This is a genomic window from Acidocella aminolytica 101 = DSM 11237 (genome assembly GCF_900129125.1).
Taxonomy (GTDB): Bacteria; Pseudomonadota; Alphaproteobacteria; order Acetobacterales; family Acetobacteraceae; genus Acidocella; species Acidocella aminolytica.
In genome coordinates this window covers 1-44,209 of the sequence record NZ_FQVJ01000031.1, presented here as the reverse complement: position 1 = coordinate 44,209, position 44,209 = coordinate 1, and the positions used below count along the sequence as shown (strand labels likewise).

Below are 44,209 nucleotides of genomic sequence, written 5' to 3'. Positions count from 1 at the left end.
GGCTGTCCCTCCATCACCCGGCATGTCATCCCCTCCGGCCATTTCTGGCGTGCTGTAGGGGGTTCCCACAATATCCAGCAACTCGCCAACGGGGACTTCTTCAACCCTGCCAGGAAGGCGGATGCGCTGCCCGAGCAGCCGGTTAAGGCATTGCCTCCATTCCGGCTCGCTCTCGATGCGTTCCACCGCTGCCCGTACCCATGGAGTGCCCGCAACAAATGCGTCCGCTTCCTCCCTGGTGGCAGTCCGCCGGGAACGGAGAGACCATGCACCGGCGAGAGGTACACCAACTGTGTCGCCTGTGCGGCGTGACCCCCCTGCCCTCGCAATCGCGGACGCGAAAACCTCCGCGTTTGCGCGAATAGTCGGCAACAGCGAGAGCGTGCGGGCGCGAAGCCGAGCGGCAAAACCAGGGGTAACGATTTCGGCCTGCAAGCTTTTCAGCTTCTCGAAATGCGCGGCCCGCGCGTCTTTATCCCGTGCCGGGCGCAGCGAAAGAACAATGGTCCGGCTTTCATCAGCCGCTTGCGAGAGCGCCACGTTGACGCTTGCAAAGGCAAACATAGACCTGATTCTGAATCGGCGTGCCTGTCCGGTCTGTGTTGATTTCACAATATCCGCGCCATCCTCGCTTGATGCCTGCCGGGCAAGGTCAAGAACCTGCTGCATGCGGTCGGCATCGCGCTGGTTCTGCGTTTCTGCTTCATCAAACACCACCGGGCGCGCGTCCCGGCCAAGGGCGGCACGTAACCCGGCTTCTGTCGTCTTGGATTGCACCCGCAACTCAGCCCCGCCAAGCATGGGCTTCAGGATATTATCAAGCAGCCAGCTTTTACCCTGGCCAGCCTCCGAAGTAATCCAGACGTGTGGCCGCCACGGCATCGCCCCACAGAACGCTGAAACGGTTATCCACCCGGCCAGCATGCGGCCCATGCTGCTAGTGTCCACGCCATCGTCGTTTGCATCCTCCCAAGGGAGGGCGGCGCATAGGTCAAGGAAGCGTTTTGCTTCCTCGGTTTCTGCCGGTTCTGCGCTGAAGGAAACGCCAAGCTTAGGCGCGCGCTCATAGATGCCCTGCCCTTCCCATTCAGTAGGCGAGATGATTTGACCATCAACGGCCAAATGATCGCCAGCATGCACAACGGGGCGCCCGTCATCTTCCAGCCAAACGCCACGGCCTCGCACGCGGCCCGCATCAAACGGCCCCGCCGCGTAAGACATGCGCAAAACCATATCATTCGCTTGCTTTGTATCCATGCCGGTTTTGCCGGAGCATTCGGATTCCCACCAGAAAAGCGGGGCAAGCTGAAGCAACGCCCCGGCTGAACCAAGCTCGCGGCCCGAAAACTCCAACACCTGCCCCCCTCTGTTTGGCAGAAAAAAGAACGTGCTGCGGTCATAACCGAGAGCCTGAAAGGGCAGGTTAGGGCGTGGTGCGCTATATCCGCCTTCCATATCTCCGGCTGTGTCAATATCGCCGCCATAATCAGGCATGATTGCGCTCTTTCAATTCATCCGCGCATAGGCAAGGCCATTGCGGGCAAGTTTCATCAATCGTGAGGCCGTCAAAGTCCGGGCAATAGTGAGATGCCCAACCCGTCAGGACGCGGCCCCGGTCTGCAAAGCAGTTTTCCGCCCAAACGCGGTCAAGCCTGCCATCTTCAATGTTCATTCGTTTCCTGTTGTCGTTACTGGATTACGAACGCCCGACGCCATCCCGCTGCGGATAGTGTCGCGCGCCTCTTTATCTGCTAACCCTGATTTACGCGCAATCGTGTATAGCACGGAAATAACATAATTCTGATCTAGCAGCCCCGCGCCCACATAGCGGCCCACCGCATAGGATTGCCGGTTTAGCTCCGCATTGCGCGTGCCGGGCTTTGCATATTGCACATTATCAACCGCGCGCTCTAAGCGCCGCCGGGCGCGCGGTTCTGTTGCCGGGCGCTGCTGCATGCGCTTGGGTATAGGCGGTTCAGGCGGAGGGGCTAAGGCTTTAAGCAACCACGCGGGCGCCTCGGGTAAGGGGCACTCCCAAGGCGCCAACCCCGGCGCCCACCTGTAGGCGTTGCGCGTTCTTAGATGCGTGGAGGGAGGCACAGTTACCGTAAGCGGCCCGGCGCGGGGATCTAACCCAGCCACCGGCCAGCCGCTCCGGCGGCAGATCGGCGCGCCGTTATCGCGGAAAAACAGCGCAAACCCACCGCTGCCACTTCGCGTGGTTGGGCGAGGGGGGAGGGGGGTGTTTTTGGCCACAAGATCGCGCAACGCGGTTATGCCATCGCCGTTATGGTCATCTCCCGGCGCGTCCACGTCTAGCCCGATAATGCCGGAGCCTTCCATGACAACACGCCAGTTACACCCCGGAAATCGGCGCGCCCACGTTTCAAGCTGGTCTAGGTCATGCGTAGCTAATTCGTGGGGCTTTGCTCCATCCTTAAACTGGCTGACAAGGGCTGCACGGCTCCGCGTGCTGGCCGGATAGAGCCGCCAGCCCAACAACGCCAGGGCTTCGATTTCTTGGGGCAGGGCGGTCATTTTAGCAGCCTGTCATGGCTTAAAGGCTTTCCGGCGAAATCCGCGCCCTTCCGAGGATTTCCTTTAAACGCCCGGAGGCGCGTCCGTTTTCCATCCTCCCAAAACCCCGGCTCAGCATGAGGGCGATTGCCTCCCGCGCCACCGAAGGTGATTGCGCCCCGCTTTTTGCGATGTGCGACAATTCTTCTGCCGCGCACCAAGCCGCGTGTTCCGCCAATATGGCGCGGTGCATTAGGTCATCCCTCTCCCGGCGCAAGATGTTTATTTGCGCGTGCGCTTCATCAAGGTGACTCATGCCGAAAACTCCACCACATAATCCGGCGAAGTTGATAAATCAGCGCCCACCATCACGGCGCCCCCGCTATTCGCATCAGCCTTCCGCCAGCCCCGGCGGATTAGGAATTGCGCCAATTCCTCCACATCCGCGATCAAGACGCTGTGGCGACAGGTAACGAATGACCAAGTTGCAATGTCGCGCCTCATCTCTTTTTCGCTAACGTCCATTAAATCAGCGCCCCTTCCACAGTCTCGATTGCGCCCGCTGGGGTGCGCCAAATTGCCGCCAAACCACCGGCGGCATCCACAATGCGCGCCCAATTCTTTTGGGCCTCCGCCGCTTTGCCGCGCAGGGCCTTCACCTCGCCTGATATAAAAACCGCGATCTTGCGGCCCACATGCTCCGGCTTGATGGTTATGGAGCGCCAGCCGATGAGGTCGGCAGACCCCGGCGCAAGGCCGAAAGTTGCCGGGCGCGCGTTCTTGAGTAATACGCGGTCCCCTTCCTGCTTGAGCAACTGGCCGCTCCACCCGAAGCCCACATGATTGCGGAAAATCCGCACGTCAGGACGGCCCCCTATCGCCAGCATGATCTTGGCTTGAATGTCTGATTCACTGGCCATTTTTATTCCTTTTTTCGTGTTCCGCCAGCGCCGCAGCCCGGCGCGGCGCATTGTGCTGGTTTTCAGTTGCGCGAAGCGTGTTCACGATTTCTTTGAAATCATCCGCACGCACGCTTAGCTCGATTGGCGAAACGCCACGGCCAAGCATGGTTGAGATATTCGCCAGAACTCGCTTGCGGTCTGCATCAGCCTCGATTGCCTCCACGCTCAGCGCGTGGCCTTCATCCGAGACTGTGACGCGCAACTTCTGCACGCCATCCCATAGCCGGGCATTGACTTCATAAGTTTGGCTCATGCTGCTTTTTTCGCCTCCCTGCGGCGCTTAGCTTCCTGAAACTGCATCCAGGGCCATTGCGGGCTGTATCCGCGCGCCTTCCCGATTTCCCGCAACTCCGCCAGCGTTTCGCTGCCCGTGAGAATATCTGTAAGCTTCCCTTTCCGAAGCTGCGCAATGCGCGCCGCCATGGCTTCATCAACTTCCTTCAACTCGCCTGGGGCAGACACAAGCGGCAACTCCGATAGTGTGGCCTTCCCTGCGTTATAGTCGTGGCCACAATGCGGGCACACAGGCGCCGGTTGGTGGATGGCAAAACAGCCAGGGCATTGCTTCAATGTTGGTGCCGTGCGTTCCTTTTTGCATTTCCCGTCAAGGCTCCAATCGCGCTCAGTATCCGGCAACCCGTGGCGCAGCGTGTTGCCGCTATGGTCAAGTAGAATTAGGTGCGGTTTGTTACTGGCTGCTATGGCCAGCAACCGCCCGGCACGGTCATTTAGATCAAACCCCGGCGCGTAAACGGTTCGCAACCCCCGCCCTACCTGCTGCATCCACAATCCCAAACTTGTGGTTTTGCGCACTGAGATGACGCAAGAAACCGTGGGAATGTCCACGCCTTCGCTCACAAGGTCCGCCACGCAAAGCACCTGAACCGCGCCAGTTTCCAGGCCGCCAAGGGCTGCGTCGCGGTCTTTGCCTTTCATGGTGCCGTCAGCAAACGCGGCGCGCCATCCCGCAGCACTGAAAGCTTGCGCGACATGCTCCCCATGCTTTCGATTGGCACAGAAAACGATGGTCGGCAGGCCCGGCGCGTAGCGCGCATAATGCGCCACCACGTCGCCCGTGATCGCGGGCGTGTCCATCACCTCCGCCAGCGCGTCCGGTACATAATCGCCGCCCCGGATTGGCACGTTTGACACGTCAGCCTCTACGGACGGCGCATAAGTCTTAGTGCGGACCAAATAGCCATCTGCTATCAGGTCGCCAATTTTCGGGCCGTCAACCAGCACGTCAAAGCAACCGCCAGCCGCCACCCCGAGACCGCGCCCGTCCTGGCGCTCTGGCGTAGCCGTAACCCCAAGCAGACGCGCCTTAGGGTTGGCGGTAATAATCTGGTCCCATTGCCCGGCAACCGCGTGGTGCGCCTCGTCAATGACAATAAGCTTGAAGCCCTGCGCCTCCGGCCTATCAAGGCGCCGCGCAACGGTCTGCACGCTTCCCACCCGCACAAGGTCGCGGGTAGGGGTGAAGCCGGGGGCAATAATGCCGTGCGGCACATTGGAAAGAGTCAGCTTTTTTGACGCTTGCCGGATAAGCTCGCGGCGGTGCGCTAAGATTAGGGTGGGCATATTTTTTTCAGCGGCGCGTAGCGCAACGTCCGAAAACATGATGGTCTTTCCGGCCCCGGTGGGCGCCACCAACAACGGGGCGCGATGCCCCGCAGCATAGGCGGCGCGCACACCATCTAAAGCATCGCTTTGATAGGGGCGAAGGTTAATCAAATGAAATGCCCCACAATCAGCGAAAGCGCGGCCAGGGCGGCCCCTTCAGCCACCCACGCAAACAACTGCACGGCGCTCAAGCATGGGCGCTTGTAGCTATGAAAAAAGCGGCGCATGAGGCGCTTAGAACGGAATTTCATCGTCACTCCAACCGCTGCTGTCATGGCTTCCGCCCCCGCCTTGCGCCCGTCCGGTAGCGCGGCTCTGTCCGTCATTTTGGCCATCTCCGCTGACGCTTTGCAGAATCGTAAGGACTCCGCCAAACCGAGGAATAATCACCTCAGTTGAATAGCGATCTTGGCCGCTCTGATCGGTCCATTTGCGGGTTTGAAGCTTGCCCTCAACATAAATCTTTACGCCTTTTTCGAGGTATTTTTCGGCAACATCTGCAAGGCTGTCGTTAAAAACAACCACGCGATGCCACTCCGTCAGCGTCTTACGTTCGCCTGAGTTTTTGTCCTTCCAGGACTCAGAAGTTGCAACGCTAAGGTTGACTATTTTGCCCCCGCCTTGCGTGTTGCGAACTTCGGGGTCTTTCCCGAGATTCCCAACAAGAATCACTTTGTTTACTGTTCCGGCCATAATCGTTATATTCCTTTCTCAGAATGTTATTGTTGGCGCCTTGCCAAGTGCTACCCCCGCAAGCTACGATTAGCGCGTTAGTGTTGGGCCGAAGGGAAGGGGCAACCGGCTAGTGCAGTACCGGCAATAATCGCCCCCCATGTCGCGCTCGCGCCAGCGGGTAAAGAGTCGTTTGTCGTCAACCGTATTTGATTGAGGCCGCAGTAATTTCTTATGATTCCGACATTCAGGCCGGTTTCATCTGCTATGCCCGCCACATCCAAGCCATCCATGGCTAGATTGCGGATTTGCTCGCTCTGTTCTTCAGTGAGATCAAGACGCTTATCGGGTGCTGACAAGTCAGCGGGAAGGCCGAGGACGCGGACGGCGTGCCGGATTGTCGGATTTACGGCCCGCCCTAGCTGCCGCGCAATGGTGTTCCATCCAAAACGCTTGCCGCGCATGATTACGATTGTGCTGTTTTCTTCTTCAGAAAAGCGCCGTACTTCTCGCGCCATCCGTCTCCGCCCCCGCACGGTCTTTCAATGGGGGCCGTTCAATCCCCACCCCCCGAAACTCCGAAGGGCGGGGACTTTTGTATTCCAACTTAGATTACTTGAAAAGGGGCTGTGAGCCTATGACAAAAGAAAAAACAACAACCAGTGAGGCTGGTAGTCGCGCACGGTGGACAGCCGTAGAGGAAACAGTCCGCAAGGACATAGGCCAGCGCATCCGGCAAGTAAGGGAATTGGCCGGAATAACTCAGCTTGAACTTTCTGAAATTCTCGGAACAACTCAAGCAAAGTGGTCAAAATATGAGTTGGGTATGAATATGCCTGACCCTATGAGCATGATTGAGTTTTGTGCGAAGTTTGGCGTGACTTTAGATTACATTTATCGCGGTCTTGTATCTTCTCGTTGTAGTCGTGAAATGGTTTCGCGCCTTGGTGAATTGGAGCCTGGGCAGTCTCTAAAAATTCCGCGCAGGGCGCGCCGCAGTCCCAACACCGAACGCGGCTAGTGCAGATGCTCCAATCGGAAAAACCTTGAAGTAACTTTCTTTTTCCTGTGACCTTCATTTTGTAACCCACTATCTTAACCATTGTTCAGATAACTTTTATCACCTGGGGTTGTTGCCCGGAATAGCCCGGCGCGCGCTGTATCAAAAAAATAAATTTCAAGACGCGCCGTGCATCTATAGGAACAGCATTCAGCATGTAATAGGCACGCTTAATCTAGTGATAGGCGGTTGACATGCGGTTGTTTGATAATCCCCTGATTGAATGCGTAACTTTCAAAATGGAGCGGCGACGGCATGTTGCCGTTTCAGCCCTAGCCCTCCATTACGCTGCGGCCCGCAATGATCGTGTTGCCGGGGTTGAAGCTTCTGTTTTTGACTTCAAAAAATCCCCTCAAGAATGGAACATGCTTCTTGGTGTTCCCGCAGGACTTCTAACTGAGGTTGAAAACGTCTCCGAATGGAAATTTCGGTATGGAATAGCTCGGGGGGATGGTCTCTTGGTTGGAGCCGTAGGCAGCACAATACCGCGCCCCGGCTTGCAAGTGATTTATCATGCGCAGCAGTTGCGCCCATTTTAGTAGGGGCGGGTGAATGAAAAAAACTGAGGCTACCCCGGCATACTCGCGCCTTCAACTATCTGAAGCAATGGCAACCCTTCATAGATTGCGTTCTGATCTTTTGGAGATGGACCCAACGATTGCCGAAGATGAGGCGCTTCTTTTTGATATGCTTGACGGGGAAGGGGGGGAGGCCATGGAAATGCTGCGCACAGCAATGCGGGCCTCTCTGGAAGCGAAAAGCATTGCGGACGGCATAGAGCATCGCCAGGATACACTAGCCTCGCGCCGCATGAAAATGCTTGCCAGGGCTGACAAAATCAAAGGGGCGGTTGTTGCCACAATGCAGGCACTTGGCCTGAAGAAGCTGCCGGACGTGGAATTTACACTGACCATCACGCCAGGGCGCCGGTCTGCGAAGATTACAGACCCTACGCTTCTACCTGAGAAGTTTATAAAGACCGAAACCACACGCACTCCGAAGAAAAAAGACATAGCGGAGGCTCTGAAGGCTGGTGAGGTTGTCCCTGGCGCCACTCTGAGCAACGGCGAACCCGTTGCAACCGTCCGCCATTAATCGAAAGAAAGAGAGCTATGCTTAACTCCCGTCAAAAAGCACACAATCACGAGCGCGCCGCCGCCGCTTGGGTCTCCATGTATGCAGCGCGGCGCGGGCGCCGCCGTTTTTACGCCGGTGCGCCCAACCGGCGTGTGGTAGCAAACAAGAGCGGTGATAAGCTTTACCACTTCACCAAGGGTTTCACCGGGGGGTGCAAGTGAGCGAGGACGCGCAATACCAGAACCCCGCTATGCGCTGGCTTGAATCGGGAAAAACCGACGAGATCAACGCGGCGCTGGCAAAGGCCCAAGGCGCGTTTCCTAATCCTGAGAAGGACCGGGAAAACCCTCATTTCAAGAGCCGTTATGCTTCGCTCGCCAGCGCCATAGATGCCACACGCGAGGCGTTGGCTGCTAATGAGCTTGCGGTCACGCAAGTCATCAGGCGTGATGGAAATTCCATTGATCTTGTCACCACCCTGCGCCACTCATCCGGGCAATGGATTACATCTGAATATCCGTTGTTCAAGGCGAATGCAGGCCCGCAACCTTTCGGCTCTGAGCTTACTTACGCGCGCCGCTATAGCTACAGCGGCATATTACGTCTTGCGGCAGATGAAGATGATGACGATGGGGAGACCGCGCAGCGCCAGCCAGCCCGCAATCAATCGCGCGGCAACCAGAAGCGCCAAGAGACTGAAAAGCCGAAGCCAAAGGAAAAACTGCCGCTATTTTCAGCGCTGCGGCCAAATGGTGAAATCTTCGCAGCCGAAGGGGCGCAGGCCCTCATTGAGTGGTGGGGCAAGCTGACATCATGGGCCGTCAAGGACGGCAAGCTGCCCACGCTGCGCGCTGCCCAGAAGGGCAATGAAGCGATTTTCAAGGCTCTGCGTGAGGCCGGTCACGGCGTTGTTGTTGACAAGATCAACGCTGAAATTGACGCGGCTTGCAAGGATTCTGAACAGAAGGACGGTAAATAATGAGTGACGAAACCGCACCCCCTCCGGCGCCCCAGCATGAGGGCAGGCGATTTTATAGGGAGCCGCCGGAGCCGCGCGCCCAGCGCCGTCGCGGCATTGTGGACGGCGGAGCGGGAACAGTCCGCGTGACAATTCCCGGCGGTGACGTTCTTTCGTTCTCAACCGCCGGACTGCCCAAGGCGTCGATGGATTACCTAGCTACGCTGGGGCTATGGTCTTATCTGTCGCGCGCGGGCGATATGGCAGACGCCATGGCTAAGCTTGGTGCGGGGGAGGTGCCCGCCCCGAAGAAAACAGAGTTAAAGCTGACACAGTGGCGGCAGGCGGTGGCAGGCGCGATGGTGGAAGCATGCAGAAAGGCAGGCAAGCCGATTACACACGATGAGGCGCGGACGCGGGCGGCTGAGATGGACCGTGGCGCCGTGGAATCGCATAAGCGTGACCCCCTGGTGATTAAGCATTGGCACAAGATCAACGGGACAGCCCCGGCGGGCGCTTCGGCGCTTGTGGAGGCGGCGGGGGTTACGGATGAGGCCGCCCCCGAATAATTCAAGGATAGCATAGATATAACGCTATCTCTGATAGACGAGATATGATAAAACCCCCGACATGCGGCGCGTTGCCGCCATAAGGGGGTTTTATTATGGGCACCATCCTAACGATTGCCACCTCAAAAGGTGGCGCCGGGAAATCTACTCTAGCGCAATGCCTGTCGGCCAACTTGGCGCAACTAGGTTATGCCGTCACCGTGATAGACGCTGACGCAAATGCCACGCTTTCCGACTGGCATGCCAATGTTTACGAGGGCGCGCCGTTTCGCTGTCTTGCCGAGTGCCGGGAGGTTGAGGTGATTGACGCGGCCCAGGCGGAAGCAGAGGCCGGTGATATAGTTGTGATTGACACGGCGGGCTTTGCCAACCTAACCGCCGCCAGCGCAATTAGCGTCGCTGACTTTATCCTTGTGCCGTGCATGCCAGACAGAAGCAGCACCCGCGAAGCTATCCGCACAGCGCGCAAAATTGAGTCTCTTGGGAAAGCGGCGCGGCGCGCCCTTCCTTATAGGGTAATCGGCACGCAATGGCGCACCGGCGGCCTTGTTGAATCTGCGACTCTTGACGCTCTGAAGGCTGAAGGGTTGCCCGTCATGCGCTACGCGCTGCCTCATCTATCCGCGTTCCGTAAGGCCAGCTTTACCGGGAACCTGCCTGTTAGTGGGCGGTTGGGGGTTGAGGCTGACCGGCTTATTGGCGAATTAACCGAAATCGGGGCCATTCCTGCGGCCCGTGTTGGGAGTGCTGCATAATGGCGTTGAAGGCAAAGAAAATCTCCGGGGCGGAGCTTGTGAGCCAGATTTCTAAAGCAACGGCGGATTTACCTGCGACAACCCCCAAACCAGCCCAAGCAGTTGCCGAGCCAGCGGAGCCGGTTGAGCAGCAACGCGGCAGGGGACGCCCTCCCAAGCCGCAGCGTGAAAAGCTTGAGCAAGTCAACTTTCGCTGTTCCCGTGAATTTTGCTCGCTACTTTTGGATGCGTCCAGGGACGTTGGCATGAGGCAGTTTATAGCCACTCTAGCCAAGAAGGCCGGTTATGACGTGCCGGAGTTTGACTTGCAACCTACGGCTAAAAGCCGGGTTTTGTGAGGGAAGGGGGCTTATGCCCCCTTTTTTATTCGCCATCTTCAGACACAAACCGCACGCTGCAATCACCGCAAAGGAGATTGAGAGAAGGCTTGCCCCATGCGTTTGCGCCGCAGTCCGGGCAAGTAAATTTCGTTTTATTGGCGGTTTTCTTGCGCGGCGCAGGGGCTTCCCCTTCTCCCTGGCCTTCGTCGTCACCGTTTCCGGCTGGCCGTGACGGGGCGCGGGAGCGAGAGCCATCATTATCAACGTCGCCCCACCTGTCGCTGTAACGGATTTCAAAGCCCTTCCCGAGAAGGGCGCGGCAAGCAGACTCAAACGGGCCGCCTTCAACAATGAGGTGCGTCATAGATGGGCCGGTTTCTTTGCCGCCAGCGCGGCCCGTATCAGTTGGTTGCAGCCCCACACGCTTCATCAGCTTAGCCCATTCTGCGTTGTGGTATCCGCCCCGGCTTGGGCTTCCAAAGTGGTGCTGCTCAAGGTGGGTCATCTCATGAACTAGCGTGGAGAGCGTTTCTTCTGCCGTGCGCCCCTTAAAATGCACCGGATTTAATGCAATTTCATCCGTCTTGCCGTCGCCCGCAATCTCTCCAAACCTATCGCCCGCAAAATACCCAAGCGCACCCTTGTGGCGCTGCATCGTGATAATGCAACCGGGCAAACGACCCTCAAAAAGCACCTGGTTAAAATGCTCATAAGCCTCTGAAAAACCTACATAAACTTGTCGGGTAGGGTTGTCTGTCATCGTCATCTGCTCTGTTTTGTATGGTACGAAACAATTAAACATGATAGCTAAGATATGTCAACTATCGATGATAGCACTGATAGCTTGTAATAGCGGGGAGGTTATGCCGGTGACAACGCTCCGGCGCTTTTCCCGAGCCTAATAAGGGCTGCGTCAAGCCGGTTTGCCGGGTCTAAAACCACGATCTTTATATTAGAAGAATCTTGGTTTTGGGTTCCGGGCGAATTTTCCGCCTTAGTAGGATTCTCGCGGGGTTGCGGCGCGGGGGAGGGGTCACGGAAGCTGTAACCGTTGCTTGTCCGCAGCACGGCGCCAGGAACGCGGCGGAGGCGATGCACCCAGGTTAACAGCCCCGACAATTCAAGCATGCGAATTGCCTTGCGCACTGTGTCGCGGTGGCACCGGGCATGCTTTGCAATAGCGTCGTAGCCGGGAAAGCAGGCGCCGGTTTTAGCGTTGTGGAAGCCCCAAAGGAGGGCGCGCAAAACGTCCATATAAGCCCGCGTCAATGGGCCGGTGTGTTGTCCTGGCTGGCGTTGGCGTGCGGACCATGCCGCTGCATAGGCCATAATCCGGGCCTTTGCGTTCCGGTCTAGTGGCCTGCCGGTCGGCAAGCCGAAAATCTTTTCGCGCTTCATCTTCTGCCCCCATTATCGGAGGCGCCCGAAGCCCAAGGCGCACAAATCCGCGCACCGAAAGGTGTTGCGTATGGTCCCGGAATGTGCAAAGAGAGGTCATCCTTCCCGGCAAGTTAGGATGAAATCTCTTTCATGGGCCGCCTTCGGGCGGCCTTCGATTTTTCTAGCTCAATGTCACTCTCCGAATCGCCGCCAAACGGCGGTCATTCGCGCATACCTCAAAAAGAGAAAGGCCGTCCAGGGTGGGGACGGCCTTTTTTATTCCTAATAGTAATATTTTAGACTTGACTACCCTACGGGAGTCGCGGGCGTTTGGGCTTCCTGCGGGGCCGCTAGAGTGCCGGAAGCCGCGCTCGCCGCGTCTGTGACGGCTGCTGAAGCAATGGCGGCGGGGTCGGCGGAAGCGCCGCCAGACTGAACGCGCTCATGCACAGCGGCGGCGGCGGCCCAAATTTTGGCAAGGTCGGCCGGGGTCGGCTCAGCCCCCGTTGAGATGGTCTTTTCCAGGGTTGGCCAGATTGCGGCGAACTCGGGCAGGTCTTGCAAGATTACCTGCAAAGCTGCCAGGAAGGCGGCAAGCATCAGTTTTTAACTCCATGTTGTGAGAGATAAGACGAAAAGGCCGAAACGGCGGCCTGCGCTGCGGAGGTTTCAGCCGCGTTTGTCACGCTCTGGCCAGTCTCCGCCGCCTTCACTACGGGCGTGATAGCTTTCCAGGCCGCGTCATCCAGGGCCTTGATTTCCGCCACGGTGGCGGCAGTTTTACATGGCGTCTGGCCTGCGCCGCACGCTGGGAGCGCTTCGTAGGTCATCGCCCCTGCATCCGCCGCCATATAGGTTGTCATTAGCGCTGTAACCGGCGCCGGAACATTAGAAACGGACAGGGCTGCCGGAGGGTGAGCGCAGGCGCTTAGGCCAACGCACACAGCTACGGCCAGGAAGGCGCCAACGATGCCCTGAAGGTGTTTGAGTTTCATGTCCGCCTCACGCCACCGGCGCAGGGGAAGGCGGCGCAGCCGGAACCGGCGCGGGAGAAGGTGGCGTTAGGCGTTCAATCCTGCGCTTCAATTCAACTGCTTCGGAGACCCGCGCGGAATCCCCCGCTACCCTGGCCGCGTCCTCAACCGACGACATGACGCGCAAGAGCCACGTCGCAAAGGGTGGCTGGCTACCATTCTTCGCAGCGCCGAAGTTAATAGCGATAAAGGAAATCACCTTTCGCACCGGCAACCAGTGAGAACCGGGCGCGGGCTGCGGAAAGGCTGCGTCAATGGCGCTGGCAACCGCAACAGCTACCGTCAAGTACGGAAGAACGGCAGAAATGTGCGCTGCGGCAAGCAGCGCGGAAACGTAACTGTTCATATCAATCCCGAAAAATTGTTAAGCTGCAATCTGCATTTTTTTGGGGACCATCCCCAGGGCGACGGCTTCGCGGCGATCTGTTCTTTTCGTCCATCCGTCACCAAACTCCACAAAAGTAGGAAGCTTTCTATAAAATGCCTCTTGGGCTATTCCTAATGCTTTGATTAGCTCCACGGGGTTGCACGCGGACACGCGCCCGCGCGTTTCAGGGCCGCACACACCATCAACAAAGTCACCCACAAAACCGGCGGCTCGCTGCAATAGCTCCACAGATTCGCGGTCCCCCGCGTTCACGCCGAAGTCAAATGTCATCAAGTCGATTCCTGGCGGTAGGCCCGGAATCCAGTACCATGCACGGTAAATTGCGCCAGCTTCAAAGGAGGATAGCGCTTTAACGTCTTGCACAGTACAAGCGCGCTTGCGCCACGCGCTGAGCGTTTTGATGGTAATGCCGTATTTCGTGGCGCGCCCAGGGTCGCACGGATTGTCCACGAATCCGCCTTCTTCCTGCAATGTGAAATTGCGGCACGGTATAAAATTATCCATATATCACCAAGAAGAAGAACAAAGATGCGGTGAAAGTAAAAGGTCACGGGGCGTAACCCTGTTCACATGGTCGGTGCGTAGCAGCGGCGTTCCAGCTCGCGCCATCGCCCATGCCACGAACTCACTACAGAACCACGCATCCTTTGACCGCCAGTTGCGATGCAGCCCAAAATTGACAATTCCGCCCCAATCATAGGGCTTTCCAATTTCCTCGCGGGCGCAACGTAAAATCAGCGCTGCGCGGGTGCTGCTGATCTGAGGGAGGGCGAAGTATTCCACCCGCCCGGTGAAATCAGCCTTGCGCTCTGAAACCCCATAGGTCGGGTGCGCGTCGAGGATATTCCCGTTCTTCAAAAGAAAACCTGTGTGAGCGCACCAAGACCATGTTGCGGTGCGGACTATAGCGCCACCAATGCCGGAGCCTTCAGAAAAAAACAGCTTCAGCATGAGCGATGCTCAGGGAAAAACGGCTGAATGTGCAGAATTGGCTTGCGCATGCGGACAAACTCTTTGATTTCATGCGCCATCCCTCGGGATTCTTCCCATCCGGTCGCCATGTAAACTATGATGCCCTTAGCGCTTTCCATCATGGGCGCGTCAACCTTCATCCAGAAATCATGATCTGTCATATGGATGCCTGCGCGGGCTGCTACGGGGTGGCCGTGAACAATCGGGGAATAGACCGGATAGCCCATCCCCATAATTTTTGCCGTAGCGTCCAGGGCCATCTTATAAGCAGCATCCAGGCCGCCCTTGTATTTTGAGTATGGGGTAGCGAGGTAGTAAAACATGGCTTTTCCTTGTTGAAGCCGGGGCGGTCATCGTTTCCAATTCCGCGCATGTGGTAGGTTGCGATTGCGAGGGCGTTCCACGCCGCTGCAATCATGTGGTGTGAGCCGGTTTCCGGGTCGAAATCTTCGCCGCGCATCCACGCCCAAGCGTGTCGCATGAGGGATGCAAAGCATTTCCCCCAGGCCATGCCGCGTTCCCAATTCCTTTCTGGATACTTTTTCAGGGAAATAGTGTAATGCACCGCTAGAGCGTGGAGCGCGTCGGGTGGAATGAGATCATAGCGCGGCTTTTCGTCGTCATACCGCAAGCCGCCCCCATCAGGGGCGGCACTCTGTTTTTTCATGTTGTGGCCTTATACGTTGGCGCGCTTGGCCTGCTCATACTTCCCGCGCTTCCAAGTCAGAAAGTCTGCACCTTCCTCCGGGTCGAGGAAAACAGTCACAAGGTTGCGCTCGCTGGTGGCTTCGGGGTCGAAGATCGTAACAGCATTGGCCGTGATGTTTGAATCAGGAAGCCCTAGCGTGTCCGCATAGCGGTCGTGGGTCTTGTAGCTGGCAATCCGCAACGCATGGGATATAAGGCCGCTGGCCGGGTCTTTAAGCACGTTGTAGCCGGTAACGTGGGTATGACCGGCAACAAGCAGATGATCGCGCCAACCCATTTGCACGGCCTTTGCAAGCCCGTGGGCCGGGTTCCACATGCTGTGACCCCGGAAGTCATGACGGGCGTTGACACGGATCTTTTTTCCGTTCGGAAAAGTGAGATTCAGCCTCACGCCATTGTCATCAAAGGCGCCCGGCTGCTGGCGGATAAGCCACCGCAACGGGTCTCCCGCACCATTCCAGCAACCATGATTACCATTGATAATCACAAGCCAGGGAAGGGCTTGAATTAGCCACTCCACTAGCACCCAAGTCTCCGCCGCGCTGGTGGACTGTTCGCCATAGAGCCGGGCCAAGCGCCCTACCCAATGGTTTCCAGTATCCCCGATATTCGCAGCGAAAAGACCCGGCGTGCGCTTCACTAGCTCAACGTGGCGCTCCACCAGGGCAATATCAGTGCCGGGGTCATCAAGGTGCGGGTCGCCAAACCACGACACACCAACCGGCCCGGCCAATTTCACCGGCACGTCAATCAAGCGCCTAGCCTGCTTTGCAGCGTCCACGCGCTCAAACTCCGCCTTGCGCCGCTCAATCAGCGCTTGCGCGGTGGGTAGTGTGGAAGGCAATTCCGGCATATCAAAGCCGGTTTCCTCACGCTCAAGCTTCCGCTCAGCCATGGCAATGCGGGATTGAAGGGTGGTGTGGGGAATGCCGAGAGCCGCCGCTGCTTTGCGCAGGCTGCCGTATTCAGCCAAGGCGTTGCGGGCTGCGGTGAGTGCGTCAGCCGAGACAGAACGGGCCATTAGTGGATGCCCCCAGGACGCATGGCCTTTAGGAAAGACATGACATTGTTTGCGAAAAACGCGATGCTGCCGCCGATTGTGCCCAGCACAACCAGCCAATGCAGCATTTTCTTTCCAATGCGGGCGTTTTCCGCCAACTCAACCAGTACCGCGATGCGTTCCGCCGTCAAATCATCAACGGTGAAGGTTTTTTCTTTATCTTTTGTCATTGTTCTTCTTTAAAAAAGAAGCGCCTGAAGGCGCCTTATGCGTCTGGATTACTGCCAGACAATCGCCTGAACGTCCGCAACGGTTGTCGCGGCCTGCACCTGCGCCTTGAAGGTTTCATACTTGCTGCGGCATTGAGAGATATGCGCAACCATTTCACCGCACACCTGAATCATGTCGGCGGGGGCAATCATCACGTTGCCGGTGGAGGTGCCAAGCCAAAAGCCAAGCTTATACCACGTCACAGCACCATCCGTGACGGCAGACTGAAACGCCGTGGGCGCTGCGGGCGCTGCGGTTCCAGATACGCCCCCGCTAAACGTCACCAGGGGAACGCCTCCCACAATAACCAGCGCGTTTTTGGCGTAGGTTGCCCCGCTCGCCCATGCTGCTGCCTGCAACGCGGTTTGCGCCGTGGCAGCGTTCATGGTCATGTTTGCCTGATCGGAAGCGGAAAGCGTAACCGTGGCGGATGCTCCGTTAATCGTGGCGGAAAAGCCCGCGGTGATTGCCGAGGCACAAGCCTGATTGAGAGCCGCGAGTTGCGCGGCCTGCGCAGCCGCTAGAGTGAGCGTTGAAGCCACGATAGCCCCGGAGCTAATGGCCCAGGCATCCGGGTTCTGATACTGCGCTTGTGTGCAGGAAACGGCACCAGAAGGAAGCGTGTCGTCATAAGCAACCCCGGCGCCCATGGCGCCGTTTGCCTCAAAAAGATAATACTGCAAGGATAAGCCCCTTAGATATACTTGGCATAAAGCGCAACATTCATCGGGCCGCCGCTGGCCTGCGAAGCGCTGGCCTGAATGGTCACGCTTTGCCCCGCTGTCACGGATACAATCCCAACCCCCGCGCCTGCGCCGCCCGCTGAAGCGGGAGACCGGGACGCCTGGAAAAATCCAACCGTTCCATTGGTTGCTGAAACTGACAGGTCAGTTGAACCCGAATAATAATCAGCGGTTGCAATAACCTCTAATTTTCCGGTAGCTGGCGCTGTAAACGTCACGGACGTTGTGATGTTCGTAACGGAGTTGGCGGTGTAGTTGATCGCGTTATAATAGGTAGCCTGCACCGCCTGAGATGCTTGAAGATCGGCGGTTGTGGCTACCTGAGACCAAGCCCCCCAGCCCGCGTTATCAACATTCTGCCTCACGAATTGCAAGCCCGCCGTTGTCCAGGCAATTTGCGTCAGCCAGTTGCTTGCGCTGGGGGTGGCGCTTCCCGTCTGTGAAACCGTCCAAGCGATGCCGTAAGAGCCAGCCACGGGAATATTTCCGTCCCCCGCGTTCCACGAACTCCATCCCAAGCCAGCGGCGTTCAGGTCGCCCGGGCGGGGCATACTGAAGGCCGCCACGCCATTGAGTGCAGTCTGAACTTGCCCGAGTGTAGGCGGCTGGTAGCTTTGCACGGCGGGTCTAATCTCAGGCTGAGAGCCGGATTGATAGCGATAATCAAGGCCATCCCAAAGAAATTCAACATAGCAACCGTACACGCTTGGCAGAGTGTAAGAGTTTTGCATCACGCTTGGGGATTGGATATTGAAAGTATTATCTACCGTGGCAATCGTTACGGGGCCACTGTTGGTGCCGTAGATAAAAACGCGCTGCCCCGGCGTGGTCCCCTTGTTCAAGGGCAAGGTAAGGCCGCCGCTGCTTTCAGAGGGAAGAACCACCGTAAAAAAAGCGGTAGGATTAATGGTTTCGTTGGCCGTAGGCCAAAGGGTCTCAAAAAGTTGGCCAAGATTTACAGCATGCGTTGCATGCGTGGCGGCGGAAACCGCAACCTCTCCGGCGCTCTGTGCAATCAGGTTATACTGATTGTTTCCGGCATACTCCGCAACATAATGGGCGCCCCCCACAATTTCGCCGCCCACCATAGCCGCGCCGTTGGCATATAGGGTGCAGGTCGAAACGCCGTCTGTCAGGCTGGTTGCGCCCGTGTTGGAATTGGCCGCCTGGAAGGCAATGCGGGTTCCCGTCAACCGCGTGGTGTTTGTCAGCGCGGGCCGGAACGCCAAAATAACAGCGTTTGCCGTGGGGCTGCTATCAACAGCAAAATTCGTCGCGCCGGACTGTATAACCTCAAGCAGAGAAGGGCCGCGAAAGGCGTTTCCTGCATATTGCGCGATTGAAGTTGAGGTGATGGCGCTTTGTCCGTAGTTAACCGTAACGACATAAAGGCCAATCCACCCAACATCAACGGCGGGCGTAACTTGAGTGCCTGCCGTTGCTGCTGCTCCGGCTTTAAGCTGAAGCGCAACCTTTTGCGCGCGAACCTTGTTCTGTGCAGCACCAGAGTTGTTAGGCCCTGAGAATGGCTGAGAAGGGTTTGCCGCGTTAACGTAAGGCAGAACAACCGGGTCTGTGTCTGCTTCTTCAAAGGACGCCTCAATCAGATAATTGATTGACTGGCCAGCCGTACCTGGAGCGGCAAGCGTGAAATCGGTTCCTGCCGCTTCTGCGGCAATACCCATCTTCATAAGCGGGGATGAGTCCGCAGCGAGAGAGCCGAAGGAATTGGCATCAACCTCGGATTTTGCCCAAATTGCGCCCGGACCAATATTCACGGTTAGGCTTGCCGGGTTCGTGGGGGTGCAGGTCAACCCAACGGCGCCCGTTTCGGTGCCCATTACAGACTGCAACAGCCAGCCAAGCGAAACCATTTCATTCCGCTGGGGCTGCAAAATATCCGTATCTAGCGGAATCGCGCTAGGGTAAACGATTACTCTATCCAAGACATAATCCTGTTTTTTTAAGATTTAATGCGTGTCCACATGATCGAGGCGGCGGGTTTTGCCGCCGCTATCGCTGCATAAATGTCGCTATCTGTTGCAGCGTCGAAAGCTTGTGAATAATCCACATAAGAGCCAAGCCCCACGCCGTAGCCGAGGGGCGCGTAAATCGTGGAGGTAGAAAGAACGTCTGCCGGTTGATAGCCCGCCATCAAGGGCATGCCTTGGGAGAGCGGCCTATATGCCGTTACAAACGCCTGATAAGGCAGGTTGAGGCTTCCATAACCCCCCGCCACGCCGTATGCTAGGCCAGTCCACGCGGGGGTTGATAAGCTGCCGTAGCCGCCTGTATCGCTAGGGTTTCTAGGCTCAAAGACTTCTGGCTTTCGTCCAGTAAGCTTGAAAATAGCAGCGATTAAACTTGCCCGCGTACCTGTCGGGGGCACAAGCGCCCCGTAAATCCGAGACCGAAAAGCGGGGTCTGTCTCGTTGGACTTTCTAAGGAAGTTAGGCCCAAGATAGTCAACTGCAAATATGTCAAGAAAGCTTCCAGACATGGTTGAGAGCCGAAGCTGACTAAACGCCCACTCCGTAAGGCTAAAGACCCAAGCCCAAACATAGGCAAGGCCATTCAATAGGCCGTCGAGAATTATCGTCTTGCTGCCAAACCATCCAAGAGGCAACAGCGCCTTTAAGCGCGTTACCATATCCGATTGATCGCCTGTTGCCATTACGAGGCTACCACGCTGGAAGCGCGAACAACCCCCATGGCTGAAGGTGTCAAGTCACTTGCCACCCCGTTAATCAACACATTTGTTACGTTTGAGATGTATTCGCTTGCGTTGTAGGCGATATTTGACACGCGAGAGAGCGAAAGGGTTTGGCCAATCGTCAGCCGGTTAATGAAGTTTGTTACTGAGGTTTGTACCGGGCCAATCAAGCTGCTTTTGATTGTAGAAGGCGCATCAAAGGAGAAAGTCACGGCGGCGGATGTGACGGTAGGCCCCTGTACTGAGTAGCTTGTGGCTACTGGTCGCTCCGCGTTTACAGCGCCGCTAACCTCCGCCAGTAACGCCGCTGAAGGGTTGCCGCTCCCATCATCAACCGTAACCACAAAATTGCCAAGCTGAGCGGTCCCCTGAGTGTTGACGTTTTCGGAGATGGCATAATCAAGCCCTTGCTGAACCCCCGCAATGGCCGCTTTAATCGCGTTTACGGTAGCCCCCGCGAGGCTGGCTAAAAAGAGCGGAAACCGGGCAATGCAAGCTGTATCGGATTCTGCATCCAAGCCTCCGGTAAACGCGGCGGCGTTCGTCACCGTGTCGATGCCTGAGATTGAATTGCCGAGCAGATTGACCGCTCCGGCCTGCACGTTTCCGGCTGCACCAGCGGCAGCCGCAACGGCTGGAACGGTAATGCTTGCCGTCCCGGCGGCCACGACATAGCCAGCCAGGGCGGCGGAATAGACAGGGTTTGAGGTGTCGGCTGTTACCGTGAAATATGCCCCCCCTGCGGTGCGTGCTTGATCGCCTACCGCGACAAAAGCCGAGCCGGTAGCAGTAAACCGCGAAAAGGTAAGCTGGCCCGAGGATGCAATGGCAGGAAGGCGCGACATGCCAAACTGCTCAATAAAACTGTCAACGTCGCTGCCAGTTGAGGTGTTTAGCCTTGAAACGGCTAGAACCTGCACGATTAGCCATTGCATCCACAAACCAAGCGCTGCATTGGCTTCCAAGATCGCCCGCAGCACTGAACCAACTGTGAGGTCAAGCAGCGTCGAACATGCGCCCTGCACCGCAGCCGCCGCACCCTGCACAAGAGAAGTGAAATTTTGAAGTGAAAGAGTCATTGCCCCACCGGCATCGAAAGGGTTTCTGTCTGTCCCGTTGCCGCGTCCACATAGCGAATGGTCGCGTATGTTTGGCCGTTTGGTTCCGCGTCAACTGTGATTGTAGGGGCCGGGTTCTCTGAAACACCCGCTTCAAGCGCCAACTGCTCCCGAATAACTGCTTCAATCGCTTCAGCGTTGGTTGGGCGCCCTACAAAAGCAGGAAGGCCGCCACCGTAAGGGAGGTGCCAGATGTAAGAAGCAGGCATTGACGAAAGGCGCCGCAAAAGGCGCTGTTGCGTGTAACGGCTTCCCGAAGCCGTGGCCAAGTCTCCGGTGGCGCTTAAAACAAGATCACCTCCGGCATCCAACGATAAATCAGCCACGGGCTATGAACCCGGTACGGGGGCGCTGGTCGTGAGCGTGGAGCTACCAAACTGAACCCCGGAAATTTTATGATCGTGATTTGCTAGGCTAACGGTTGAACCTCCCGAATCTGCCACAACGTCGTGTGTCGCATTTATGCCCCCGGTGACATTGAGATTTCCGCTTAGGTTCCAATCGGTTGCCGCGCCGTAAACATTGCCACCCGTAAAATGCAGCCACGCGCCGGGGGTGAAAATTCCAATTTCACCAGACTGAACCGGCTTATTTGTTGCCGGGCTAATAGGAGGCCGCGCCGTAGCGCTAAACACGCGGGCAATGATAGCCCAATGTTGCGCGCTGCCTTCCATGGGTTCTACAATCACCTGATCTTCAGGAATTGGCGGGACCGAAATAGACGCGATTCCCACCGCTGCGGCCCCGCATGGAAGCCAGCCGGTTAAGATTCCTTCAGGTTGGATGAGAACCTTAACCGCGTAACTGTCCGGGTCCACGCTTTTAATCGTGGCGTAGCGCGCTTGAGCCAGCCGCCGCGCAATGTCCTGCGAGCCGCGCTTCATGGCGTTTAAAAATTCATGCAATTAAATCACCGTTTGTTGCGTCCGTGGGCTTGAGTTTTTTGCCCTAATCGTTTGCGTAAAGCCGCCGTTACAATCCAAGGAGCGCCGTATTGAATCTATATAATAAGGCTGATCGAAGGCGCTCCCCGTGCTGGAAAGCTGCACCATTTGGCGCGGTGTCGTCGTAGTATCGGCTGGCATTTCAGTATGAATAACGCGCTCATGCCGCGATAGCTGCGCAAGCATCGTCTGGCCGTATTTGAGGGCTTCAGCCGGAGACAGGCCCGGCTTTACTTCAACGTAGTTTACAACCGTTGAGGTTGCGGTTGAGTGAACCCCCGGAAGCCTCACAACGCGCTCATAAGCCCGATTAGCGCGGCTGTCCCAACTTTTCACTGTCACTTCAATATCGCTTGCCAGTCGTAGGTTGCGGGAAAGTTGTAGGTTTTCCACGCTCATAACTGGATAGGGAGAGGCAACGAAGGGCGCTTTATAACTCACAACAATGGGCGAACCTGAACTAGACTGCGCCGGTTGGAAGTTGAGCGTATTTCCTGAAACCCAAAGGTCAAAGCCCTCCTTTTGCGCAAGATAAATTAGCAGGTTCCATTCTGTCGTTTGATGCGAAAAAGCGCCTAGCGTGACAGTGCTGTGTTCAAGCTGGTAATACTGCCCAACCAAGATTGTTGTTGTGGCTACATTTGGCGTTAGCCCATGACGCTCCGCCAGGAGCGTTGCGATTTCGCTTGAGGTTTTGTTCGGAAAAGCCTCTTGCGTTGGCGCGTCGATTAAGAGGGAGGATCTGTCACGGCCTGAGATGCGAACTACCTGTGGCGCAATATCAAAGTCCACAGTGTCAACAATGCCGTCAAAAAGCTGAACCCAGCTTTCCGAAGCCCCAGCGTTTGAGGCCGCAACGCTGATCTGAACATCTATGTTCTGTTGATCGGCCCACCAAGCAAGCGAATAATCTCCGCTTTTACCTAACGCTATCTCCGCCTCAAACGTATCCGCTCCGTAGTGCCCGGTCTGGTCAATGTCAGCGTGAATTGCGCCCGCCTGATCTGCGCCGTTTATCGTTATGCGCAGGCGTGGGGCAACAACCGAAGCCGTGGGGACTCCGGTTGAAGTAGGGTAAAGCGTTGTCATTACTGTTGAGGGATTCCGTCAGTTGAGGGCGGTGGTGCGCTGGGGATTTTCAAAGAAACCGGCGCAGTTATTTGCGGGTCGCTTAGGCCATTTATTTGCGCTAAAACAATCCACTGTGTTGCGTCACCCAGCTTTTCCGCTGCCACATGATACAAAGTTGTGTTTGATACTGTTACGGTCTCGCTCATTATATCGCCGCCTGAATGTTCGCCGCCATGCGTTTGACAAACCCATTGGCTGCTAATGTGTTGGCGAGATCGCCCGCCGCACTAGCGGCGGTGGTCAGGGCTGAAATCGCCGTTGCGCCATTGGAGCCGCCGATAACCCCCCCCACGCTGCTTGCTGCGTCAATCACCGCACTCATATTGCCGTCCGCTAGGGACGCCGCTGCGCCGGTCAGCGAGGAAGCTTTGTTGATTGCCCCCTGCACAGACAAAAAGGCCGCGCTCCCCCCCGTGAGCGCGCCAGCGATAGGCAGAACGCCCTGAACCGAAAGGAGGGCGCCTTGCGCATCAGCCAGGAGCGGCGAGGTCAGCGCATCGGCTTTTTTTACAATGCCTTGAACGGAGCTAACAATTCCCGTAATTCCAAGCGATTTCTGAACGTCTTTGCCGAGAGAGCCGAGAAGTGTTGGTTTTGGTGCGGGGGGTGGTGAGGGGACAACAATGCAACGCACCGAATACGGCAACAAAAAGCCGCCGGATTCATAACTGCAATCAAATTCGGCAATCACAACTTGCCGGTGGAAGCCGGGCCAAGTTAGCGCTACGGGGATGCCCGCTTTGCGCGCGGTGTCAATTTTTAAGGCTGTAGAGACGGCACCAGCACCGGAGAAGATGCCCGAGAATTTTATGTCTTTTTCATCAGCGCCAAGGACGTGAACAATTCGGTCCCCGCCGGGCAGTTTATGAACCGCCACCATTTGCGCGCCGCCAAAATTGATCTTTTCCGGGGTTGAAAGCCCCGTGAGATGTACCCCGGCCAGGGTAACGCCCCCACCAGCACCCGCAAGGGCACCAGTGAGCGCAAAAGCTGCTGAAAGGAAGCTCAAGGTTAACTCCCGCTGCTGGGGTAGAGTGGCGCGGCGCTGGGGTCAAAGGCTGTGCCGGATGCCGGCGGGCGGTTAGCGGCACGGGCTTGATGTTCGCTGACGTGTCGCGCCAAAACGCGGCCATCTAGCTTGATTACCGTGTGAACCTGCGTTGTGCTGTTATCCTTCGCGGGGGGCACATACTGAGGTCTAAAACCTACACCCGGAGCCGTTGGCGAAATTGTGGGGGGCGCCGTGGGTTGCGGCGGTGCCGAAAAAATCAAGTCACCGTTTTTTTCGCGTTTAGTAATCCAATGGGCCGGTGGGGCTGCTTTTTGTTCCGTTTGGGCGCCAATGATGACATGAGCAAGCCACTTGCCAACCTCATCAGCACCAGCCACCCCAGCGCCCACCATAGACCCCACAACGGCACCTGGGGCAGCGCCCACGCCACCAACAAAAGCGCCCCCGGTGGCGCCAGCCGCGCCCCCTACCGCTGCGCCCTCCGCCATGTGAATCAGCCACTTGGGAATTTTTGGGAAGGCGTCGCCTAGCGCTGCTATGCCCGCCGCGAGGGCTAGGAGGCCCGTGGGAGCCGCTAGGGCGCCCAAGGCAGTTACAGCCGCACCCACCACCGCAGCGCTGCCCATAACCACTGTAATACCGGCGATAGCGGCAACCATTTTCTCTATGGCAAGAATGTCTTTCGGATGCGCCGCCGCCCACGCTCCAAGCTTGTTGATTTCAGCCGTTACACGGTCAAGCATGTGATAGGCCGTTCCAACCATGGGGGAACCCAAGGCGGTCAACAAATTATTCCACGCTTGGTTAAACGCATCTAGCTGCGCCGTTGGCGACGTGTTTTGCATAATCTTGTATTGATCTACGCTTGTCGCCGTCCCAACATTTTTAATGTCTCGCTTGTCGGCTGTTTCATTGCGAAGCAACTCAACCAGCAACCCGGAAACGGTCTGCCGTAATCCGGTGTGCTGAAGGAATTTAACCTGTTGGTCTATCGTTTTGTAGCCGTGCTTTTTGAGGTCTGGAATAAGAACGTCCCAAACCCATTTTGCCGGGTCATGTCGCAAAAGGTCCGATTGTTGCCATGCGCCATCCCCAATGGCGAAACGCCCGCCACCGCCCTTGTGAACCTTGCGCGGGTCCAAGAGGCCAATTCCCTCAAAGGAGCGGACCGATTGCGAATAAAATTGAATGCCCCCCAACATTTGCGCTTCAAGAGAGCCTAGCCAGGTGCCCGCCTTGGAACCGCCGTTCGCTAGAAGCGTAGGGACAAAATCAAGAAACCCTTGTTCTGATAGCTGTGAGCCAGCCGCCTTGGCGCCAACCTGAAAATTGAGCATTTGGCGCGGGTCAACGCGGGCATTCGTGGCGGCGGCAATGCCTTCAGCAATGCGCGCCCACTTCAGCATATTGGCCGGGCTGATTTCCCCGGTCTGCGGGTCAACTAAGCGCCCGCTCTGATCTAAAAACTTTGCCAGGGCGTAGCCTTCGCCTTCGGAGGGCTTGCCGGTCAAATTCCCAAGAACGGCAACCACGCGGCCCATGGGGTTTGAAACCGAAACGGCCTCATTCATGCTGCCAAGCGTGTTTTTCAAGTCCTGAAGTAGCTTCAGGTTATCGGTGGCGTTGGAGGTCATGACGGTTTGCGTCATGCGCCACGCCGTCGCGGTAGCCTGCGCAACTTGCGCCTGCGACATGCCCGCCTGCTTCATGGCTGATTGCTGCTGAACGAAAGCTTGCCCCTTATCCACAAGCTTTGTCATTGCCGTAAGAGCGCCGCCCCCCAACATCACAGCGCCAAAGCCAGCCGCCGCAATCTTCATGCGGTCAAGACTGCCGGTTGTGAAATCAACCGATTTCTTCAGCCCCATCACGTCACGCTGAATTACATGAAGAACTTGCGAGACGCCGTTGGTCAGCGCTATGCTTACGCCAATCTTGTAGGCATCAATCAAGGGAGAGTCCTTTTGTTTGGTACGAAACAACGCAGCGTTTTTGGCTGGTTTTTATTAGGGGCCAAGCTGGCCTTTGTTGCGATCTTGTGGGCGTTTTTGCTTGGCGTGATTTATGTGAGTTGGTAAATTAACGCTTAAAAATATCAACCACAGTTGCGCCGATTATCTCCGCAACTTTTTGCGATGACTTAAACCCGGCCGCGCCGAATATGCTACGCGGCGGCAAATTGTGGGCCGGGTCGCCTTCCTCTTGCACCAACGCCACCTCGCTTGCAGAACCTACAACGGCGCCAGCGGCGTTGATAGACTTATGGATGCTCTGCTCTAACTCTCCGGTGCGGTACTCAGTATCATAAGCGGAGATGCGCCCCACATAACCAAGGGCCGTCTTTTCCTTAATCGTATCCGGCGCCAGGGGGGCCCAAGCAGGATACGGACCAACCGCGGGGTTTTCATCGTGGCCAATAAGGCCCTTTGCTGCGGTCTCCACAACCACGGCGGCGCGGGTTAACGCCTCAATTTTCTCATGCTCAACGGCAATCGAGAGGTCCGCCAGATGCCCAGCGAACCCCATTAAGTCAAATTCCCTCATGCGGAGGGCCTTTCACGCCATTTTAGGGCGGACCAATCGAAGGAATTTCCTTCAAACTCTCCAAAAACCACGCAATGCGCAAGCCTTTCATCTTCCGGCATGCACATAGCCACGTCATACGGCACCCCGTTTTTAACCAGCCAGAGGGCTGATATAAAGCCGGAGTGCGTTGCTAGTTTTTTGCGGAGGCCGCCGCCTCCTGGGCGGCAGCAATGGCGGCTTCAGCCTTGGCGTTCAAGTCGAGGGAGAGGGCTAAAAAGCCCTCGTCCCCCAGCCGCGCAATAGCTGCTTCAACCTCGCGGTCATTAGTTGGGCTGGCCGGAGTAGGCACGCCGTCAATGGAGGTAACAGAAGCGGCCATGGTTGCAAGGCGGACGTAAGGGCCGTTCTCAGAATTGTCCGCGCCCACAGCTTTATAAATTCGCGCCTGATCTAAGATGCCGAGGGGGCGAAAAGCGATCTTGCGCCCCTTCGCATCCGTAACAACGCTCTCAAGCGTTGCCGTTTTTACGGTCGCGGCTGACGGGGGGAGGGGGGTATTTTCTTCCATGGGTTACACCCTCTTGCGTGTGCTTGCGTCAAACTCAAGCGTTTGCTTGACGGCCTGATCGGCCTGATAGTTGCCTGCGTTGGAAAGCGAGATTGCCACGTTGTCGAAGTGATATGTGGTGGTAGAGCCGTCCAATTCGGTGATGTATTGGTAAATATCACACGAACCCAAGGCGCCGCTTGCCCAAAAGCCCTGCTCAATCTGAGAAACCAGCGAGTCAAGCGCATCGCTGGCGCGGTCAACCGAAAAAGAACCGCTCCAACCGCGCGGGACTTTTGCGTTAAGTGGTGGCCCGGTAAGCGGGTCAACCTTCACGTTATTAACGACCTGCTTCGCCTCAAAGCCGGTCACAATAGATAGTTTCACAGTGCCATAAGGCCCCTGCAAGGTCACTTGACAGTCGCGGCCTAGGTTAAACTGATTCGACATTCACTAGAGGGGGCGCGCCCCCTCTCCCTGAGTTAAGTTGAGAAATCAGCCGTTGGCCTGCGTCGCCTGCCGTGCGGGCTGAACAACGGTCTGACCGCCTTGCATGTTCACAATGAATTTCTCATTGATTGCCTGATAGGTCACGGCAGCATCCGCCTGCATGTAGCCGAGAGAGACGCGACTCTGCGGGTTGTTGCTTGCGTCGCAAATCACAGAATAGGGCAAGCTGCCATCTACAAGCAGCGCAAGCATGTTCTGCCCAAGCATGTTCTTCAGAAAGGTCAACATGGTAGATCGCGCGGAACGCATCAGCCCAAGGTTGATTGGATTACCCACGAATATGCCCATACCTGCCGCCAGGGTGGCGGCAATGTAATTTGTCATGCGCGTGTAGTTATCACCCTGAATTGCCGCGTCTGTGCTACTGTTGTGGCCGCCACGCACCGCCCAATAATTGCCGCCGGGCGCCGGGTTAGCAATTACGTCAATGCCCGCCAAAAGCAGCGCGGAAAGGTCCGCCGCCGAATAGGTGTTAAAAGTGGTTGAGCCGGGTGCCCCGGATTTCTGAGAGCCGACGATTCCATAAAGCGGCTTATTCAGGCTGCTTTGCTCCGGTGACAGGTTTGCCAGCCGTCCGGCAACAAACCCCTGCGGCGAAACCAGCCGCGTCACGTTGTTGGTTTGATCGTTCCAATAAATCCAGTCGCCAAACATGATCTTGGCTGAATAGTCATCAATCCCGGCGGCCGCTTTTGCGCTCACGGCGGCGGCGATTGTCTGGCTGGCCGGGCTGGCTAGAATCATATAGGCGCCAATGGTATAACCGAAAGCGGCCTGAACGCTCCATTGCGTCGAATCATCCGCATCAGCCAAAACACCAATGCTAACGCCCTGCTTCTCCAAGGCATACATGCCGGTACGCGGTGAAATGTCTGTACCTACCAGGGTGGAGGCGGTAACGGTTGAAGCGCCGTCCGTGCCCCCGCTGAATGTATAGGTAGCGGCGGCGGGGGAGGGCGGGGTTGCGGCGGTAGTGAAGCTTGCGGTCACAAACTGCGACGGGCCGCGCAACAACGTGCCGTTGTTGATTGCCGTGGCAACCGCCTGCCAGAAGGTGTTGAGGTCGGAAGAACTTGGGGAAGTCGTGGGAGGCCCTGGAATGTTATTAAACATCTCCGGTGCCTGCCCAGGCATGCCCACCGTCACCATCCAAGAATTAGCAGCGGACCCGGCGGCAAGAGTAACGGTCAGGTTGTTGCCTTGCGTCCCTGTATATTTGGCTGTGTATGTGGTTGGAGTGGTGGCATTGCTCACGGCTGCAACGTCTGTGCCGTCTGAGACGCGCACGCCAACAAAGCTTGAGGCGCCTTGTTGAATGGCCGTTGCAACTTGTGTGCCCATGTCATACTTGCGCGCCATGATCGGGCCGAAGGTGGCATTATATTCAGTCGAATTGCCGAAAACCACGGGAGAATCTAACGGCCCCCAACTAGCTGTGCCTACAACGCCAATAACATTGGTGGGGACGCCGTTGAGGTTAAGCACCTGCGGCGGAACGATCTGCACATAGAAATCTGGCACCACAAGCGCGGTGGTATTAAGAGAGCCTTGCTTTACAATCGGCATTTATTAGCCTCCGGCGGCCTGCGGTTTGGAAGGCGCCGGGCGCCGGGTGACATAAGAGGGGTGGCTTTTCAGAGCGGCGGCCACGGCCTCCGGTTCCGTAATCACGTCGCCAATGGAGTACGCGCCGAAAGCGGCGCGCACGGTCAGGGCAATATCCATAAAACCTCGGTTAAATTTGAATGATTGTGGATGGCATCAGATTGCCGGGCGGCATGTTCACCGCGCTCCCATCTGCCGTAACCGTTAGGCCCATAAAAAGCAGTTGGGCGGCTGCAAAAGCCTGTGTTGTTGCGTACTCAACCGTATATGTCAGCGTTCTACGCCACACGGTCGCAACGCCCGGCTTATCATCTGAGCGGCTGCTGTGATAAAGGAGGCGCCCGCTTGAACCGTCCGCCAGCGTCAGCCAGTTGACCCCGGCCAAGGCGCCGTCAATCGCTGCTGCCGTGGCATCCCGAAGCGCCGGGGTTGGCGCAAACACGGTTACAAGAAAACCCTGTTCTTGCCTGCGCATTTCTCCAAGCCATTGCCCCACCGCGCCAACGCGGGCCGCGTACACGGGAAGGGATGCGGGAAAAGTGATTGCGTCGCCCGAAGCTGTAACACCAACCGCGCCAAGAGCCGCAGCAAACGCGGCGGCGACGGTGCCGGGAGTATCGGAAGCCGTAACGGAGTGAATATAAGCGGTATTTCCTGCCAATATTCCAAAATTCTGCCCCGCTCCACCCGTCCCACCGAGCGTAATGACTTGCCCGCTCAAGGTGGCCGTAAGTGTAACCGTTGGCACCGTGACCATGGCGCCCCAATCAATCGGATAGCGCGTTGTAAGTTTCGTCATGTTGGTGGATGCGAACACGGACACGTTGACGATGCCTGCCGCGCCGTCATTGTCCAAATTTTCCGCCACCGGCCAGCCGTAATAGACCCGCGTATTTGCGCCGGTCACGCTTGCGGATGCGCCGCCGGGATAGATCGCGGCGGCGCACGCGCTTACCAGCGCGTTCGCAACGTCAGAAATATCAGCCATTAAGCCTCGCGCTGCGTTGCCGCTAGGCGCCATCCCATAGATGTTAGCTCCGCATCGCTCACTTGGAAGCGGGCGCCTGCTGAGTCCGTGATAAAATTATCGGTTGTGATGGTCACGCCAGCGATGGCCGGGAGCAAAACCTCTTTCCAGGGGGTGCGGGCATCACCCGGCAAGCCCACGGGGCCATTTTCCGGGGTGTGGGAGCCGCTTAGAATTGAGGCGGGCCAACCGGCCATGATTTCTTGCCGGGTGGCCTCCACGTCGCCCCCATACGGCTGCACCCCATAGCCTGCGGGTGCAGCCGCCTTGTAAACCGTAACCGTGGCGTTTGCCTGCACGGCAAGGATAGGCAGGAGCGCGTCTTGCCCTACAATGAAGAATGTTCCACCGGCGCCTTTGAGAATATCGCCTACGGCGGTGCTTCGGCCATCTAACAGGGCGCGCCACGTTGGCTTGCCATACCCTTGCGGGGCGTTGAATTTGTAATTCCCCGCGTCAAAAGCCGCGTAGATGGTGCCTTTTGCCTTGGCCATGGGCGCCAACGGATCTGTTGGCCGGAACTGTTGGTATAGCGCGCCCACGCGAGACGCGGCCTTGCCATACCCGGCCCATATTTTCGCCTGGATGGTTGCCGCGTCCATTAAATCGTGATTCTCCCGGTTGCCGCTCCCTCAAGCTGCGGCCCCGGCGGAATACCCACGGCATTGCATAGCTTGCGCCGCCATTCGTCAAACAGAATGGCGCGGTCACGGATTTCGTTTTGGTTGTGCAGCCAGACAGATGCTTGATTAGTGTCAAGGTTATCTGAGGCCGTGGCCTGCGCCGCTTCAAGCTGCACCAAGTAGTTTAGATGATAGCGCACCACTTGAAACTCGTAGGGCGCAAGGTTTGTCATGCGGTATTCAAGCAAGCCGTAGGCTTGGAAGAAACGAAACCCCCAAAAGCCAGACATTCCCGCGCCGCCATAGGGCGGGTATCCGCAAAACCTGCGCACGTCTGCCTTTTCCCAAGCCTCAAGCGCCGCTGTGCTGAAGTTGGCCGAATAATTGCCGCCTACTGGCGTGGTTGAGATTGTGGGGCTGTATGCGGTGGCGGGGGGGGCCGAGCCGGACAAGGCTAGTAAACCGTACCGGAGCCGCGCGATACATAGAGCGTGCCGGTTCCGGTTCCATCAGCGGCAAATGCGGCGCCGATGAAATTGTCAAATTTTGACACGCCAAGCAGCCGAGAGCCGCCCGGCGGGATTGCTAATCCGTAGGTTTGAGGCTCAGAGACCGAGGCCGCATTGCCTCCAAACAGCACAAAGGCCACCACAGTGCCCGCGTTGTAAATTAAAACGCTCTCGCCCGAGCCGGGTAGAGCGGCGTTGGCGGGCGCCCCAGTGCAAGCGATCGCTTGGCTGTCAACGCCCTTAAACGGTTGATTAGCGCCTACGGCCATCCGTTAAGAACTCCACGTTACCGGCTGCCCCGCCATTGCCGCCTTCAGCATTGCGTCCGCCGTGAAGGCAATGCCATTACGAAAGCTGAGAGGCCGCCCCTTATAGATGAGAGTAAAATCTGAGGTGGGCGTGCCCGTGGACATGCCGGGCGTAGCCAGCGCAAGAATCTGTGCCGTTGTGGCTTGATCGCTGACCATTCCACCCTGAACGATGGTGGCGCCGTGTGTGGCTTGCGTCATGCGTCATTACTCCAATCAACGTCAGCGCCACTCTCATCAAGAGCCGCACGCAACTCGCGCTCTGCCGTAAACTCAACGCCCGGACGAAATTGCAGGTGCCGCCCCCGGAAAATGAGGGGCGTGTGTTTCGCCACACGCCCCCGAGACATTAGCGGAATGTCAGGCGCCGGAGTGTCCGACGCCCCTTCCAAACCTTGCTTACGCGGCCTCGCCATTAGCCAACATGCTCAACAATAACCGCGCGCTTGTAGCTGGAATTGCTGGCGGTCCCGATGGTGGTCGGGCTGGTAGTCACGTCCGAAGGAACGCAGAAACCGCCAATCCAGTACCAAGACTGAGCAACGATCTGGCCGAGCCGGTCCATGGGGGCACGGGTGGTCATCGCCACATTGTCAACCATGTGAACCTCAACCGGGCCGCGCCCTCCCTGGTCCGCGTGGTCCGGGTCCGCCATGCCCTCAAAATCGCCCTCAATCAAGGCGCCTTGGCCGCAGATGATGGGGCGGCGGATTTTCAGACCCGCAATGCTGGGGTGCGCCTGAACGGGGGCCTGCGTAGTGGGAATGAACCGCACGCCCAGCATGTCGCTCACGCGCCCATATTTGAACACGTCATTCGATGAGGTCGCCCCCTGGAAAAGCTGCCGGAAATCCGGGTCAGAGAAAAGTTGCCGGGAGCTATAGGAATCCAAATAGCAGTTATATGCACCCTCAATTCGGGGAACGCCGTTCGCCCCCAAGAACGCAACCGCGTCCTGAATGTCGCTCATGGTGAACACATCACCAGCCTGCAACAAAGAGCTGTTCCCGCGCGCATTTGGCCGCAGAACGGTGGAAGCGTTAGCAGCCTGCACGGTGTTCCCTGCGGTCCCGTCCGCAACAGTCACGTTGCCGGAGAGGGTCAGCGTACCAGAAACTCCGCCCAAAAACTTCAGGCTTGAGGTGTTGTTAGCATCAACCGTATAGCCAACCACCTCATAAGTGTTTGAACCAACCGTTACCGTGAGAGGGTTGCTTGCGCCCACCGGCACCCATGTGGGGGAGGGGTTAACGCCCGCGCCGGGCGATGCGTTGGCTACGGTTCCAAGGGCGGCAACGCCCGGAACCTGCGTAAATCCACGAATATCATCCACGGCAATCGAAGGTCCAGCGGCGGCTAGGGTCGTGGTAACGCGGGTGTTACCATTAAAATAGCTGCCAAACAGAGCGTTGCGCGCCAATTCGTCAAGGCTGCGCATGGCCTGATCGCCATTGGTCAGGGCGTTCTGCAAGAACTGCCCCACGATGCCAACACGGGTTGTAACCGTATTCAGGTCGCCCGAGACAGCATACAGGTTTAGGCTGAGCGTAAACTGCTCAACCGGGAACGTGTTATTGCCTGGATTCATGCCGTTATCCAGGCCGGTATTGGAGGCGGAATTGAGCGGAGTGGTAACAGTCGGCTTCAGACCGGCGCGGGTCTTGGTGATGGTTTCGCCAATGCCGTTTGGAAAATCCTCGCGGTCAGCAATCGCGCGATAAGCAACGGCTGCACGCAAACCTTGCTCAAACTCGCGCTCCAAAAAGCCCTGCTGGATGATGGGTTGCAGGGCGGTGGGAAAATCAGAAATTGCCATAGGGCCTCAAATAAAAAGCCCCGGAGACCGGGGCGCGTTGTGTTGGTGGATGGTTGCGCAGGTTAGCGGCGGCGGCGCATCAGAGCCGCTTTCGCGGCGGCGTATTCCTCGGAGGTCATCTCCCGCGCGTTCTTACCTTCACCACCGGCGCCTATGGTCTTAGTCTGACCAGGTGCCTTTTCGGTGTTAGAGGTAGTGCCTTTCGCCGCTCCGGTTGCTTCCGCAAACCAATGGGCCTTGGTTTCCTTCAGCTTGGCAATGAACTCCGCCGCGCCCTCAAGGTCGCCCGCTTCATTCAACTTCAGGCCGGACACATCCACGCTTGCAAGGTCGCTCAGGTCACGGATGCCAGCTTTGACGGCCTCCGCCTTCAATTCAGCGCGAATTAACCGTGCCTCGCCGTCCGTGCGGACCTTGGCAACCGCTGCGTCCCGTTCCTGCTGTGCGGCCTGAACGGCGGCTTCAGCCTTGGCCTGCGCGTCGCGGGCCGCCTGCTCCGCAGCGGACACGCGCCCGCGTAGGCTGCGCTCGTAGCGGGTGGGTTCCCGAAGCCTACCGTCAATTTCCACGGGGTCGCCCGCGCGGTTGGCGTCATCGCTACCGCCGCCGCCATTTCCGCCGCCGCCTTCATTCTCTCGCAAAATCTGAGGTCCGAAGGGATAACCAAACTTGAACATGCGTCTTATTTCCTGCTCTGCTATGCCGCGAGGGTCATGGGCGCCGCGCTGCCGCCGTCAGGCGGGGGCGCCGGGCCATCCGGCGGCGGGTTTTTGATGAGGTGGATAGCCCGCGACACAAGGCCGCCAAGCGCCGTCAAATCGCCAAGGGTAAAGTCCTGCGGATTGCGAAAATGCTCACGCAGGAAATCCATAAGCCTTTCAGGGGGCGCATTGTTCACATGCCCCGTAGGCCACAAGGGGGCTTCCATCGCCAACCCCCAAAGCGTGCGCCCGTCACTCATTCGGGCACATTTTCGTTAGCCGTAACAGTTGCGGCCTGAGATTTCACGCGCGCATCCTCCGCCTTCTGGTCAGCGAGAATCTTTGTCAATTCTGCCTGCACGTCCTCAATATCGTAGAGGGGCGCCAGTACTGAAACAGCCGTTTCCCGGCTTAATATCCCGCCACCAACCGCAACCTTCAGTGCGGTTGTGAGGGCTTGCTTGTCCGTGTGCGTCGGTGCGTACCAGGGCGGCCAGCGTAAGGATATTCCTGCAAGGTCGAGATTTTCCACAACCTCCGCCGTAGAGGCGTCATCACCATCCGCACAGATTATAAGGCCGTCCTTCACCGCTGCGGAGGCGCGGCATATCATGCGGAGAAGGGCCAAAAGTCCGCCCTCCGCATAAGTAATCTTCATCCGGTCGGCCAGCCACACAAGCGATTGGTTCATCAGCTCCATGGCGCGGCCTGAACTGGCGGCAGAAAGCCGGTCTGCATCCGTCCGGTTTCCGTGGATAATCTCAAGAACAAGCACTCGAAGTGCCTTGAAATGCTCAAGAACAGCTTGCGCGGCTGTGCCGTTGATTTCCAAGAGTTTTGCGTCACTCTCCGGTTGAATGGAGAGCATACGGGCCGCGCCGCCGGTACGCTGGGGAGCCGCGCCGGTCCCCGCCGCCATGTCCTTCAACACAAGGGTTGGGTCGCTGCTGTACTTCAGCCCGCGCCCGGCCTGCGACATTTGATAGTCGCCCTCAATTACCGTGTCTATCGCTGGCTTAAAAGTGCAAGCCCCGTCAACACCCTCGCCCCCCGGAAGGTTCTTAATCCAAACAAAAGGGCAAAACCCAAGCGCATGTGTCACTGTGCGCTTTTCATCAACCTTCGGCTCAAAGTCCTTCGGGGTGCCACGAACGGGCCAGGGTTGAAACCACGTTTCCGCATTGTCATCCCAAACACGTTGAAACCAATGCAAGCCGCCCTTGGGGTCAACATCATATCCGCGTTCGATCAAGTCTGCCGGTGCAACCTTGTAGCGCTCACGCACTGATTTAAGCGTGCCGGGGTCATCAGCCAGCCACTCCGGCATCAAGTAAGCCGTGGGCAAAACTGAAAAGAATAGCTTGCGCTTCAACACGCGCATCAAGATGGCAACGGAGCCAACGGAGCCGAGCGTTGCCGCTTCGATCATGACGCTATTCAACTGCCGGGCCTTTATAATGCGATTTAGCGCGTCGGCTGTGTTCTGGTCTTTCGCCTGCACCGAAGGGAAATGACCCTCGCTGAACAGCAACGAAACGGCATCATCAACCACAATCCGGCAAAGATTCGTCTTGATGGACGGGCGGCGCTGGTCAAGCGGCACATACTCATTAGAGCCGTTTGTTTCCTCGCTGAACGCATAAGCTATATGGTCATACTGCGTTCCATCCAGCACCGCCCCAAGCGCCACCAAGTCACGGGTGCGCTCCGAAAAGTCTCTGTCTTGCGGCATTGTTTTCTTGAGGGAAAGCCAATCCATGCTCAACCGTTCCCGTCATGATGGACAACCGGCGGCAATGCTGTGCCACGCGGCGGTTGCGGTGCCTCGGAAAGCGCCACACACGCCACAAACAGCCAAAAGCAAGCCCACAACGCACGGCGCAGGTAGCTTAAAAACTCTTGCTCCGCCTCATGCGCGTAATCCCAAAATGTCAGCATGCTACCGCCCTATATTGAAGCCCTGGTTAAAGCGGGCGGGTTTGTAAGCAAAGCGGCCATAGATGAAGTAACCCGTTGCATCAACGATATGGTCAAACCCGCTCTTTTTGTCGGGGTCATTCGTGCCTTCAACGTATGTTTGCTTTTCATAAGCCTTGATGCTTTGAAGGCAGCACGGGTCAACATAGGCGCGAATATCGCCCGCCGCGTTGCGGAAGCGGGCGTTTGTCTCTGTGATGCGATCACGGATAAGGGGCGCTTTAGACATTGCCATGACGCTAAAACCGCGCCCCCTCAGAATAGAAATGTCTGTACGGCCTTGCGCGCTGGTGCGGCTTTGCGCTCCGGCAGGGTCCGGGTAAACCGTAATATGACCCACCTCAATCTCGCCCGGCGTAAAGGATGGCCGCCCATACCGATGCGCTATAACGTCGCTCATGTCGTCTGTGTTGGAGGTGGGCAGGATAATTTCGTCAATCTGCCTGATCGCACCACCATATTCCTGCCACACGGTTGCAGACATGGGATTCAGGTTGAAGTCCATACCAATATAAACCGGAAGCTCCGGCTTATATGGGCAATCTTGCACATGAAGCTTGCGGTCAAAAGCGTAAATGACGCGCCCACTATAGGTTACGAAACCCGCTTCATATTCCTGCTCATACGTCCGCGCATCCAAAATGCGCTTGGCGCGTTCAAGCTCTGCTTGCGGCACGTTGCCACCTTGAAGGGTGGTGTAATGCCAGGACTTATGATCTACCTCTCCGCCTTCCTGGCCTAAAACGTACTCGTCATAAAAATGGTCAAAGCCCTTGGGCGTGCCAATTTTCAGAGAGTGCCCGTGCGCCGTCGAAAGCATGGGCGAAACAACTTCAATCCACGCCTGCGGTGGAACGTCCGCCCATTCGTCGCCAATGAAAAAGAAAAGGCCGGACCCGCGCAAATTGTCATATAGGTCAAGCCCTACAATTCGCAGCGTATGCCCGGCCACAGTCGTTAGATGGCACTCGTTTTCGTTTTTGTGTTCTACCCAATGCGCCGGAATTGCACGCTTGAGACGAGGCCAGAAAACGCGCTTTGCCTGCTTGAAGGTGGGCGCGCCGTACCAAATTTCATTGTCAGGATGAACGGACCATTTTGCCGCGAGTTGCGCGGCCCGCTTCATTTCGCGCGCGGCAAGGTAAGTCTTGCCGAAGCGCCGCCCACATACCGCCGTCCTGAAACGAGCCTCCGGCTGAAAACCCCATTGATATATATTTGATTGTTTATGGGTTAAGCTGATCTGTTCAGGTGGTGGTAGTGGTCGGATTCTTGCCATTATTATTCCGTGAGAGCCGCGACGAGTTGGCCCTCGCGGCGATTACTTCAACGCGGCTTCATAGCTGCGCTTGCGCCATGTGACTCCGAGCGCGTCCATGAGATCGGCGGCGCAGCGGTCGCCAGGGGAGAGGTGTTCCGCCCCACTTTCATCAAGCCAAGCCTGGATTGCGGCTAATCCCGCCGGGGTGACTAACGCTGGCGCCTTCGCCCGCGCGGGGACTGGTTCCTGTGGTGTTAGGCTAAACTCGTTGACGGCACCTCTAACCCCGGCCCACCACCGCCTGCCGTCATCGTCAAAAACGGTAATGCTGTCGTCGGAATTGACCGCATAAGCTTTACCCTCCGTCCACATCCCACCCGGAGTCCCGCCCTTTCGGGTGCCAGCCCAATAAACCTTGTCGCCTGCTTTAAATTTCGCCATTTCGATAACTCCGGTTGCGCCGGAGTTAGAGCAGGGGCTTTGACGGCCCGGCTTCATCCGGCGTGGGTTCAGGGTCAGGGGTAAGCTCAAACGGTAGCGCCGCTTGCCCGGACGGCTGCGGCGCGTACTTCTCGGGCCGGTGCGCAGTCAGAAGGCGCAAAATCAGCGCGGGAATAACCTTTTTCACAAACATCGGCTTGCGAGTGTCAGGGTCAAAAATCAGCTTGCCCGCGCTTACCACCGGCTCAAGCGTGCCGTGACGCGCAAGGTTGAAGGCTTCGCCCTCAAGATCGTCAACGGCGGTCTGCATCACCTCATCCCAAAGCTCCGAAAATTCTTCATTCTCTCGCTTCAGGGCGTAGATTGCAGACCGGCCCACCTTGGCCGCTTTGCACGCGGCAGCAACATTCGGCTCCCGGCTAAGCGCTGCGATAAACGCGGCCTTCTGCCGTGCGGAGATTTTCACGCCTTGCATGATTCTTAACCTTTTTGGGCGCCTTGCTCCAACGGGCAACCGTGGATTCCTCCACCACGGCCCGCTTAACGGCGCTCTCTAATTCTTGAAGGCGGCTCGCTGTTATCTCACCAACCTTTTTCCACCCGGCGGTGGAAGCCGAAGCCACCACCGCCGGACGTATCGCTAGATCACCTTTGCCGCACCCCATAGCCGCAACGTCCGAAATCTCTGAAAAAGACACAGCGTTGCGATATGTCGCGCCGTCCGAAGGAATTAACGGGAACGCAACTAGGCGGTCAGAGGTAACGCCCCACACAACCCGCCGGGCCGAGCCGCGCGCTATCACATCGCCGCGAACGAATAGAATTGCGCGGGTTCTCATAATGGCCTCACGGTTCAGATGGTGGGGCGGTGCGCCGTCTTTCTGTCTGGCGCACCACCGCGATGATGAAAAAGTGATACGGCTTCCTGTTTCGCGTTCCTATACTCCAACTTGGAATACTTAGATTTTTTTTGCTGCGGCAGGGCGCCTAGAGCATATGCCCCAGGAACGCCCTGCAAAGCCTTAGAAGGCTACCGGGTGGCTGCGGCTACCGTGGCCTGCCTCCGCCGCGCCGTGGCGCCTACGGGCTAGATTGCCCGGCAAGAGGGGTGTTTCACGGATGCGGGAGCATTCCTAATCGGCCCCAATCCCCATTTTCCCCTCAGTGGTTTTCGGAAGGCCAACGCCGCTCATACTCGAAAAAAAGGGTATGGGGGGGGTCAATTCTCTACTAAACAGATGGTTATTATAGTACATCGTCAAAAAAGCTAGGTTTTCTGCGGGTTTGCGTGTTATTTTCGGCTTGTTTGTTCGTAAACCGCAACGCAACGCTATTGCAACGTATGCGATCAAAACGTGAGGATTTTCCTTGTTTTTCAGCGTATTCAAGCGCAACGCAACGCAACGCAACGCGCGGCAAATACTCAAAATACAGCGCAACACATGACATTGCAGCGCGATTGACGCGCAAAATTGAGCTTTGTTTTTTCAAGCGATATAGGGCGATTTTTGGCCCGACTTTCCATAATAAACGTTCTGTGTTTTTTATTGGCGCGCGTTTTTGCGCACTCGCACACGTTCAGAAGCAGCGGCGCGGCAACGCTCCGCAGCGCTGGCGCGCCGCCTATCCATGATATTCGTGATAGCGTGGCTACAACTGATAGCCGAATTATCTTTGATAGCTTAGAAATGGCGGATTTCTGCGATTTTTTGCGAATTTTCGCATTTTTCGGCCCTCCCTCCCCTCCCCGGCTTGCGCGGCCAAATTTTCGCGCGCGCATATATGTATTGTGCGATCAAAAAAACGCACGGAAGCTGTTGCGCCGCTCCGTTTCGCTTCGCTCCACTCTCGCGCCGCAACCCCTGCAATCCCTGGCCTTTTGCTGGCCCCGTGCAATGCCAGGAAGGCCGGGCAATCCCTGGCCGTGCCACCCTCCGCAATGCCGCGTTATTTTTTTGATATCATTGCTATCCATGATAGTTGACACACCACCTCAAAACGACGTAATGACGGTTCAACACGAATTACGGAGCCTACCATGACCGACACAACCCACCTTGAAGCCTTGCAGGTTGGCCTTTCCCATGAGCTATGCCGCCTAGCTGCGGCGAAAACCCCCCAGGAAATCACAATGCGCTCCGTGAAGGTTCGCCAATACGAACGTGAAATTGCAGATGAACAGAAATTCTTAAATCTTCCTGAAGACGGTCCCCTCCCTGAGATCACGGATGATGAATTGCTTGCGGCCCTTGGCCTTTAACGGAGATCACGAAATGTCAAAGCAAGTTGCCCTCACAATCCTTAGCCAGCTTGGCGGCCATAAATTTTTGACCATGACCGGCGCTAAGAATCTGGTCTCAGGCAGCGATAGCCTAAGCTTTACCCTTCCCGCTCGATTAGCGGTGCGTGGCATTAACCGCTTTCGGGTGACGTTGCAGCCTAGCGACACATACACGCTTGAGGCTTGGCGCTTGCGCAACCTAGACCTTCAGCCGCGCGGTATTGAAACCGGCATTTATGCAGAAGCGTTGCGCGACACATTCCGCTCTATGACCGGCCTTGAGACTTCCCTTTAAAAAACTCTATCTGTGCTATCACTGAAAGAACCGCTAACCATGAAAGCTTTTTCCCTCCCCCGTCACCCGTCCATTGTGTTTCGTGTTGCGCGTCACTACGCGGTGCAATCTGAACCGGCTGTATTCGGCATATCGCTTGACGGCGGAATCATGACGTGCGCCCGCGTCGCTGACGTTCTGCCGGTTGAATTGCCGCTTGACGGCATGCCTCATAATGAGGTAGCACAATGATACAACCACCCGCGCCTCGGGGTTTCAGGGGCATGGAGATTACGAAATGAGCGCTTCAACTGACGATCTACGCACGCTTGAGATTGACAAGCTTTTTGCGGAAACCACCCGCCTGAACGCGGAAACAAGCAAGATCAACGCGGAAACCCGCATGATTAACGAGCAGTTACGCGCGCACCCGTGGCTCCCGCTTTTCACCGCCATTATTGGCGGCGGCATCATTCCCGCTGCAATCGGCGCGTTGCTCGCGCTGTATCTGCACCATTAACCCCTTCCCCGTTCCCCGGCGGGTAATCCGGGGAGAGGTGAACCATGGCAAACCATCCAAACCGCAGCAAAACCGCGCGTTCTGATAGCGCGGCAGAGTTTTACGTGAAGCTGCAAAAGTTATTTGGTGAAGGCGCTCAATCGGCGCTTGCTCGCGCGCTTGGCGCGCTTGGGGACCGCCGGACCTTCAAAGCCCGGCTGCTCTCCATCTCTCGCATGGCGACGGGTGTTCATGCGGTTTCCGGTGAAATGCAAGCAATCGTTACGCTTTTAGGGATGCTAACTGCTTCTGAACGCTCCGCGCTCGCTTCATTGGAAAACGCGGACGGTTATCAACCGCATAGTAATGATCGCTCAGCCGCTTAATTGTGGAAATCACAATTCCGGTAAGGACTTGCCTATTTTCGCCCCTTGATTGCGCGATCTTAGCTAGGGATAGGCCGTCCACGACAAACGCAACAAGGATAGCCTTCCCGTAACTTCCCACCGCCTCGATTGCGTCTGTCAGTGCGGCGGATGCGTGGATGACGGCCACCCCCATGCTGTCAGGGCTTCCACCCCCTCCGGTTTTCTCGCTGTCGCGCGCACCATGCACCGCAAGCGCATAATCAGCGTAAAACCGTTCTGCTGCATGCAGGTCTGAATCGGTTAGAGAGCCGTTGCGGTGCAGCGCCATAACGCCGCTATCAATTCGCTCCGCTCCGCAGCGATCAATCACAACGTCAACATTGTGCAATTTCCGCTCTGAAGTGGCGCGCACCCGCTTGGCAGGTTCAGGGCGCGGTTTCATGGTCTGCCGGGCAACGGTATGAACGGTCTCTCTTATGGTCATGCGGTCAATCTCCTGCGGCTGTGATGCCTTGAAACAAGCTTCCGGTGGGATGGTAGCCGAAACCAACAAGATGCCCTGTAGGGTCTTTAAAATCGGTTTCCGGCTTGGTTACGGGCTGGTTACGCCCTTGGTTACAGCCTTGGTTACAGCCTTAGAGCCTTATTTATATATATATTTCAATAACATATATATATAAAAGCCGCGCGTGTAACCAATGTAACCACATACACAACACCCACCGCATGAAACGGTGGGTTGTTCGTGTGTGGGGTTCCCCGTGGTTACATTGGTTACATTGGTTACAACGCTGAAAACACAGCGTTTTTTAGTAACCAAAACTGTAACCGGGGCGGGTTACAGTTAACAAAACATCATGGCGGCGCCTCCATATTTGCCGTTTGCGTCAACATCAGCGGGCAACCTACGGGGAGGGTGTTTCTGTTCCTATAGCGTGTGAGGGCTTTTCTCTCTGGCGTGGGGGGCGGGGTCGCGGTGCGGCGGTGGACTTATGCCAGGGGAGCGGAGGGCCTGGTTTGGGGCGCCTGGTTTTAACCGCGGGCTTGCGAATGCTCTCAATCTCGCGGTTGTGAAGTTGGGATTTATCGGAATTATTAGCTATCATGGATATTATGGATAGTTGACATAGCCACGATAGCGGGTATTTGTATGGTACGAAACAACACCCCCCGAAAAATCCAGCTATGGAGTTTGCAGCATGAAAACCCGCTTTATTTTCCGTTGCGGAAACAAGGCTTGCGGGCGCGTATGGGCGCGGGAATATGATTCCCGCATGGTGCCCGTGGGATATGGGCGCAGCGTTCCGCGCTACGAACGCGAGACCGAAACGGGCCGCAAGGTTGAAGCCGGATATGATACGCGCTGCCCGTCCTGCTCCGGGATGCGCGCGCAAGCTTCCCGCGTTGCAGGTTTCCGCACCGCCCATGCCTGCGATGCCCGTTGCACTGAGGCAAAGGGCTTCAAGTGCGAATGCTCATGCGGCGGCAAGAACCATGGGCGCGCCCACCTAATTTGCGAATAATTTTTTTTCTAGTTGAGCTATCATAGATAGCTTGACTAGATACTTCAAAACGATGTATCAGAGATTTACCCGCGCCTCGGGGTCTCAGGGGCATGGAGCTAAGAATATGGACGCTGATTATATCAAACCCGCCGCAACCGCTAAGCTGGTCCGCGCCGCCCTCAAGAAGAAATTTCCAGGCATCAAGTTTTCCGTGCGGATTGCTGGCGGCTCGCTTAATGTCTCATGGGTTGACGGCCCGCTTGCCTCGCTGGTGGATGAGGTGGTGCAATCCTATAGCTCCACCCGCTTTGACTGCTCGATCGACATGGAATACCGCGTTGACAACTGGCTGTTACCGGACGGCTCCGCCATTGTCGCTGAAGATCGCGGAACGCTAGGCCAGAAGGGTTGCTGCCAGCCGGCACACAACCCCCAACCCGAGGGGGCAAAGTTGGTGCGTTTCTTCTACGGCTACAGCTTTTGCCGCCGCGAGTTTTCGGGTGCGCTTATGCGCCGCGTCCATGACCGGCTGACCGCTAAGGGCTTCCCTGGTGCTGATCTTGAGATTGACGAGGTGGCGGCGACATATAAACAGCGCTTTTTAGCCAACCCCTCCCGCGATCTTGAGAGCGAGTTTTTTCAAGCTCTCCATAGAACGCATTGCGCTGCACGCTAAGACAAAGCGGGGAGAAATCCCCGCTATTTTTTATAGAAATGATAGCATTGATAGCTTGACTAGCTACCTCGAATAGAGGTAATTGTTTAGTACGAAACAACCGGAGTTATGAAAATGGCTGCAAAATTCTTCAAGGCAACAATCGGGGATGTAACTTTTTTTAGGAAGTCCGCAAGCCGCGATTATAAGTTTGGCACTGTGATGTTGGGGGAGGATCGCAACCCGTGTTTAATCGGATTTTCCAACACCGGCCGCGCCGCCGCCGGATGGCAGGTAGCCCCGGCGGTTGAGATTACCGAGCAAGAGTTTAAGGTTTTGAATAACCTTAAAACCGAAAGGCTTGAGGCTTTATGGAATGCACATGAAGCGCAGGGTCTCCAAGTATGGCGGACCGCTCAAGCACGAGATTCTTGGGTAAGGTCTTAAGCGCAAGAGTAAGGGGGCTAAACGCCCCCCCTCCCCTCTATTTCCGCCATTGGCACAGCAACCACCCGCACCGGCAACCCGCCTCCAATTCTGAATTGCTTGCGCGGTAGCTCTGCACCGGGCGCGCGTGCAAGGGTGGTTTTCCATGCGGTTGCCCAAGGCGTGTCTTTAAACCACGCTGCACAATCAGCGCTAGACACAGCAACCATGAGATAAAGCGGGCCGCCAGCGTTGCGCGGCTCCAGGCTCCCCACCTTTATGCCGTGGCGGCGCAGCGCGCTTGCCGCATCCTCGCGGTTAATCACGCGGGCTGTCCCTCCATCACCCGGCATGTCATCCCCTCCGGCCATTTCTGGCGTGCTGTAGGGGGTTCCCACAATATCCAGCAACTCGCCAACGGGGA

General features: G+C 56.9%; 65 protein-coding genes and 1 pseudogene. 16 read left to right on the top strand and 50 right to left on the bottom strand.

Annotated features, from left to right (window positions below; translation table 11 throughout):
• The 10 genes from BUB54_RS14890 to BUB54_RS14845 all read right to left on the bottom strand — a co-directional run.
• A partial coding sequence (locus BUB54_RS14890) for a KH domain-containing protein (protein WP_217652514.1) occupies positions 1-1,494 on the bottom strand: 1,494 nt, incomplete at its 3' end.
• 174 nt (positions 1,495-1,668) lie between these two features.
• On the bottom strand, positions 1,669-2,538 hold the full coding sequence (locus tag BUB54_RS14880; RefSeq protein ID WP_048878239.1) for a bifunctional DNA primase/polymerase: 870 nt from the start codon (positions 2,536-2,538) through the stop codon (positions 1,669-1,671).
• Between the two features lie 19 nt (positions 2,539-2,557).
• On the bottom strand, positions 2,558-2,833 hold the full coding sequence (locus BUB54_RS14875; protein WP_048878240.1) for a hypothetical protein: 276 nt from the start codon (positions 2,831-2,833) through the stop codon (positions 2,558-2,560).
• Entirely contained in the window at positions 2,830-3,042 is a 213-nt protein-coding gene (locus BUB54_RS14870; RefSeq protein WP_048878241.1) for a hypothetical protein, read from the bottom strand. The genes BUB54_RS14875 and BUB54_RS14870 overlap by 4 nt, the downstream gene beginning before the upstream one ends.
• Positions 3,042-3,437 carry a hypothetical protein gene (locus BUB54_RS14865; protein WP_048878242.1) on the bottom strand — a complete coding sequence of 132 codons (396 nt, stop codon included), beginning with the start codon at positions 3,435-3,437 and terminating at the stop codon, positions 3,042-3,044. The genes BUB54_RS14870 and BUB54_RS14865 overlap by 1 nt, the downstream gene beginning before the upstream one ends.
• Positions 3,427-3,732, bottom strand: coding sequence for a hypothetical protein (locus BUB54_RS14860; RefSeq protein ID WP_048878243.1), 306 nt, complete (start codon positions 3,730-3,732; stop codon positions 3,427-3,429). Before BUB54_RS14860 ends, BUB54_RS14865 begins: the two co-directional genes overlap by 11 nt.
• Positions 3,729-5,213, bottom strand: a complete 1,485-nt coding sequence (locus BUB54_RS14855) for a DEAD/DEAH box helicase (protein ID WP_052948325.1) — start codon at positions 5,211-5,213, stop codon at positions 3,729-3,731. The genes BUB54_RS14860 and BUB54_RS14855 overlap by 4 nt, the downstream gene beginning before the upstream one ends.
• Positions 5,210-5,353 carry a hypothetical protein gene (locus BUB54_RS20925; RefSeq protein ID WP_158320090.1) on the bottom strand — a complete coding sequence of 48 codons (144 nt, stop codon included), beginning with the start codon at positions 5,351-5,353 and terminating at the stop codon, positions 5,210-5,212. Before BUB54_RS20925 ends, BUB54_RS14855 begins: the two co-directional genes overlap by 4 nt.
• On the bottom strand, positions 5,337-5,795 hold the full coding sequence (gene ssb / locus BUB54_RS14850) for a single-stranded DNA-binding protein (protein ID WP_048878244.1): 459 nt from the start codon (positions 5,793-5,795) through the stop codon (positions 5,337-5,339). The genes BUB54_RS20925 and ssb overlap by 17 nt, the downstream gene beginning before the upstream one ends.
• Before the next feature lie 77 nt (positions 5,796-5,872).
• The gene (locus BUB54_RS14845) at positions 5,873-6,292 is read right to left on the bottom strand and encodes a hypothetical protein (protein WP_048878245.1); all 420 of its coding nucleotides are present in this window, start codon (positions 6,290-6,292) and stop codon (positions 5,873-5,875) included.
• Positions 6,293-6,411: 119 nt separating this feature from the next.
• Between BUB54_RS14845 and BUB54_RS14840 the strand changes: the two genes are divergently transcribed.
• The 7 genes from BUB54_RS14840 (at position 6,412) to BUB54_RS14805 (ending at position 10,531) form a co-directional block, all read left to right on the top strand.
• Positions 6,412-6,795, top strand: a complete 384-nt coding sequence (locus BUB54_RS14840; RefSeq protein ID WP_073211881.1) for a helix-turn-helix domain-containing protein — start codon at positions 6,412-6,414, stop codon at positions 6,793-6,795.
• 233 nt (positions 6,796-7,028) lie between these two features.
• Positions 7,029-7,373 carry a hypothetical protein gene (locus BUB54_RS14835; protein ID WP_048878246.1) on the top strand — a complete coding sequence of 115 codons (345 nt, stop codon included), beginning with the start codon at positions 7,029-7,031 and terminating at the stop codon, positions 7,371-7,373.
• 13 nt (positions 7,374-7,386) lie between these two features.
• A complete protein-coding gene (locus BUB54_RS14830) occupies positions 7,387-7,929 on the top strand; it encodes a siphovirus Gp157 family protein (RefSeq protein ID WP_139284938.1) in 543 nt (180 codons plus the stop codon).
• Between the two features lie 199 nt (positions 7,930-8,128).
• Positions 8,129-8,890 (top strand): ERF family protein, encoded by a 762-nt coding sequence (locus BUB54_RS14820; RefSeq protein ID WP_073211878.1) that lies wholly within the window; start codon positions 8,129-8,131, stop codon positions 8,888-8,890.
• Positions 8,890-9,438: a hypothetical protein gene (locus BUB54_RS14815; RefSeq protein ID WP_048878250.1), complete on the top strand. Its 549-nt coding sequence runs from the start codon at positions 8,890-8,892 to the stop codon at positions 9,436-9,438. Before BUB54_RS14820 ends, BUB54_RS14815 begins: the two co-directional genes overlap by 1 nt.
• Positions 9,439-9,533: 95 nt before the next feature.
• Positions 9,534-10,193: a ParA family protein gene (locus BUB54_RS14810; RefSeq protein ID WP_048878251.1), complete on the top strand. Its 660-nt coding sequence runs from the start codon at positions 9,534-9,536 to the stop codon at positions 10,191-10,193.
• Entirely contained in the window at positions 10,193-10,531 is a 339-nt protein-coding gene (locus BUB54_RS14805; protein ID WP_048878252.1) for a hypothetical protein, read from the top strand. The genes BUB54_RS14810 and BUB54_RS14805 overlap by 1 nt, the downstream gene beginning before the upstream one ends.
• A 25-nt stretch (positions 10,532-10,556) precedes the next feature.
• Here BUB54_RS14805 and BUB54_RS14800 read toward each other — a convergent pair whose 3' ends face one another.
• From BUB54_RS14800 to BUB54_RS14705, 21 genes and pseudogenes are all read right to left on the bottom strand, one after another.
• Positions 10,557-11,315 (bottom strand): SprT-like domain-containing protein, encoded by a 759-nt coding sequence (locus BUB54_RS14800; protein WP_082075615.1) that lies wholly within the window; start codon positions 11,313-11,315, stop codon positions 10,557-10,559.
• 59 nt (positions 11,316-11,374) lie between these two features.
• Entirely contained in the window at positions 11,375-11,767 is a 393-nt protein-coding gene (locus BUB54_RS22140; protein WP_158320091.1) for a helix-turn-helix domain-containing protein, read from the bottom strand.
• Between the two features lie 432 nt (positions 11,768-12,199).
• Entirely contained in the window at positions 12,200-12,493 is a 294-nt protein-coding gene (locus BUB54_RS14790) for a hypothetical protein (protein ID WP_048878255.1), read from the bottom strand.
• Positions 12,493-12,888, bottom strand: coding sequence for a hypothetical protein (locus tag BUB54_RS14785; protein WP_048878256.1), 396 nt, complete (start codon positions 12,886-12,888; stop codon positions 12,493-12,495). The genes BUB54_RS14790 and BUB54_RS14785 overlap by 1 nt, the downstream gene beginning before the upstream one ends.
• 7 nt (positions 12,889-12,895) lie before the next feature.
• Positions 12,896-13,213 (bottom strand): hypothetical protein, encoded by a 318-nt coding sequence (locus BUB54_RS14780; protein WP_139284937.1) that lies wholly within the window; start codon positions 13,211-13,213, stop codon positions 12,896-12,898.
• A 78-nt stretch (positions 13,214-13,291) separates the two neighbouring features.
• Positions 13,292-13,786 (bottom strand): glycoside hydrolase family 108 protein, encoded by a 495-nt coding sequence (locus BUB54_RS14775; protein ID WP_217652512.1) that lies wholly within the window; start codon positions 13,784-13,786, stop codon positions 13,292-13,294.
• A 36-nt stretch (positions 13,787-13,822) separates the two neighbouring features.
• A complete protein-coding gene (locus tag BUB54_RS14770) occupies positions 13,823-14,266 on the bottom strand; it encodes a C40 family peptidase (protein ID WP_048878259.1) in 444 nt (147 codons plus the stop codon).
• Positions 14,260-14,610 (bottom strand): DUF1937 family protein, encoded by a 351-nt coding sequence (locus tag BUB54_RS14765; RefSeq protein WP_048878260.1) that lies wholly within the window; start codon positions 14,608-14,610, stop codon positions 14,260-14,262. Before BUB54_RS14765 ends, BUB54_RS14770 begins: the two co-directional genes overlap by 7 nt.
• Positions 14,611-14,645: 35 nt before the next feature.
• Positions 14,646-14,954 (bottom strand): annotated as a pseudogene (locus BUB54_RS22135) (dATP/dGTP diphosphohydrolase domain-containing protein); the annotation flags it as partial.
• 9 nt (positions 14,955-14,963) lie between these two features.
• Entirely contained in the window at positions 14,964-16,016 is a 1,053-nt protein-coding gene (locus tag BUB54_RS14760) for a hypothetical protein (RefSeq protein ID WP_048878261.1), read from the bottom strand.
• Positions 16,016-16,225: a hypothetical protein gene (locus BUB54_RS14755; RefSeq protein ID WP_048878262.1), complete on the bottom strand. Its 210-nt coding sequence runs from the start codon at positions 16,223-16,225 to the stop codon at positions 16,016-16,018. The genes BUB54_RS14760 and BUB54_RS14755 overlap by 1 nt, the downstream gene beginning before the upstream one ends.
• 48 nt (positions 16,226-16,273) lie before the next feature.
• A complete protein-coding gene (locus tag BUB54_RS14750; protein ID WP_139284936.1) occupies positions 16,274-16,948 on the bottom strand; it encodes a DUF4376 domain-containing protein in 675 nt (224 codons plus the stop codon).
• Between the two features lie 11 nt (positions 16,949-16,959).
• Positions 16,960-18,954 carry a hypothetical protein gene (locus BUB54_RS14745; protein ID WP_139284935.1) on the bottom strand — a complete coding sequence of 665 codons (1,995 nt, stop codon included), beginning with the start codon at positions 18,952-18,954 and terminating at the stop codon, positions 16,960-16,962.
• Between the two features lie 17 nt (positions 18,955-18,971).
• Positions 18,972-19,682: a hypothetical protein gene (locus BUB54_RS14740; RefSeq protein ID WP_048878264.1), complete on the bottom strand. Its 711-nt coding sequence runs from the start codon at positions 19,680-19,682 to the stop codon at positions 18,972-18,974.
• On the bottom strand, positions 19,682-20,800 hold the full coding sequence (locus BUB54_RS14735; RefSeq protein WP_048878265.1) for a baseplate J/gp47 family protein: 1,119 nt from the start codon (positions 20,798-20,800) through the stop codon (positions 19,682-19,684). The genes BUB54_RS14740 and BUB54_RS14735 overlap by 1 nt, the downstream gene beginning before the upstream one ends.
• A complete protein-coding gene (locus BUB54_RS14730) occupies positions 20,797-21,048 on the bottom strand; it encodes a hypothetical protein (protein WP_083553820.1) in 252 nt (83 codons plus the stop codon). Before BUB54_RS14730 ends, BUB54_RS14735 begins: the two co-directional genes overlap by 4 nt.
• A gap of 120 nt (positions 21,049-21,168) precedes the next feature.
• Positions 21,169-21,744 (bottom strand): hypothetical protein, encoded by a 576-nt coding sequence (locus tag BUB54_RS14725; protein ID WP_139284934.1) that lies wholly within the window; start codon positions 21,742-21,744, stop codon positions 21,169-21,171.
• Positions 21,745-22,872 (bottom strand): phage late control D family protein, encoded by a 1,128-nt coding sequence (locus tag BUB54_RS14720; RefSeq protein ID WP_048878213.1) that lies wholly within the window; start codon positions 22,870-22,872, stop codon positions 21,745-21,747. It lies immediately after the preceding gene.
• Positions 22,872-23,060, bottom strand: a complete 189-nt coding sequence (locus tag BUB54_RS14715) for a hypothetical protein (RefSeq protein WP_073211873.1) — start codon at positions 23,058-23,060, stop codon at positions 22,872-22,874. The genes BUB54_RS14720 and BUB54_RS14715 overlap by 1 nt, the downstream gene beginning before the upstream one ends.
• Positions 23,060-23,923 carry a hypothetical protein gene (locus BUB54_RS14710; RefSeq protein WP_048878214.1) on the bottom strand — a complete coding sequence of 288 codons (864 nt, stop codon included), beginning with the start codon at positions 23,921-23,923 and terminating at the stop codon, positions 23,060-23,062. Before BUB54_RS14710 ends, BUB54_RS14715 begins: the two co-directional genes overlap by 1 nt.
• A gap of 2 nt (positions 23,924-23,925) precedes the next feature.
• Complete coding sequence (locus BUB54_RS14705) at positions 23,926-25,620, bottom strand: hypothetical protein (RefSeq protein WP_139284933.1); 1,695 nt, start codon at positions 25,618-25,620, stop codon at positions 23,926-23,928.
• A 21-nt stretch (positions 25,621-25,641) separates the two neighbouring features.
• Between BUB54_RS14705 and BUB54_RS21215 the strand changes: the two genes are divergently transcribed.
• The gene (locus BUB54_RS21215) at positions 25,642-26,004 is read left to right on the top strand and encodes a hypothetical protein (protein WP_139284932.1); all 363 of its coding nucleotides are present in this window, start codon (positions 25,642-25,644) and stop codon (positions 26,002-26,004) included.
• Position 26,005: 1 nt separating this feature from the next.
• On the opposite strand, the gene BUB54_RS14700 is transcribed toward BUB54_RS21215, so the two are convergent.
• The 18 genes from BUB54_RS14700 to BUB54_RS14625 form a co-directional block, all read right to left on the bottom strand.
• On the bottom strand, positions 26,006-26,470 hold the full coding sequence (locus BUB54_RS14700) for a phage virion morphogenesis protein (protein WP_139284931.1): 465 nt from the start codon (positions 26,468-26,470) through the stop codon (positions 26,006-26,008).
• A gap of 172 nt (positions 26,471-26,642) precedes the next feature.
• Positions 26,643-27,020, bottom strand: coding sequence for a hypothetical protein (locus BUB54_RS14695; protein ID WP_048878217.1), 378 nt, complete (start codon positions 27,018-27,020; stop codon positions 26,643-26,645).
• A gap of 3 nt (positions 27,021-27,023) precedes the next feature.
• Positions 27,024-27,449 (bottom strand): hypothetical protein, encoded by a 426-nt coding sequence (locus tag BUB54_RS14690; protein ID WP_048878218.1) that lies wholly within the window; start codon positions 27,447-27,449, stop codon positions 27,024-27,026.
• A 45-nt stretch (positions 27,450-27,494) separates the two neighbouring features.
• On the bottom strand, positions 27,495-29,075 hold the full coding sequence (locus BUB54_RS14685) for a phage tail sheath protein (RefSeq protein ID WP_048878219.1): 1,581 nt from the start codon (positions 29,073-29,075) through the stop codon (positions 27,495-27,497).
• A gap of 3 nt (positions 29,076-29,078) precedes the next feature.
• Positions 29,079-29,234 carry a hypothetical protein gene (locus BUB54_RS20920; protein WP_175556525.1) on the bottom strand — a complete coding sequence of 52 codons (156 nt, stop codon included), beginning with the start codon at positions 29,232-29,234 and terminating at the stop codon, positions 29,079-29,081.
• 10 nt (positions 29,235-29,244) lie between these two features.
• Positions 29,245-30,102, bottom strand: coding sequence for a hypothetical protein (locus BUB54_RS14680; RefSeq protein ID WP_048878220.1), 858 nt, complete (start codon positions 30,100-30,102; stop codon positions 29,245-29,247).
• Entirely contained in the window at positions 30,102-30,743 is a 642-nt protein-coding gene (locus BUB54_RS14675) for a hypothetical protein (RefSeq protein WP_048878221.1), read from the bottom strand. Before BUB54_RS14675 ends, BUB54_RS14680 begins: the two co-directional genes overlap by 1 nt.
• A complete protein-coding gene (locus tag BUB54_RS14670) occupies positions 30,743-30,997 on the bottom strand; it encodes a hypothetical protein (protein WP_244890793.1) in 255 nt (84 codons plus the stop codon). The genes BUB54_RS14675 and BUB54_RS14670 overlap by 1 nt, the downstream gene beginning before the upstream one ends.
• Positions 30,998-31,218: 221 nt before the next feature.
• Entirely contained in the window at positions 31,219-31,542 is a 324-nt protein-coding gene (locus BUB54_RS14665) for a hypothetical protein (RefSeq protein WP_048878222.1), read from the bottom strand.
• Between the two features lie 3 nt (positions 31,543-31,545).
• Positions 31,546-31,782: a hypothetical protein gene (locus BUB54_RS14660; protein WP_048878223.1), complete on the bottom strand. Its 237-nt coding sequence runs from the start codon at positions 31,780-31,782 to the stop codon at positions 31,546-31,548.
• A gap of 214 nt (positions 31,783-31,996) precedes the next feature.
• A complete protein-coding gene (locus BUB54_RS14650; protein ID WP_048878225.1) occupies positions 31,997-33,397 on the bottom strand; it encodes a hypothetical protein in 1,401 nt (466 codons plus the stop codon).
• Positions 33,398-33,459: 62 nt separating this feature from the next.
• On the bottom strand, positions 33,460-34,074 hold the full coding sequence (locus tag BUB54_RS14645) for a phage scaffolding protein (protein WP_048878226.1): 615 nt from the start codon (positions 34,072-34,074) through the stop codon (positions 33,460-33,462).
• A 20-nt stretch (positions 34,075-34,094) separates the two neighbouring features.
• Positions 34,095-34,358 carry a hypothetical protein gene (locus BUB54_RS20375; RefSeq protein WP_139284930.1) on the bottom strand — a complete coding sequence of 88 codons (264 nt, stop codon included), beginning with the start codon at positions 34,356-34,358 and terminating at the stop codon, positions 34,095-34,097.
• Complete coding sequence (locus tag BUB54_RS14640) at positions 34,355-35,830, bottom strand: phage portal protein (protein WP_175556524.1); 1,476 nt, start codon at positions 35,828-35,830, stop codon at positions 34,355-34,357. Before BUB54_RS14640 ends, BUB54_RS20375 begins: the two co-directional genes overlap by 4 nt.
• Positions 35,831-35,859: 29 nt before the next feature.
• On the bottom strand, positions 35,860-36,036 hold the full coding sequence (locus tag BUB54_RS20915; protein ID WP_158320087.1) for a hypothetical protein: 177 nt from the start codon (positions 36,034-36,036) through the stop codon (positions 35,860-35,862).
• Between the two features lies 1 nt (position 36,037).
• A complete protein-coding gene (locus BUB54_RS14635) occupies positions 36,038-37,201 on the bottom strand; it encodes a hypothetical protein (protein WP_199444679.1) in 1,164 nt (387 codons plus the stop codon).
• 195 nt (positions 37,202-37,396) lie between these two features.
• Entirely contained in the window at positions 37,397-37,777 is a 381-nt protein-coding gene (locus BUB54_RS14630; protein WP_048878228.1) for a hypothetical protein, read from the bottom strand.
• A 25-nt stretch (positions 37,778-37,802) separates the two neighbouring features.
• Entirely contained in the window at positions 37,803-38,252 is a 450-nt protein-coding gene (locus tag BUB54_RS14625; protein ID WP_048878229.1) for a hypothetical protein, read from the bottom strand.
• An 831-nt stretch (positions 38,253-39,083) separates the two neighbouring features.
• Here BUB54_RS14625 and BUB54_RS14620 point away from each other — a divergent pair.
• The 8 genes from BUB54_RS14620 to BUB54_RS14585 all read left to right on the top strand — a co-directional run bounded on the left by BUB54_RS14620 (position 39,084) and on the right by BUB54_RS14585 (position 43,806).
• Positions 39,084-39,410: a hypothetical protein gene (locus tag BUB54_RS14620; protein ID WP_148359181.1), complete on the top strand. Its 327-nt coding sequence runs from the start codon at positions 39,084-39,086 to the stop codon at positions 39,408-39,410.
• 405 nt (positions 39,411-39,815) lie between these two features.
• The gene (locus BUB54_RS14615) at positions 39,816-40,037 is read left to right on the top strand and encodes a hypothetical protein (protein ID WP_048878230.1); all 222 of its coding nucleotides are present in this window, start codon (positions 39,816-39,818) and stop codon (positions 40,035-40,037) included.
• A 13-nt stretch (positions 40,038-40,050) separates the two neighbouring features.
• On the top strand, positions 40,051-40,353 hold the full coding sequence (locus tag BUB54_RS14610) for a hypothetical protein (RefSeq protein ID WP_048878231.1): 303 nt from the start codon (positions 40,051-40,053) through the stop codon (positions 40,351-40,353).
• A 277-nt stretch (positions 40,354-40,630) separates the two neighbouring features.
• The gene (locus tag BUB54_RS14605; RefSeq protein ID WP_048878232.1) at positions 40,631-40,852 is read left to right on the top strand and encodes a hypothetical protein; all 222 of its coding nucleotides are present in this window, start codon (positions 40,631-40,633) and stop codon (positions 40,850-40,852) included.
• Between the two features lie 44 nt (positions 40,853-40,896).
• Positions 40,897-41,217, top strand: coding sequence for a hypothetical protein (locus BUB54_RS20910; RefSeq protein ID WP_175556523.1), 321 nt, complete (start codon positions 40,897-40,899; stop codon positions 41,215-41,217).
• A gap of 1,181 nt (positions 41,218-42,398) precedes the next feature.
• Positions 42,399-42,722 carry a hypothetical protein gene (locus BUB54_RS14595; protein WP_048878234.1) on the top strand — a complete coding sequence of 108 codons (324 nt, stop codon included), beginning with the start codon at positions 42,399-42,401 and terminating at the stop codon, positions 42,720-42,722.
• 106 nt (positions 42,723-42,828) lie between these two features.
• Complete coding sequence (locus BUB54_RS14590) at positions 42,829-43,380, top strand: LPD29 domain-containing protein (RefSeq protein WP_048878235.1); 552 nt, start codon at positions 42,829-42,831, stop codon at positions 43,378-43,380.
• A 114-nt stretch (positions 43,381-43,494) separates the two neighbouring features.
• The gene (locus tag BUB54_RS14585) at positions 43,495-43,806 is read left to right on the top strand and encodes a hypothetical protein (protein WP_073211864.1); all 312 of its coding nucleotides are present in this window, start codon (positions 43,495-43,497) and stop codon (positions 43,804-43,806) included.
• 17 nt (positions 43,807-43,823) lie between these two features.
• Here the strand turns inward: BUB54_RS14585 and BUB54_RS20905 are convergent.
• A partial coding sequence (locus tag BUB54_RS20905) for a hypothetical protein (RefSeq protein WP_175556522.1) occupies positions 43,824-44,209 on the bottom strand: 386 nt, incomplete at its 5' end.

Excerpts from the sequence above, each read along its gene's own strand:
- BUB54_RS14640 (WP_175556524.1), bottom strand. The coding sequence starts at position 35,830 with ATGCCGCAAGACAGAGACTTTTCGGAGCGCACCCGTGACTTGGTGGCG.
- BUB54_RS14790 (WP_048878255.1), bottom strand. The coding sequence starts at position 12,493 with ATGCTTGCCGCCTTCCTGGCAGCTTTGCAGGTAATCTTGCAAGACCTG.
- BUB54_RS14585 (WP_073211864.1), top strand. The coding sequence starts at position 43,495 with ATGGCTGCAAAATTCTTCAAGGCAACAATCGGGGATGTAACTTTTTTT.
- BUB54_RS14835 (WP_048878246.1), top strand. The coding sequence starts at position 7,029 with ATGCGGTTGTTTGATAATCCCCTGATTGAATGCGTAACTTTCAAAATG.
- BUB54_RS14875 (WP_048878240.1), bottom strand. The coding sequence starts at position 2,833 with ATGAGTCACCTTGATGAAGCGCACGCGCAAATAAACATCTTGCGCCGG.
- BUB54_RS14680 (WP_048878220.1), bottom strand. The coding sequence starts at position 30,102 with ATGGCTGATATTTCTGACGTTGCGAACGCGCTGGTAAGCGCGTGCGCC.
- BUB54_RS14830 (WP_139284938.1), top strand. The coding sequence starts at position 7,387 with ATGAAAAAAACTGAGGCTACCCCGGCATACTCGCGCCTTCAACTATCT.
- BUB54_RS14755 (WP_048878262.1), bottom strand. The coding sequence starts at position 16,225 with ATGACAAAAGATAAAGAAAAAACCTTCACCGTTGATGATTTGACGGCG.
- BUB54_RS14590 (WP_048878235.1), top strand. The coding sequence starts at position 42,829 with ATGGACGCTGATTATATCAAACCCGCCGCAACCGCTAAGCTGGTCCGC.
- BUB54_RS14630 (WP_048878228.1), bottom strand. The coding sequence starts at position 37,777 with ATGGCGAAATTTAAAGCAGGCGACAAGGTTTATTGGGCTGGCACCCGA.
- BUB54_RS14760 (WP_048878261.1), bottom strand. The coding sequence starts at position 16,016 with ATGGCCCGTTCTGTCTCGGCTGACGCACTCACCGCAGCCCGCAACGCC.
- BUB54_RS20915 (WP_158320087.1), bottom strand. The coding sequence starts at position 36,036 with ATGCTGACATTTTGGGATTACGCGCATGAGGCGGAGCAAGAGTTTTTA.
- BUB54_RS14675 (WP_048878221.1), bottom strand. The coding sequence starts at position 30,743 with ATGGACGCGGCAACCATCCAGGCGAAAATATGGGCCGGGTATGGCAAG.
- BUB54_RS14715 (WP_073211873.1), bottom strand. The coding sequence starts at position 23,060 with ATGAGCGAGACCGTAACAGTATCAAACACAACTTTGTATCATGTGGCA.
- BUB54_RS14625 (WP_048878229.1), bottom strand. The coding sequence starts at position 38,252 with ATGCAAGGCGTGAAAATCTCCGCACGGCAGAAGGCCGCGTTTATCGCA.
- BUB54_RS14635 (WP_199444679.1), bottom strand. The coding sequence starts at position 37,201 with ATGAAGCGGGCCGCGCAACTCGCGGCAAAATGGTCCGTTCATCCTGAC.
- BUB54_RS14605 (WP_048878232.1), top strand. The coding sequence starts at position 40,631 with ATGAGCGCTTCAACTGACGATCTACGCACGCTTGAGATTGACAAGCTT.
- BUB54_RS14685 (WP_048878219.1), bottom strand. The coding sequence starts at position 29,075 with ATGCCGATTGTAAAGCAAGGCTCTCTTAATACCACCGCGCTTGTGGTG.
- BUB54_RS22140 (WP_158320091.1), bottom strand. The coding sequence starts at position 11,767 with ATGGACGTTTTGCGCGCCCTCCTTTGGGGCTTCCACAACGCTAAAACC.
- BUB54_RS14880 (WP_048878239.1), bottom strand. The coding sequence starts at position 2,538 with ATGACCGCCCTGCCCCAAGAAATCGAAGCCCTGGCGTTGTTGGGCTGG.
- BUB54_RS14735 (WP_048878265.1), bottom strand. The coding sequence starts at position 20,800 with ATGACTCTTTCACTTCAAAATTTCACTTCTCTTGTGCAGGGTGCGGCG.
- BUB54_RS14645 (WP_048878226.1), bottom strand. The coding sequence starts at position 34,074 with ATGTTCAAGTTTGGTTATCCCTTCGGACCTCAGATTTTGCGAGAGAAT.
- BUB54_RS14665 (WP_048878222.1), bottom strand. The coding sequence starts at position 31,542 with ATGGCCGTAGGCGCTAATCAACCGTTTAAGGGCGTTGACAGCCAAGCG.
- ssb (WP_048878244.1), bottom strand. The coding sequence starts at position 5,795 with ATGGCCGGAACAGTAAACAAAGTGATTCTTGTTGGGAATCTCGGGAAA.
- BUB54_RS20925 (WP_158320090.1), bottom strand. The coding sequence starts at position 5,353 with ATGAAATTCCGTTCTAAGCGCCTCATGCGCCGCTTTTTTCATAGCTAC.
- BUB54_RS14595 (WP_048878234.1), top strand. The coding sequence starts at position 42,399 with ATGAAAACCCGCTTTATTTTCCGTTGCGGAAACAAGGCTTGCGGGCGC.
- BUB54_RS14805 (WP_048878252.1), top strand. The coding sequence starts at position 10,193 with ATGGCGTTGAAGGCAAAGAAAATCTCCGGGGCGGAGCTTGTGAGCCAG.
- BUB54_RS14810 (WP_048878251.1), top strand. The coding sequence starts at position 9,534 with ATGGGCACCATCCTAACGATTGCCACCTCAAAAGGTGGCGCCGGGAAA.
- BUB54_RS14840 (WP_073211881.1), top strand. The coding sequence starts at position 6,412 with ATGACAAAAGAAAAAACAACAACCAGTGAGGCTGGTAGTCGCGCACGG.
- BUB54_RS20920 (WP_175556525.1), bottom strand. The coding sequence starts at position 29,234 with ATGGATATTGCCCTGACCGTGCGCGCCGCTTTCGGCGCGTACTCCATT.
- BUB54_RS14845 (WP_048878245.1), bottom strand. The coding sequence starts at position 6,292 with ATGGCGCGAGAAGTACGGCGCTTTTCTGAAGAAGAAAACAGCACAATC.
- BUB54_RS14695 (WP_048878217.1), bottom strand. The coding sequence starts at position 27,020 with ATGGAAGAAAATACCCCCCTCCCCCCGTCAGCCGCGACCGTAAAAACG.
- BUB54_RS14705 (WP_139284933.1), bottom strand. The coding sequence starts at position 25,620 with ATGTCGCAGGCGCAAGTTGCGCAGGCTACCGCGACGGCGTGGCGCATG.
- BUB54_RS14730 (WP_083553820.1), bottom strand. The coding sequence starts at position 21,048 with ATGCCTGCTTCTTACATCTGGCACCTCCCTTACGGTGGCGGCCTTCCT.
- BUB54_RS14740 (WP_048878264.1), bottom strand. The coding sequence starts at position 19,682 with ATGGCAACAGGCGATCAATCGGATATGGTAACGCGCTTAAAGGCGCTG.
- BUB54_RS14650 (WP_048878225.1), bottom strand. The coding sequence starts at position 33,397 with ATGGCAATTTCTGATTTTCCCACCGCCCTGCAACCCATCATCCAGCAG.
- BUB54_RS14615 (WP_048878230.1), top strand. The coding sequence starts at position 39,816 with ATGACCGACACAACCCACCTTGAAGCCTTGCAGGTTGGCCTTTCCCAT.
- BUB54_RS14700 (WP_139284931.1), bottom strand. The coding sequence starts at position 26,470 with ATGAGGGAATTTGACTTAATGGGGTTCGCTGGGCATCTGGCGGACCTC.
- BUB54_RS14865 (WP_048878242.1), bottom strand. The coding sequence starts at position 3,437 with ATGGCCAGTGAATCAGACATTCAAGCCAAGATCATGCTGGCGATAGGG.
- BUB54_RS14610 (WP_048878231.1), top strand. The coding sequence starts at position 40,051 with ATGTCAAAGCAAGTTGCCCTCACAATCCTTAGCCAGCTTGGCGGCCAT.
- BUB54_RS20910 (WP_175556523.1), top strand. The coding sequence starts at position 40,897 with ATGGCAAACCATCCAAACCGCAGCAAAACCGCGCGTTCTGATAGCGCG.
- BUB54_RS14870 (WP_048878241.1), bottom strand. The coding sequence starts at position 3,042 with ATGGACGTTAGCGAAAAAGAGATGAGGCGCGACATTGCAACTTGGTCA.
- BUB54_RS14765 (WP_048878260.1), bottom strand. The coding sequence starts at position 14,610 with ATGTTTTACTACCTCGCTACCCCATACTCAAAATACAAGGGCGGCCTG.
- BUB54_RS14770 (WP_048878259.1), bottom strand. The coding sequence starts at position 14,266 with ATGCTGAAGCTGTTTTTTTCTGAAGGCTCCGGCATTGGTGGCGCTATA.
- BUB54_RS14860 (WP_048878243.1), bottom strand. The coding sequence starts at position 3,732 with ATGAGCCAAACTTATGAAGTCAATGCCCGGCTATGGGATGGCGTGCAG.
- BUB54_RS20375 (WP_139284930.1), bottom strand. The coding sequence starts at position 34,358 with ATGAGTGACGGGCGCACGCTTTGGGGGTTGGCGATGGAAGCCCCCTTG.
- BUB54_RS14815 (WP_048878250.1), top strand. The coding sequence starts at position 8,890 with ATGAGTGACGAAACCGCACCCCCTCCGGCGCCCCAGCATGAGGGCAGG.
- BUB54_RS14720 (WP_048878213.1), bottom strand. The coding sequence starts at position 22,872 with ATGACAACGCTTTACCCTACTTCAACCGGAGTCCCCACGGCTTCGGTT.
- BUB54_RS14670 (WP_244890793.1), bottom strand. The coding sequence starts at position 30,997 with ATGACAAACCTTGCGCCCTACGAGTTTCAAGTGGTGCGCTATCATCTA.
- BUB54_RS14800 (WP_082075615.1), bottom strand. The coding sequence starts at position 11,315 with ATGTTTAATTGTTTCGTACCATACAAAACAGAGCAGATGACGATGACA.
- BUB54_RS14660 (WP_048878223.1), bottom strand. The coding sequence starts at position 31,782 with ATGACGCAAGCCACACACGGCGCCACCATCGTTCAGGGTGGAATGGTC.
- BUB54_RS14690 (WP_048878218.1), bottom strand. The coding sequence starts at position 27,449 with ATGTCGAATCAGTTTAACCTAGGCCGCGACTGTCAAGTGACCTTGCAG.
- BUB54_RS14785 (WP_048878256.1), bottom strand. The coding sequence starts at position 12,888 with ATGAAACTCAAACACCTTCAGGGCATCGTTGGCGCCTTCCTGGCCGTA.